At 69.6% G+C, this 55,608-nt stretch carries 56 protein-coding genes, 4 tRNA genes and 1 pseudogene (1 of these 61 only partly in view); 23 read left to right on the plus strand and 38 right to left on the minus strand.

What is annotated here, in order from left to right; genetic code table 11:
* A pseudogene (locus CF165_RS19905) lies at positions 1-1,030 on the minus strand (DNA-directed RNA polymerase subunit beta); the annotation flags it as partial.
* Between the two features lie 624 nt (positions 1,031-1,654).
* Between CF165_RS19905 and CF165_RS19910 the strand changes: the two are divergent.
* Genes CF165_RS19910 through CF165_RS19925 form a run of 4 tightly spaced genes read left to right on the plus strand, consistent with a single transcriptional unit; the run spans position 1,655 to position 5,668 of the window.
* A complete protein-coding gene (locus tag CF165_RS19910) occupies positions 1,655-2,017 on the plus strand; it encodes an SseB family protein (RefSeq protein ID WP_205660917.1) in 363 nt (120 codons plus the stop codon).
* The gene (locus tag CF165_RS19915) at positions 2,017-2,610 is read left to right on the plus strand and encodes a hypothetical protein (protein WP_093949043.1); all 594 of its coding nucleotides are present in this window, start codon (positions 2,017-2,019) and stop codon (positions 2,608-2,610) included. Before CF165_RS19910 ends, CF165_RS19915 begins: the two co-directional genes overlap by 1 nt.
* Positions 2,610-4,667: a putative T7SS-secreted protein gene (locus tag CF165_RS19920; RefSeq protein WP_093949044.1), complete on the plus strand. Its 2,058-nt coding sequence runs from the start codon at positions 2,610-2,612 to the stop codon at positions 4,665-4,667. The genes CF165_RS19915 and CF165_RS19920 overlap by 1 nt, the downstream gene beginning before the upstream one ends.
* 50 nt (positions 4,668-4,717) lie before the next feature.
* The gene (locus tag CF165_RS19925; RefSeq protein ID WP_093949045.1) at positions 4,718-5,668 is read left to right on the plus strand and encodes an ankyrin repeat domain-containing protein; all 951 of its coding nucleotides are present in this window, start codon (positions 4,718-4,720) and stop codon (positions 5,666-5,668) included.
* On the opposite strand, the gene CF165_RS19930 is transcribed toward CF165_RS19925, so the two are convergent.
* The 20 genes from CF165_RS19930 to rplJ all read right to left on the minus strand — a co-directional run bounded on the left by CF165_RS19930 (position 5,648) and on the right by rplJ (position 23,005).
* Positions 5,648-6,496: an ADP-ribosylglycohydrolase family protein gene (locus tag CF165_RS19930; protein WP_093949046.1), complete on the minus strand. Its 849-nt coding sequence runs from the start codon at positions 6,494-6,496 to the stop codon at positions 5,648-5,650. The two genes, CF165_RS19925 and CF165_RS19930, sit on opposite strands and share 21 nt — an antisense overlap.
* A gap of 3 nt (positions 6,497-6,499) precedes the next feature.
* Complete coding sequence (locus CF165_RS19935) at positions 6,500-6,889, minus strand: PPOX class F420-dependent oxidoreductase (protein ID WP_093949047.1); 390 nt, start codon at positions 6,887-6,889, stop codon at positions 6,500-6,502.
* 33 nt (positions 6,890-6,922) lie between these two features.
* Positions 6,923-7,639, minus strand: a complete 717-nt coding sequence (locus CF165_RS19940; RefSeq protein WP_093949048.1) for an ESX secretion-associated protein EspG — start codon at positions 7,637-7,639, stop codon at positions 6,923-6,925.
* Positions 7,639-8,874, minus strand: coding sequence for a hypothetical protein (locus CF165_RS53430; protein ID WP_093949049.1), 1,236 nt, complete (start codon positions 8,872-8,874; stop codon positions 7,639-7,641). Before CF165_RS53430 ends, CF165_RS19940 begins: the two co-directional genes overlap by 1 nt.
* Positions 8,874-9,461, minus strand: a complete 588-nt coding sequence (locus CF165_RS19950; protein ID WP_093949050.1) for a DUF3558 domain-containing protein — start codon at positions 9,459-9,461, stop codon at positions 8,874-8,876. The genes CF165_RS53430 and CF165_RS19950 overlap by 1 nt, the downstream gene beginning before the upstream one ends.
* The gene (locus tag CF165_RS19955) at positions 9,461-9,913 is read right to left on the minus strand and encodes a hypothetical protein (RefSeq protein ID WP_143268617.1); all 453 of its coding nucleotides are present in this window, start codon (positions 9,911-9,913) and stop codon (positions 9,461-9,463) included. The genes CF165_RS19950 and CF165_RS19955 overlap by 1 nt, the downstream gene beginning before the upstream one ends.
* Positions 9,914-10,131: 218 nt before the next feature.
* Complete coding sequence (locus CF165_RS19960) at positions 10,132-11,007, minus strand: hypothetical protein (RefSeq protein ID WP_093949052.1); 876 nt, start codon at positions 11,005-11,007, stop codon at positions 10,132-10,134.
* Between the two features lie 72 nt (positions 11,008-11,079).
* Positions 11,080-11,673 carry an Rv1363c family protein gene (locus CF165_RS19965; protein WP_093949053.1) on the minus strand — a complete coding sequence of 198 codons (594 nt, stop codon included), beginning with the start codon at positions 11,671-11,673 and terminating at the stop codon, positions 11,080-11,082.
* Positions 11,674-11,709: 36 nt separating this feature from the next.
* Complete coding sequence (locus tag CF165_RS19970) at positions 11,710-12,975, minus strand: MCE family protein (RefSeq protein WP_093949054.1); 1,266 nt, start codon at positions 12,973-12,975, stop codon at positions 11,710-11,712.
* Entirely contained in the window at positions 12,975-14,150 is a 1,176-nt protein-coding gene (locus CF165_RS19975) for an MCE family protein (RefSeq protein WP_093949055.1), read from the minus strand. Before CF165_RS19975 ends, CF165_RS19970 begins: the two co-directional genes overlap by 1 nt.
* A complete protein-coding gene (locus tag CF165_RS19980) occupies positions 14,147-15,331 on the minus strand; it encodes an MCE family protein (protein WP_093949056.1) in 1,185 nt (394 codons plus the stop codon). The genes CF165_RS19975 and CF165_RS19980 overlap by 4 nt, the downstream gene beginning before the upstream one ends.
* Positions 15,328-16,314: an MCE family protein gene (locus CF165_RS19985; protein ID WP_093949057.1), complete on the minus strand. Its 987-nt coding sequence runs from the start codon at positions 16,312-16,314 to the stop codon at positions 15,328-15,330. The genes CF165_RS19980 and CF165_RS19985 overlap by 4 nt, the downstream gene beginning before the upstream one ends.
* Complete coding sequence (locus CF165_RS19990) at positions 16,311-17,339, minus strand: MCE family protein (protein WP_093949058.1); 1,029 nt, start codon at positions 17,337-17,339, stop codon at positions 16,311-16,313. Before CF165_RS19990 ends, CF165_RS19985 begins: the two co-directional genes overlap by 4 nt.
* A complete protein-coding gene (locus CF165_RS19995; protein ID WP_093949059.1) occupies positions 17,336-18,661 on the minus strand; it encodes an MCE family protein in 1,326 nt (441 codons plus the stop codon). The genes CF165_RS19990 and CF165_RS19995 overlap by 4 nt, the downstream gene beginning before the upstream one ends.
* On the minus strand, positions 18,658-19,494 hold the full coding sequence (locus tag CF165_RS20000) for an MlaE family ABC transporter permease (protein ID WP_003060266.1): 837 nt from the start codon (positions 19,492-19,494) through the stop codon (positions 18,658-18,660). Before CF165_RS20000 ends, CF165_RS19995 begins: the two co-directional genes overlap by 4 nt.
* Before the next feature lie 4 nt (positions 19,495-19,498).
* The gene (locus tag CF165_RS20005; protein ID WP_013222532.1) at positions 19,499-20,251 is read right to left on the minus strand and encodes an MlaE family ABC transporter permease; all 753 of its coding nucleotides are present in this window, start codon (positions 20,249-20,251) and stop codon (positions 19,499-19,501) included.
* Positions 20,252-20,289: 38 nt separating this feature from the next.
* Positions 20,290-21,471, minus strand: a complete 1,182-nt coding sequence (locus CF165_RS20010) for an ABC transporter ATP-binding protein (protein ID WP_093949060.1) — start codon at positions 21,469-21,471, stop codon at positions 20,290-20,292.
* A 287-nt stretch (positions 21,472-21,758) separates the two neighbouring features.
* Positions 21,759-21,896 (minus strand): hypothetical protein, encoded by a 138-nt coding sequence (locus tag CF165_RS51250; RefSeq protein WP_158226800.1) that lies wholly within the window; start codon positions 21,894-21,896, stop codon positions 21,759-21,761.
* 118 nt (positions 21,897-22,014) lie between these two features.
* Positions 22,015-22,401: a 50S ribosomal protein L7/L12 gene (gene rplL, locus CF165_RS20015; RefSeq protein ID WP_093949061.1), complete on the minus strand. Its 387-nt coding sequence runs from the start codon at positions 22,399-22,401 to the stop codon at positions 22,015-22,017.
* Between the two features lie 49 nt (positions 22,402-22,450).
* Positions 22,451-23,005 carry a 50S ribosomal protein L10 gene (gene rplJ / locus CF165_RS20020; protein WP_093949062.1) on the minus strand — a complete coding sequence of 185 codons (555 nt, stop codon included), beginning with the start codon at positions 23,003-23,005 and terminating at the stop codon, positions 22,451-22,453.
* A 313-nt stretch (positions 23,006-23,318) separates the two neighbouring features.
* Between rplJ and CF165_RS20025 the strand changes: the two genes are divergently transcribed.
* A complete protein-coding gene (locus CF165_RS20025) occupies positions 23,319-24,311 on the plus strand; it encodes a hypothetical protein (protein WP_093949063.1) in 993 nt (330 codons plus the stop codon).
* Here CF165_RS20025 and CF165_RS20030 read toward each other — a convergent pair.
* The 6 genes from CF165_RS20030 to CF165_RS20055 form a co-directional block, all read right to left on the minus strand.
* On the minus strand, positions 24,308-25,081 hold the full coding sequence (locus CF165_RS20030) for an alpha/beta fold hydrolase (RefSeq protein WP_093949064.1): 774 nt from the start codon (positions 25,079-25,081) through the stop codon (positions 24,308-24,310). The genes CF165_RS20025 and CF165_RS20030 overlap by 4 nt on opposite strands.
* A gap of 70 nt (positions 25,082-25,151) precedes the next feature.
* Positions 25,152-25,871 (minus strand): 50S ribosomal protein L1, encoded by a 720-nt coding sequence (gene rplA / locus CF165_RS20035; protein WP_093949065.1) that lies wholly within the window; start codon positions 25,869-25,871, stop codon positions 25,152-25,154.
* An 80-nt stretch (positions 25,872-25,951) separates the two neighbouring features.
* Entirely contained in the window at positions 25,952-26,389 is a 438-nt protein-coding gene (gene rplK, locus CF165_RS20040) for a 50S ribosomal protein L11 (protein WP_043781763.1), read from the minus strand.
* Between the two features lie 74 nt (positions 26,390-26,463).
* Positions 26,464-27,291 (minus strand): transcription termination/antitermination protein NusG, encoded by an 828-nt coding sequence (nusG, locus tag CF165_RS20045; RefSeq protein WP_093949066.1) that lies wholly within the window; start codon positions 27,289-27,291, stop codon positions 26,464-26,466.
* Positions 27,292-27,367: 76 nt separating this feature from the next.
* The gene (gene secE, locus CF165_RS20050; RefSeq protein WP_093949067.1) at positions 27,368-27,808 is read right to left on the minus strand and encodes a preprotein translocase subunit SecE; all 441 of its coding nucleotides are present in this window, start codon (positions 27,806-27,808) and stop codon (positions 27,368-27,370) included.
* 26 nt (positions 27,809-27,834) lie between these two features.
* Positions 27,835-27,907: transfer RNA gene (locus CF165_RS20055), tRNA-Trp, on the minus strand.
* 206 nt (positions 27,908-28,113) lie between these two features.
* Here CF165_RS20055 and CF165_RS20060 point away from each other — a divergent pair.
* Positions 28,114-29,040 (plus strand): TIGR03619 family F420-dependent LLM class oxidoreductase, encoded by a 927-nt coding sequence (locus CF165_RS20060; protein ID WP_093949068.1) that lies wholly within the window; start codon positions 28,114-28,116, stop codon positions 29,038-29,040.
* A gap of 81 nt (positions 29,041-29,121) precedes the next feature.
* Positions 29,122-30,024 carry an SGNH/GDSL hydrolase family protein gene (locus tag CF165_RS20065; protein ID WP_093949069.1) on the plus strand — a complete coding sequence of 301 codons (903 nt, stop codon included), beginning with the start codon at positions 29,122-29,124 and terminating at the stop codon, positions 30,022-30,024.
* Positions 30,025-30,075: 51 nt separating this feature from the next.
* Here the strand turns inward: CF165_RS20065 and CF165_RS20070 are convergent, their stop codons facing one another.
* The 6 genes from CF165_RS20070 to CF165_RS20095 all read right to left on the minus strand — a co-directional run bounded on the left by CF165_RS20070 (position 30,076) and on the right by CF165_RS20095 (position 34,138).
* A complete protein-coding gene (locus CF165_RS20070; RefSeq protein ID WP_167441520.1) occupies positions 30,076-30,474 on the minus strand; it encodes a MaoC family dehydratase in 399 nt (132 codons plus the stop codon).
* Positions 30,471-30,920, minus strand: coding sequence for a MaoC family dehydratase N-terminal domain-containing protein (locus CF165_RS20075; RefSeq protein WP_093949071.1), 450 nt, complete (start codon positions 30,918-30,920; stop codon positions 30,471-30,473). Before CF165_RS20075 ends, CF165_RS20070 begins: the two co-directional genes overlap by 4 nt.
* 81 nt (positions 30,921-31,001) lie before the next feature.
* A complete protein-coding gene (rpmG, locus tag CF165_RS20080; protein ID WP_005152047.1) occupies positions 31,002-31,166 on the minus strand; it encodes a 50S ribosomal protein L33 in 165 nt (54 codons plus the stop codon).
* A 50-nt stretch (positions 31,167-31,216) separates the two neighbouring features.
* Positions 31,217-31,289: transfer RNA gene (locus tag CF165_RS20085), tRNA-Met, on the minus strand.
* A 50-nt stretch (positions 31,290-31,339) separates the two neighbouring features.
* Positions 31,340-31,412 (minus strand) — tRNA-Thr (locus tag CF165_RS20090).
* A gap of 80 nt (positions 31,413-31,492) precedes the next feature.
* Positions 31,493-34,138, minus strand: a complete 2,646-nt coding sequence (locus CF165_RS20095) for a putative bifunctional diguanylate cyclase/phosphodiesterase (RefSeq protein WP_093949072.1) — start codon at positions 34,136-34,138, stop codon at positions 31,493-31,495.
* Between the two features lie 237 nt (positions 34,139-34,375).
* On the opposite strand from CF165_RS20095, the gene CF165_RS20100 reads away from it, so the two are divergent.
* The 4 genes from CF165_RS20100 to lon all read left to right on the plus strand — a co-directional run bounded on the left by CF165_RS20100 (position 34,376) and on the right by lon (position 39,645).
* A complete protein-coding gene (locus tag CF165_RS20100) occupies positions 34,376-35,314 on the plus strand; it encodes a GNAT family N-acetyltransferase (RefSeq protein ID WP_093949073.1) in 939 nt (312 codons plus the stop codon).
* Positions 35,315-35,388: 74 nt separating this feature from the next.
* Positions 35,389-36,243 carry an SAM-dependent methyltransferase gene (locus CF165_RS20105; RefSeq protein ID WP_093949074.1) on the plus strand — a complete coding sequence of 285 codons (855 nt, stop codon included), beginning with the start codon at positions 35,389-35,391 and terminating at the stop codon, positions 36,241-36,243.
* A 44-nt stretch (positions 36,244-36,287) separates the two neighbouring features.
* Complete coding sequence (locus tag CF165_RS20110) at positions 36,288-37,142, plus strand: SAM-dependent methyltransferase (RefSeq protein WP_240521674.1); 855 nt, start codon at positions 36,288-36,290, stop codon at positions 37,140-37,142.
* A 100-nt stretch (positions 37,143-37,242) separates the two neighbouring features.
* Positions 37,243-39,645: an endopeptidase La gene (gene lon, locus CF165_RS20115; protein WP_093949076.1), complete on the plus strand. Its 2,403-nt coding sequence runs from the start codon at positions 37,243-37,245 to the stop codon at positions 39,643-39,645.
* Between the two features lie 67 nt (positions 39,646-39,712).
* Here the strand turns inward: lon and CF165_RS20120 are convergent, their stop codons facing one another.
* Complete coding sequence (locus tag CF165_RS20120; protein ID WP_093949077.1) at positions 39,713-40,537, minus strand: class I SAM-dependent methyltransferase; 825 nt, start codon at positions 40,535-40,537, stop codon at positions 39,713-39,715.
* A 468-nt stretch (positions 40,538-41,005) separates the two neighbouring features.
* A tRNA-Tyr gene (locus tag CF165_RS20125) sits at positions 41,006-41,088 on the minus strand.
* Between the two features lie 129 nt (positions 41,089-41,217).
* Between CF165_RS20125 and CF165_RS20130 the strand changes: the two genes are divergently transcribed.
* Positions 41,218-41,709: a YajQ family cyclic di-GMP-binding protein gene (locus tag CF165_RS20130; RefSeq protein WP_093949078.1), complete on the plus strand. Its 492-nt coding sequence runs from the start codon at positions 41,218-41,220 to the stop codon at positions 41,707-41,709.
* Positions 41,710-41,743: 34 nt separating this feature from the next.
* Here the strand turns inward: CF165_RS20130 and CF165_RS20135 are convergent, their stop codons facing one another.
* The gene (locus CF165_RS20135) at positions 41,744-42,412 is read right to left on the minus strand and encodes a hypothetical protein (RefSeq protein WP_093949079.1); all 669 of its coding nucleotides are present in this window, start codon (positions 42,410-42,412) and stop codon (positions 41,744-41,746) included.
* A 171-nt stretch (positions 42,413-42,583) separates the two neighbouring features.
* Between CF165_RS20135 and CF165_RS20140 the strand changes: the two genes are divergently transcribed.
* On the plus strand, positions 42,584-43,720 hold the full coding sequence (locus CF165_RS20140) for a sialidase family protein (protein WP_093949080.1): 1,137 nt from the start codon (positions 42,584-42,586) through the stop codon (positions 43,718-43,720).
* Positions 43,721-43,796: 76 nt separating this feature from the next.
* Positions 43,797-44,678, plus strand: a complete 882-nt coding sequence (gene rfbA, locus CF165_RS20145) for a glucose-1-phosphate thymidylyltransferase RfbA (protein WP_093949081.1) — start codon at positions 43,797-43,799, stop codon at positions 44,676-44,678.
* On the opposite strand, the gene htpX is transcribed toward rfbA, so the two are convergent.
* A complete protein-coding gene (gene htpX / locus CF165_RS20150) occupies positions 44,675-45,526 on the minus strand; it encodes a zinc metalloprotease HtpX (RefSeq protein WP_093949082.1) in 852 nt (283 codons plus the stop codon). The two genes, rfbA and htpX, sit on opposite strands and share 4 nt — an antisense overlap.
* 200 nt (positions 45,527-45,726) lie before the next feature.
* Here htpX and CF165_RS20155 point away from each other — a divergent pair, with 200 nt between their 5' ends.
* Positions 45,727-46,695 carry a YncE family protein gene (locus tag CF165_RS20155; protein ID WP_093949083.1) on the plus strand — a complete coding sequence of 323 codons (969 nt, stop codon included), beginning with the start codon at positions 45,727-45,729 and terminating at the stop codon, positions 46,693-46,695.
* Positions 46,696-46,744: 49 nt separating this feature from the next.
* On the opposite strand, the gene CF165_RS20160 is transcribed toward CF165_RS20155, so the two are convergent.
* Entirely contained in the window at positions 46,745-47,113 is a 369-nt protein-coding gene (locus CF165_RS20160; protein WP_167441521.1) for a YrdB family protein, read from the minus strand.
* A 197-nt stretch (positions 47,114-47,310) separates the two neighbouring features.
* Between CF165_RS20160 and CF165_RS20165 the strand changes: the two genes are divergently transcribed.
* The 8 genes in view from CF165_RS20165 to CF165_RS20200 are tightly spaced (at most 7 nt apart) and all read left to right on the plus strand, a layout consistent with a single transcriptional unit that may run on beyond the window.
* Complete coding sequence (locus CF165_RS20165) at positions 47,311-48,543, plus strand: class I SAM-dependent methyltransferase (RefSeq protein ID WP_093949085.1); 1,233 nt, start codon at positions 47,311-47,313, stop codon at positions 48,541-48,543.
* A 1-nt stretch (position 48,544) separates the two neighbouring features.
* Positions 48,545-49,339 carry a glycosyltransferase family protein gene (locus tag CF165_RS20170; protein ID WP_093949086.1) on the plus strand — a complete coding sequence of 265 codons (795 nt, stop codon included), beginning with the start codon at positions 48,545-48,547 and terminating at the stop codon, positions 49,337-49,339.
* Entirely contained in the window at positions 49,336-49,983 is a 648-nt protein-coding gene (locus tag CF165_RS20175) for a PIG-L deacetylase family protein (RefSeq protein ID WP_093949087.1), read from the plus strand. Before CF165_RS20170 ends, CF165_RS20175 begins: the two co-directional genes overlap by 4 nt.
* A gap of 5 nt (positions 49,984-49,988) precedes the next feature.
* Entirely contained in the window at positions 49,989-51,008 is a 1,020-nt protein-coding gene (locus tag CF165_RS20180) for an NAD-dependent epimerase/dehydratase family protein (protein ID WP_093949088.1), read from the plus strand.
* Complete coding sequence (locus CF165_RS20185; protein ID WP_093949089.1) at positions 51,008-52,288, plus strand: DUF4910 domain-containing protein; 1,281 nt, start codon at positions 51,008-51,010, stop codon at positions 52,286-52,288. The genes CF165_RS20180 and CF165_RS20185 overlap by 1 nt, the downstream gene beginning before the upstream one ends.
* Before the next feature lie 5 nt (positions 52,289-52,293).
* Positions 52,294-53,625, plus strand: a complete 1,332-nt coding sequence (locus tag CF165_RS20190; RefSeq protein ID WP_093949090.1) for an MATE family efflux transporter — start codon at positions 52,294-52,296, stop codon at positions 53,623-53,625.
* Positions 53,626-53,632: 7 nt separating this feature from the next.
* Entirely contained in the window at positions 53,633-54,577 is a 945-nt protein-coding gene (locus CF165_RS20195; RefSeq protein ID WP_093949091.1) for a glycosyltransferase family 2 protein, read from the plus strand.
* Positions 54,574-55,608 carry the 5' portion of a polysaccharide pyruvyl transferase family protein gene (locus CF165_RS20200; protein WP_093949092.1) on the plus strand. 150 nt of this gene lie beyond the right edge of the window, so the window shows 1,035 of its 1,185 coding nt (coding positions 1-1,035); its start codon is at positions 54,574-54,576; its stop codon lies off the right edge, out of view. The genes CF165_RS20195 and CF165_RS20200 overlap by 4 nt, the downstream gene beginning before the upstream one ends.

Genomic DNA, 55,608 nt, shown 5'->3' on the forward strand with positions numbered 1-55,608 from the left:
CCTCGCCGGCGTGCAGCCGGACCAGGTACTCGATGGTCGTGACGATGTCCTCTTCGGTCAGCGTCCCGGTGTCGTACGGCGTCTCGAGGCCCAGCTTCTTGTTGACCTTGTACCGGCCGACCTTGGCCAGGTCGTAGCGCTTCGCCTTGAAGAACAGGTTCTCCAGCAGGGTCTGCGCGCTCTCCTTCGTGGGCGGTTCGCCCGGGCGCAGCTTGCGGTAGATGTCGAGCAGCGCCTCGTCGGTGCCCGCGGTGTGGTCCTTCTCGAGGGTGGCCAGCAGCGTCTCCGAGAAGGAGAAGCGCTCGCGGATCGCCTCGGTGGTCCAGCCGAGCGCCTTCAGCAGCACGGTGACCGGCTGGCGGCGCTTGCGGTCGATGCGGACGCCGACGGTGTCGCGCTTGTCGACGTCGAACTCGAGCCACGCGCCGCGGCTCGGGATGACGCGGACGCTGAAGACGTCCTTGTCGGTCGTCTTGTCGACGTCCTTGGAGTAGTAGACGCCCGGCGAGCGGACCAGCTGGGACACGACGACACGCTCGGTGCCGTTGATGATGAACGTGCCCTTGTCGGTCATGACCGGGAAGTCGCCGAGGAAGACCGTCTGGCTCTTGATCTCACCGGTGTTGTTGTTGACGAACTCGGCCGTGACGAACAGCGGCGCGGCGTACGTCATGTCCTTGTCCTTGCACTCCTCGATCGAGGCCTTGACCTCGTCGAAGCGCGGAGCGGAGAAGGACAGGGACATCGAACCGGAGAAGTCCTCGATCGGGGAGATCTCGTTCAGGACCTCTTCGAGGCCGCCGACCGGGTTTTCTTCACCTTCTTCGACACGGCGTTCGAACCACGCTTCGTCCCCGGTGAACCACTGGAACGACTGGATCTGGACGTCGAGCAGGTTGGGGGTGTTCAGGGGTTCGCGAATCTTTGCGAAGGAAACCCGCTTGGGCGCGCCGGGGATTCCCGTGGACTCCGAGCGAGATTCAGCCGAGGTGGTCGCAGCAGTGGCCTGGTTCGCGGGAGAGACTGCCAAGATGCGTCCTTCCGGGGACAATGAGCGGTGACGGCCGCCATAGCAACAGCTATGAGCGACTGTCAAGGGTGCCGTGTGCCCACTATCCTAACTACCGGCTCCGGGCAGCCTGAAAGAGGGCAGCGCAAAGAGGCAGTCTAGCCCGAACGGCGCGGTCTGTCCAGGGGGCGCTCCCGATGGGGCCCAGCCTGCCTCGCGACGTCTTCAGGTATGCCTCCAGGCTGACCGGTTGGTCCCTCCCGCAAGGGCCGCCGGTTTCGCCGTCGGGAGTAAGCGTGAACCCACCGGGCGCCGGAGTCAAGATGCCACACGGGGGTCCCGCCGGTTGGCGCATCGTCGAAGAGGTTCAGCGGAGCGTGAGCGGCCGAATATCATTCCGGTTACCGGCCAGTAGCGCCAGCAACGCGGCTGGACCTGCGGATTTGTCACTTCCGGGGGTGCGACGCCACGATCGCGGCCGCCCGTCGCGCGGGTGGTTCACGTTCCCGCGGCGCGCCGGACCGGAACCTCCGTCACCGTCCCGGGTGCCACACAAGTCACACCCGTTTTGCCCGGCTCCCGCGAACGACGGCGACTGGCTATCGTGCACGGAGGGAGATCATTCGTGATCGAGGGGTAGTCGAATTGTCCGATCTGACCGACCTGATCGAGCGCGTCCGCGCCGGCCGAGGCGACGGCGAAGCGATGGTCGAGGCCTTCCGCGCGACCGTGGTCCTCGTGCCGCTCGCACCGGACGGCGGGCTGAGCGCCGCCGACGCGGGTGGCATCCGCTGGGTCTTCGCCTTCACCTCGCCCGCCGAGCTGGCCGCGTGGACGCTGGCCCGCGGCGGCGACGGCGACGCCGAGCAGCCCTACCTGACCACCCTGGGCCGCCGGCTGCTGACCGTCGCGCCGGTGGGCGTCGCCCTCGACGTCGCGGGCGGGCAGCCGATGCTGCTGCCGCCGATGCGCGGGATCGTGCCCGACGAGCTGGCGCTGGACGCCTGATGGCCGGCGAAGGGTACGGCCTCGAACCGGCCGCGCTGCAGGAGACCGCCGACGGGATCAACGAGGCGATCGCCGAGCTCAAGGCGCTCGGGTTCGCCGAAGGCGCCGTGGCCGGGCGCGGGTTCTCCGAGCTGGAGCTGTCCGGCCTCGAGACGGGGCACGCCGGCCTGCGGGACGCGTTCGAGCAGTTCTGCGAACGCTGGGAGTGGGGCGTGCGGACGCTGGTGCAGGACGGGAACCAGATCGCCGCGCGCCTCGGCCTCGCCGCGGGCCGCTACCACGACATGGAGCAGTACGCGCTCGGCCTGCTCAAAGACGTCGCCGTCGACGTCGGCGGCAACCCGCACCTGAGCGACGAGCAGGCCGGGCAGCAGTCCTGGCAGCAGCTGGCCGACGGGGAGCGCCCGGACTACAGCGCGGACTCGTGGGACAAGGCGGGGCAGCAGATGGCCGCGCAGTGGAAGGCGGAGGGCCGCGACCTCGCCGAGGGACCGCTCGGCCTGGGCAAGACGGCCGCCGGGCTGGCCGGCGCGGGCGACGAGTTCGCCCGGGCCGAGGACGACGTCTTCGGCCCGGCCCCCGAGGAGCGGTGATGGGGGTCTGGGAGTTCCTCGACGAGATCGAAGAAGGCGCCGAGGACGGCCTGGAGGCCGTCGGCCGCGGCGTGGGCGAGGTCGCGGACAAGGCCGCGCACGTCGCCGGCGACGGCCTGGACGCGCTCGGCCTGCACTCCGCGGCCGAGGCCGTCGACGGCTTCGGCGACAGCGTCGCGGACACGCTGGGTGCCGAGGTCGGCGAGGCTCAGCTCGGGCAGACCGACGACCCGGCGAAGCTCGTCCACGGCGACGCCGGCGCGCTCAAGGCGGCCGCCGGCCACCTGGCGAAGTTCGGCGCGGCGTTCGGCAAGACCGCCGACGGGCTCCGGCGGATCGACACCGCCCACTGGACCGGTGAAGCCGCGGACAAGTTCCGCGCGCAGTACCGGCAGCACCCCACCCAGTGGTCCGACGCCGCCGAAGCGTGTACGCGTGCTTCGGCCGCGTTGACCGCCTTCGGCGACGTCGTGCAGTGGGCACAGCAGCAGGCTGGAGAGGCCGTACGGCTCTTCGCCGCGGCGAAGCAGCAGTCCGAGCAGGCGCGGGCCGCTTACAACCAGCAGGTGATCACGGGCGGGCAGCCCGGCGCGTTCACCGACCCGGGCGCGGAGGGACTCGGCCGGGCCCAGCAGCTGTTGAACGACGCCCGCACCCGCCGGAACACGGCGGGCGACCGCGCCAAGGCGGCCCTGGAACAGGCGACTGCCGCGGCCCCCGCCGAGCCCCGCTTCACCGACCGCCTGCTCGCCGAAGGCGCCGACCTCCTCCAGGAGGGCGGCGACGGGCTCGTCCACTTCTACGGCGGCATCGCCAAGGGCGTCGGCGGCATCCTGAAGTTCGGCCGGTCGCTCAACCCCCTGGACCCGTACAACGTGACACACCCGGCGGAGTACCTCGCAGGCCTTTCGGGTACGGCGGCCGGGCTGCTGCACACGGTGAACCACCCGCTGGACATGCTGAAGGGAATGCTCGGCGACGGCTGGGGCAGCGACCCCTTCGAGGCGATGGGCAAGCTGGTCCCGAACGTCGCGCTGGCGCTGGCCACGGACGGCGCGGGAGCGGCGGGAGAGCGTGCCGCCGCGGTGGGCGAGGAAGCCGCGGAGTCGGCGGCGGTGACGGCCGGCCGTGACGCGGCGGAGGTGGCCGCCGAGCGGCCGGCGGGGTTCGTGGAGCATCCGCCTCCGGCCGAGGACTTCGGCCCGGCGGGCCACGACTTCGGCCCGGCCGGACATGGGGTGCCAGACGAGCCACCGCCGTCCTTTCACGAGAAGCCGGACATCGCCGATCGGCTGGACCACTTCGACGAAGACGGCTTCGACTATTCGGATCCCCTCGGCCACCACGGCGACGGCCCCGTCGGCGAGCACGGCGGCCCCTTCGACGACGTGGCGCATCCGGACGACGCGCCGACGAGCAGTCACAGCCCCGCTCCGGCTTCCGAGCCCGTACCGCCTCCCGACTACGGCGGCGACCCCCACTTCCGGACAACCGACGCGGACCACGCGGCGCTCCGCGACGCGTACCCGGACTATCACCTCCGCGCACAGGAGGTCCAGAAAATCGTGGCCGAGCACCCGGAACTCGCGGGCATTCCGGAAGCCGACCTGGTCGGCGTCCGCGGTTACACGAGCAACAGTTTCTACGAAGAAATGAACAAGGGCCTGCGCGAAGGCGATCCGGCGCTCATCGACCGCTACGACGCCCATGCGAGGTCGGTGACCTCCGGCCTGAACCAGATGCCCACTTACGAAGGCGAAGTGTCCCGGGGCATCCAGGTCACCGGTCAGAAACTTGCCGACCTCATCGACCGGTACGAACCGGGGGCCGTGGTCGAAGAGCCGGCCTTCTTCAGCACGGACAGGATCAAGTCCTTCCCCGGCAACGTCCAGTTCGAGGTCGAATCGGTGACCGGCCGCGACATCCGCAATCTCTCCACCCACAGCGGCGGCGAGGCCGAAGTACTCTTCCCTCCGGGAACAAAATTCCAAGTCAAAGAACGACAGTTCGATGAGGCCCTGCAACAGTGGCTGGTCAAACTACGTGACGTCAGCTAGGAGCCGCAGCAATGCCAGATGAAGAAGCGAGGCGTCACCAACACCTCGAGATGAGCGAGGAAGAGGAGCAGGCGCTCCGCGAGCTGAATCGGGAGCTGGCTCGAAAATTCGCGGAGAAGGACAAGAACTACGTTCCCTCCGAAGAGGACCGACGGACTATCGAAAAACTGGACAAGGCGCGACAAGAACGGCTCAAACGCCCCGTGGAGCCGCCGCGGCAGCCCGCCAAGTACGACTTCGCGCCCGGCGTCGCGCCCGATGGCAGCTTGTACCCCGTGCACGAACGCAAGCCGCAGCCGCAGCCGAACGCCGCCGAGGATCACGAGTGGGATGGCGTGACGTTGCGGACCAGCTACGCCCCGGATGAGGTCGCCCGCCGTGACCAGATCGCCGACGCGGCGCGCAACGGCCACTGGTCGCAGATGCTCGCGTTGCTGGCCACCAGCCGCGTCAACCGCACCCGGCCCGGCGGTACGGAGGGCTTCGCGCCGCTGCACCAGGTGGCCTGGCACGGCGCGCCCGTCGAGGTGGCGCAGCGGTTGGTCGAACTCGGCGCCTGGCGGCTCCTGCGCACCACCTCGGGGCACACGCCGCTGGCGATCGCGCGGCAACGCGGGCACCAGCACCTGTCCGGCATCCTCGAACCGGTCGTCCGGCATCCGCTGGCCGAAGACGTCCTCCGTGGGCTCGAAGAGCACCTGGCCATGCTCATCCGCGGCGGCCGCTACGCCGATTTCGTGCTGCGGCAGCAGCTGCGACTCCCCCAGCTGGCGCCGATCACCGAGCTGGCCGAACCCAAGTTGTGGTTCCCGGTGCCGGGTCAGTACGGCGGCATCGAGATCGAACTCCAGGGCACCGAGCTGATGGTGACGAACTCGAGCCGGGCCGGCGGCTGGTCACTGCGCTACCGGGTGACACCTTCCAGCGTCGAGTTCGTCGAGGAGCGGATCGACGCTCCCGGCGCTCCGCCGATCGTCCGGTCACCCGAGCCAGGACGGTAGGGGTTCGCAGGCCGCGAGCCAGTCCGCGGGCACCGGCGTCCCGCCCGCGGCGAGCACGCCGCCGACGATCGCGCCCACGGTGTCGACGTCCTCGGCGAGCTGGGCGACCGTCCAGAGCGCGTCGACGTAGTTCGCGTGCCGGGCCGCGATCCACAGGGCCAGCGGCACAGTGTCGTGCGCGGCGATCTCGCGGCCCGTGCCCAGCGTGTCCGCGGCTTCGCGCGCGTCGGCGATCTTCACCGCCATCGTGAGGCCGTCGCGGACCCGGCCGGGCGGCACCAGCGGGATGACCTGGTTCAGCAGGTCCGGCCCGGCGAGCCCCGGGGACGCGGCGCGCAGCGCGGCCGCCGCGGCGACGGCCACCGCGCCCGCCACCCCCTCGAAGTGCGCGTGCGTGATGACCGCCGACAGCTCGGCCTGGCGCAGTGCCTGCGGCAGGTTGCCGTGGAACCACGCGCCGAGCGGCGCCACGCGCATGGCGGCGCCGTTGCCCCAGGAGCCGCGGCCGTTCGTGACGTTGACCGCCTGCCACGGCTGTCCGGCGCGGATCTGGTTGAGCCGCCACTCGGCACCCGGGCCGTAACCGCGGTCCGGGTCGAAGTGGGTGGCGAACGACCGGGCCAGCGCGTCCTGGTCGATGACGCCGTGGCGCTTCAGGACGGTGAAGACCGAGCACGCCATCTCCGTGTCGTCGGTCCAGTTCCACGGCGCGGACGGCAGCCGCCGCGCCTGCACGTCGGGGTGGTCACCGGGCAGGAGGATCTGCGCGCCGAACGCGTCCCCGACCGCCAAGCCGACCAGGGCCGCGGAGGCCTGCTCGACTCCCACCGGCTACTGCTTGCTGACCGACGTCGGCTTCACGACGTAGACGACGCGGTGCTGGACGTCTCCCGGCGGGCCATCCAGCTTCAGGCCGTAGCGGTCGGCCAGCTCGGCGAAGAACTCACCGTCGGAGTCCTCGTCGATGCGCTCGACCGTGCCGCGGACCTCGAGGTACCGGTACGGCTGCTCGGGGTCGTTGATCGACAGCGCGACCTCGGGGTGGGCGGTCACGTTCTTGTACTTCTGCCGGACCGTGGTGTTCGTGAAGCGGACGTACTCGCCGTCCCAAGCGAACCACATCGGGTTGACCTGCGGTTTCCCGTCCGGGCGGACGGTGGCGAGGTGGGCGTACAGCGGCCGCTCCAGCAGGTCGCGGTGGCTGTCGGGGATGACGCTCATCGATGCACCTTTCGCGGTTCTTTGAGTCCGACCTTATCGGCGTGACAGCTCGTGCCTCAGCTCGTCGAGCTTGGCGACCATGGCGGCATCGGAGCCGCTGACGGTGATCACGAACCGGCCGTCCGCGGAGAGGTGGCTGAGCCAGCGTCCCTGGCCGGTGTCGACGAAGGTGACCGGCTCGCTGCGGCGATGGCCTCGATGGTCCCGGACGGCGGCGAAGATCTGCCCACCGGCGTACCGCGGCTGCCTGAAGATCGCTGCGACGCGGGCGGCGTCCCCACGGGGTTCGTCGGCGGTCAGCTCGGTGACCGGCACCGAGTAGGAGACGGACCGCGCGGGCGGGTGATCGGGAAGTTCGCGGACGACCACCCTGGCCAGCGCCTCGAGACGGGCGGGCCGAAGCAGGATCCGGCTGTCGCGGGGCAGGTAGCAAGCGAACGCCCCGGACCGCCGCTCGGCGGCAGCGTGCAGCCGGTAGGTCAGCTCCTCGCTCTGCACGTAGGCCGACACCTCGGCCGGCGCGCGGCAGAGAAGCCGCAGGCTGTCTTCGAGATCCTCACCGGGCTCGTCCCGGTCGAGGAGCCCCTCCGCGGCCAGCTCTTCCCGCGCGGCTTCGGTGCGTTGCGCCTCCGCATCGGGGCTCCGCCACACCGGCTCGGGCGCGAGGACGGGCGGGAGCGTGAGCCCCAGCCGTTCGGCCGCCCAGTGCACGCTCCCCGCGTTCAGGACAGTTTCCTGCCGAACGACCATCAGGCGCCGATGGTCGGCGGAACAGGTTTCATGCCGTCGGGGAACCCGCCGAACAGCTCGTCGGGGTCGGGTTCCTGGAGGATGTCGAGCCGCTTGTGCTCTTTGTCCTCTTCTTTGTCGCCGCCGCGGCCGAGGGGTCCGCCCATGGCGCCGGCGCCGGGTTTCCCTGCGGCGCCGGCGGCGCCTGGCCGCGCCACGCCGGGTTCGCCGAACCGTCCGACGCCGCTGCGGCCGCCGGGTTCGCTTCCGAGGCCGCGTCCGCTGCCTGCGCCGCCGCGCCCGGGCTCACTGCCGCCGGTGCGTCCGGGCTCACTGCCGCGGGCGCCACCGGGCTCGCCGCCGGTGCCGGGTGTACCGAACCGGCCCGTCCCACCCGGGCCGTCGATCACCGGCACGCCGAGGCCGAGGCGGGTGTTGACGTCGCCCGAGCCGCCGTCCCGGCCGAAGCCGGGGTTGATCGGGCTGGGCCGGATGGTGCCGTCGCCGGGGCCGGTGTGCGCGACGGGAGTGAGGCCGGTGGTCCGGGTCGTGTCGTCCTGGCCGGTGCCGGGGCGTTGTTGAACGGGCACGGTGGTGTTCGCGCTCGGGGTGTCGGTGCTCGGACGCTGCTGCTGCGCGGACACGTCGGTGCCGCGGTGCTCGACCTGCGTGGTGGTGCCCGTCCGGTGGTCGTCGCGCCCGGTTGAGGGGGTGACGGCAGCCGGCTTCTCGGCGTGTTCGATGTCGGCACCGCCGGCGGGGAGCGTCAGTTCGCCGTAGTCCTGAGGCAGACCGGCGGCATTCTCCCCGCTCTGGCCGGCGTAGGTGCCGTAGTGCTGGACGACTTCCTGAGCCTTGGCGTTCCACCCGGCGATCTGCTCGTCCTTGTCGGTGAACATCGGGAAGGTCCGGCTGAGGAAGTCCTCCTGCGGCTGGGGCCCGGGTCCGTCGCCGACCTTGTTCCGCAGGTCGGCGTAGTCGGCCCCTTGGGTCATGAGGGAGTTCTGAGCAGCGGCGAGGTGGACGGCACTGACCTCGGAGGCGGCGAGCAGAGGTCCGGCACCCGCCTGCGCCTGGGCGGCGGCATCGCCGGACCAGGCCTCGCTCATGGCGGCCTGGAGGCGAGTCATCATGTCCCGCGCCTCGACATGCTTGGCGGCCATTTGCTGGGCCAGCTCGCTGGAGGCGAAAAGACTGTCGGGTCCATCGCCGGACTTCAGGAAGTCGACGATCTGCTGGGCGGTGTACTCAGCCATCAGGACCCTTTCATGGTGGAGACAGCCAGCTCCGCAGCCTTCTTCGCCACCGGACACGGATCTGCGTAGTCTTTCGCATCAGACGAGATCGTTACCTGAACGCTGTAGAGCAAGTCGTCTCGCACGCCCACTTCGGCAGAACATTTTCCCTGCGGTTTCGCGTTGTCCAAATCGACCAGAATCCCCGGATACCCGGAAATTACCACCGGTTGGAATAGTGGCAATTCACCTTGCTCGTGCTGCTTGTACAAATTGGCAAGACTGCTTCCAATGGTGAGCAACCGGGCACCCACGGTCAGACCGATTTCATCGTAGGCATTCCAGTCGCAACTGGGCCCGAGTTTGTCTTCCGGCATCGGCTTGGGCTCGGTGGTGATGCCCAGCTGGGACAACTGACCGACAGTGAGTGCCGAACAGGGATCCTTCTCGAACTTCGACGTGTCCAGTGGTCGCTCGACCCTCGGCACACCATCCGGCACCGACGAAGTACTCGCGCTCACCGCCGGAGACGGGGTCCCCGCGACTTCAGGGGAACAGCCCGCCAAAAGCGTGGTGATCCCGATCGCCAACAAGACACGCGCGTGCATCAAAGATCCGTCCCCATCACGTCGAACGTTGCTTTCGCCGACGCATCGCTGCCTTCATATCGTTGGATCATCTTCTCTAAAGACTTCACGTATCCGTCCGCATACGACCACTGATCCGCGACATTTCGGCGATAGAGTTCAGCATGAGTCAGAGCAGCGTTGTTGTGCATCGCGCTGGACTCGTCCGCTGCCGGCGCACGAACGTAGCGAAGGTCCGCACCCTGCCGGCGGAGCCAGTCCAGGGTGTCGCGGAGGTCCTTCCACTGGGGCAGGAGCGTCTGCATCTGCTCCACGTCCAGCTTGAACCCACCCAAGCCACCACCGGCGGCGGACTGGTTCAAGCGCTCCTGCAGTGCGTGCATCTCCGTCGCGTGGACGCCCTTGAACGAGGGGTCGTCGGCCGGTACTCGGTAGCCTGCCGAACCCGTCACACTTCGCGCGAAATCAGGCATCGGAACTTCCTCCCCGAAGCTCTCGTGAGCGCCCGAACACACTCTGTCAGCAAATCACGCTATCAGACGACGGGGAGTGAGTCAGTCGTTCCACCCGGTTCAGCGCATCACCCGGACGGACGTCAGGATTCGGCCTCGGGCCTCCGGCGGCACCGCGCCGACCAGGAACACCAGCGCGTCGCCGCTGGCACCCAAGCCGAAGAAACGCTGTGGCCGGCCTACTTCGACGGCGCCGGGGCCGACGACGACGGCGCCGGGACCTTCGGGGCGTTGTAGGTGTCCATGTCGGTGATCTTCCACTTGTCGCCCTGGAGCTGGGCGTTCAGGTGGAGCTGGGCCGTGCCCGCCGTCGTCTTCTTCGTGTCCGTGCGGGTCGATGTCTGGTCGACGAAGACCATCACCTTCGCCAGGTCGCCGTTGAGCATGATCACCGCCGCGCGCGTCACCTTGCACGTCACGATCATCTTCTGCGCCGGCGCGAGCCGCTTCACCTCGCCCATCAGCGAGTTGTACTTGTTCCGGACGTCGTCGTTGGCCAGCAGGTCGTTCGCCGCGTCCTCGGTCTTCTTGATGTTGTTGAAGTCGTAGGAGAACAGCGCCTCGGCCGCCTTCGACACGGCGTCCTTGACCTGCGCCGTCTTCGCGACGTCCAGCAGCGCGGTGTTGCTGGTCGCCGACGAGATCTTGACCTCCTCGGTCCGGAACCAGAACGCCAGCCCGCCCAGGATCAGCGCCACGAGCACCAGCGCACCCGCCACGACGTACGGCTTCTGCGGACCCGCGGCGGGCCGCGACGGCTCGTCGGAAACCGGGACTTCGGAGACGTCGGTCGGCTTCGCGGTCCCCTCGTCGCGCTTCTTCCGCCGCGGCGCCGGGCGCTCCTCGGCCGCCTCGCCCGTGAGCGCGTCGACCTGCGGCTCCTCCTCCGTGCCGATGGCCGCGAACACCGCCGTGTCTTCGGCGGAGGAAACCGGCTCGGCCGGACGCGGAGCCGGGCGCGGGCGCGGCTTTCGCTCGACGGGCGGCACCGCGGGCAGCTGCCCGGTCCGCTCGGCGGCGGACTCGTCCACCGAGGGCTTGCGCAGACCGGCCACCCGGGGGCGGCGCGACGGCGAAGAGCTGGGCTGGCGGCGGGAGGGGGGCACTACAAGCTCCTTCTGGGGACGCTACTGGCCGGCCGCGACGAGCGGGACACTGTCGATGCCGGACAGCTTCCACTCGCCGCCCACGCGGGTCATCGACACCTCGAGGCGCAGCGGCTTCGCGCTGCTCTTGTCGCCCTGGGTGACGGTCGTGGCGATGGCGGCGAGGAAGCTGGCCTTGCCTTCGTGGTCGTCCAGCTCCTCGACGGCGATGTCCTGGACGTCCGTGGTGACCTTCGTCTTGGCGTCGGAGAGCGCCTTGCGGAACGTCGGCGCCGACTGGTCGATCTGCTGGCCCATCTTGTCGTCCGACACGGCCTTCTGCCGGGCGAAGAAGCCGTCGAGGTCGGTGTAGTCGACCTCGGTGTACGCCTTGAGCGCGTTGGTGCCCGCCTTGACGACGGCCTCGCGCGAAGCCGCCAGGTCGGCGTTGTCGTCGGACGCGGCCGCCCACCACATGATCCCGAAGATCGCCGCCGCGATCAGCGCGGCCAGCGCCAGCGCCGCGGCACCGAGCACGAGAATCCGCGAGGACGACGCCCTCGACGGCGTCTCGGAGACCTCGGCCGGCTCCTCGGCCTCCTGCACCGCCGTGGCGGCCGGCTCGTCCGAACTCATAGCACTCCAGGGTAGGTAACGGTCATCAAATCCACGTCAGGTCAGGCCGAGCAGCGAACCCAGGCTGTTCAGGCTGACGCCGGGGCTGCCGACGATGCCCGGCACACCCCGGGTGTTCCGCTCCTCGGCCAGCTCCTCCGCCGGACGGTTCGCGTTGGCCGAGACGTCCGCGTCGGACGGCGCGACCGGCACCCCGCCGTACGGCGCGTTCTGCGCACCGCGGACGTTGATCGGGCTGCCCTTCGGTTCGGCACAGTACGCCTTGTCGTCCGCGGGCCGCGGAGTGAGGTTGTTGCCCGTGCGGTACTGCGAGTACGGCATGTAGCCCTTGGTGCAGGACGGCGGGTTGAACAGGTTGAGCACCAGCCCGAGGTGCGCGGTGCCGTCGCCGGGGGCGACGCTGCTCGCGGCGCCGGCCAGCGCCGGATACGTGACCAGCCCCTGCTCGATGCCGTCGAGCCGGGTCACGGTCAGGTTGGCCGTGGTGAGCAGGTTCGCCGTCAGCGCGCCCAGCCCCGGTCCCGACTCCCGCAGGACCTGGCTGATCTGCGACGCCACCTGCGGCGTGATACCGATCAGCTTGCGCAGGTCGCCGTCGGAGTTCTTCAGCGTGCCGGTGAGCTCGTTGAGGCTCTTGCTGAACGACGCGAAGTTCGCCGCCTCGGCGTTCTGCGTGTCGAGCACCTGGCCGCCGGCGTCGAGGAGCTGGATCGTCTGCGGCAGGTACTGCTGCGCGGTCGTGGTGAAGCTGCGCGCGGTGTCGAGCAGCTTCTGCAGGTCGCCGCCGGTGCCGCGGAACGCGTCGTAGGACTCGTCGACGACCGTGCGCAGCGAGTCGACCGGGACCGACGCCGCGAGCGAGTCGAGGTCGCCGATCAGCCGGTCGGTGCTGACCGGGGTGGTCGTCTTCGACGCCGGGATGACCGAGCCGGCCTGCAGGTACGGGCCCTTGTCGGCCTTGGGCTTGAGGTCGACGTACTGCTCGCCGACCGCCGACCGGTTGGCGACGACGGCGTCGAGGTCCGCGGGCACCTGCGGCGCCGACGGGTCGATGTTCAGGTCGGCTTCGAGCCCGCTCTGGGTCAGCCGCATTTCGCCGACCCGGCCGATGTTGTAGCCGCGGTAGGTGACTTCGGCGTTGGTGAAGATCCCGCCCGACTCGTTGAGCTGGAGCTTCACCGTGTAGCCGTCGTTGCCGAACACGCTGCCGAGCCCGGCGAACCGGATCAGCGCGTACACGATCGCGACGACCGAAATGACCGCGAAGGCGACCAGCTGGAGTTTCGTCCTGCGCAGCAACATCAGCTGCCACCTCCCAGGAGCCCGAAGAGGTTGCCGAGGCCCGGCTGCGACGACCCGGACTGCTGACCGGCGCCCGGGATCGGCAGCGGCGGCGGCTGGTTGGCCGGCGTGCCTGCGACCCCGCCGGTCAGGCCCGCCAGCGGCAGCTGCCCGTTGAGGGCGTTCTGCCTGCTGTTGCCCAGGTTCTCGACGATCGTCTTCAGGTTCAGGTCCACCTTCGCGAACAGGTTGAAGTAGTCGCCCTTGACGTCGTTGACGGCCTGGTCGCTGAACGGGAACGTCAGCAGGATCTGCAGGGCCTTCGGCAGGTCGTTGCCCGCCTCGCCGAGCTTCTGCAACGTCGGGGTCAGCGCCTTCAGGTCGGCGACGAGGTCCTTCTGCGACTTGTTGACCGTGTCGGTGGCGACGCCGGAGAGGTTGTCGAGCGCCTGCAGCATGGTGACGAGCTGGCCGCGCTGCTGCTCCAGCACGCCGAGCCCGGGACCGAGGTTGTCGACCGCGCCGACCAGCTTGTCCTTCTGGTCGTTCAGGGTCGAGGACAGCCGGTTCAGCCCGTCGATGGCCCGGGTGATGTTCTTCGACTGCCTGTCCAGGTTCGTGACGAGCTGGTTCGCGTTGTCCAGCAAGGCCTTGATGTCCGGCTCGCGGCCGGACGTGGCCTTGTTGAGTTCCTTGGTGATGGTGTTGAGCTGGTCGATCCCGCCGCCGTTGAGCAGCAGCGACAGCGCGCCGAGCAGCTCTTCGATCTCGACGCTGCGGTTCGTGCGGGCCAGCGGGATGGTCGCGTTGTCGGCGAGCTTGCCCTGGGCCTGGTCGTCGCCGGGCGAAGCCAGCTCGACGTACTTCTCCCCCAGCAGGCTGGACTGCTTGACGTTGGCGATCGCGTTGGCCGGCAGCTTGACTCCGCCGTTGACCTTCAGCGTCACCAGCGCGTGCCAGCCGTCCTTGGTGAGCCCGACGTTCTCGACCCGGCCGACCGGCACCTCGTCGACCTTCACCCCGGCCTGCGGGGTCAGGTCGAGCACGTCCCGGAACTCGACGTTCACCGTGTACGGGTGGTCGCCGAGGTCGGCACCCCCGGGCAGCGGCAGGTCGTAGATGCCGTTGAACGCGCACCCGGAGAGCGTCAACGCCGACACGGTGGCCAGCGCTCCGACGGACAGGAGCTTCTTCACTGGCCACCTCCGTAGAGCTGCCCGGCGACGGGCAGCGGGAGCGGCGGCAGCTGACCGGACTGCAGGGCCTGCACGGTCTGCGCCACGGACGGCAGCGGGATCACCTTGTCGACCACGCCGGCGATGCTCTCGCAGGCGTTGCCGAGCACGTCCGGGATGCTGTTGGTGCCGACCTGCTTGAGCAGCCGGCAGATCATCACCAGCGGCGGCTGGGTCAGCTCGTTCAGGTTCGGCCGGGCGTCGAGCGTGCCCGCCGAGCCGTTGTAGGTGTTGACCAGGTTGCTCAGGCCGACCGGGGCGACGTCGAGGATCTCGGCGAGCGAGCTGCGCTGGTCGACGAGGACCTTCGTGACACCGGCCAGTTTGTCCACATTGGACTTGAGCCGATCGTGGTTCTGGTCGATGAACGCCTGCACCGCGGTCAGCGTCGTGCCCAGCTGCTGCACGGTCGCGGCCAGGTTGTCCTTTTCGGACGCCAGGTAGCCGCTGACGTCGGCGAGCCTGCTTTCGAAGGTGCGGACCTGGTTGTCGGAGTCGGCCAGCGTCTGCGAGAACTTGCCGAGGTTCTCCACGGTGGAGAACAGGTCGTCCTTGTTGCCCGCCAGCGTCCCGGCCGCCTGGCCGAGCTTGGTGATCGTGTCGTGCAGGGCCTGGCCGTTGCCGTCGACGTTGGCCGCCGCGGTGTTCAGCAGGTTCGACAGCGACCCGGTCTTGTTGACGCCGTTCGGGCCGAGGGTCTCGCTGACCCGCGCCAGGCTGGCGGCCAGCTGGTCGACCTCAAGGGGCACCTCGGTGCGGTCGAGGCCGATGACCGCGCCGTCGGAGATCCGCGGGCCGCCGGTGTAGGCCGGGGCGAGCTGGACGTAGCGGTCCGACACCAGCGACGGCGCCACGATGAGCGCCTTCGCGTCGGCCGGGACGGCGACCTTGCGGTCGTACTCGAAGTCGACCTTCACCTGGTTGCCCATCGGCGTGATCTTGGTGACCGTGCCCATGTCGACGCCGAGCATCCGCACGCTGTTGCCCTCGTACAGGCCGACAGCGCCGGCGAAGTACGCGGTCAGGTGGTTGCGGCCGGCGTCCTTGAGCGTCCACCAGATCCCGCCGGCGACGACGAGCGCGAGGACGATCGCGATGGTGAACCCCCGGGTGAGGGCTTGCCCGAAGCGGGTGTCACTCATTTCGTGTAGCACCCCTCTTCGTTGATCGGGCCGAACGACGGCAGCAGCAGGCCGCAGATGTAGTTGTCGAACCACCGGCCGTTGCCGATGGTGTTGGTGAAGACCCGGATGAACGGGGCGAACTTCTTGATGCCCTCGGCCAGGGAGTCCTGGTTGCGCTGCAGCATCGACGTCAGCTGGTCGAGCTGGGTCAGCACCGGGTCGAGCTGCTTCGAGTTGTCGTCGATCAGGCCCTGCAGCTGCGTAGCCAGCTCGCGAGAGCCGTTCAGCAACGCCGTGATGGCGTCCTCGCGCTTGGCCAGCTCCGCGAGCAGGTCGTTGCCGTCGTTCAGCAGCTTCTGCACCTCGGCGTCGCGGTCGACCAGGGTCTGCGACACCTCGCGGGTGTTGGCCAGCAGGTTCGACAGCTGCTGGTCGCGCGAGGCGATCGTGTCCGACAGCTTCGACAGCCCCGACAGCGCGCCCTTCACGTCCTGCGGCGTGTTGGCGAAGGTCTGCGAGATGGTGTCGAAGCTCTGGGCCAGCTGCTTGGTGTCGATGTTGTCGACCGTCTGCGAGAGCCCGCGGAACGCGTCGAGCACGTCGTAAGGGGCCATCGTGCGATCACGCGGGATCGCGGTGCCCGGGTTCAGCGCGCCCTGGCCCTGCGGGTCCAGCGACAGGTACTTCTGCCCGAGCAGCGTCTTGATCTTGATCGCGGCGTTGGTCCGGTCGCCCAGCCAGGCGTCCTTGACCTTGAACGACACCTTGACCGACGTGCCGTCGAGCTCGATGTCGCTGACCTTGCCGACCTTGACGCCGGCGATCCGGACGTCGTTGTCCTTCTGCAGCCCGGAAGCCTCGCTGAACTCGGCGCTGTAGGTGGTGCCGCCGCCGATCACCGGCAGGTCTTCGGAGTTGAGCGCGGCGATGAAACCGAGCGCCAGTACGACGATCCCGACCAGCGCGATCGGCACCGGGTTGCGGCTCTGGAACGACTTCATCCCTTGCACCTCTCCCGGTTCGCCGGCAGCAGGGGCAGGGCGACGTCGTTGATCAGTGGCGGCAAGCTCACGCTCCCGGAGAACTCACAGGCGTAGAAGTTGAACCAGGAGCCGTAGTCGGCGGTGCGGGTCAGCGTGCTCACCTTGGTCGGCAGGAACTGGATGAAGTGCTCCAGCTCCGGCTCGTTCTTGTTGAGTTGCTGGGTCAGGCCGCCGAGCGCGCTGATGTCGTTCTTCAGCGGCTCGCGGACCTCGCCCAGCAGGCCGGACGTCGTCTGGGCGAGGTTGCCGAGGCTCTCGATCGCGTCGCCGATCGGCTTGCGGTCGGCGGCCAGCCCGGACGTCAGCTGCTGCAGCTTGACGATCAGGTCGTTGAGCTGCGGCGTGTGCGCATTGACCGTGTCGAGCACCGAGTTGAGGTTGTCGATCACCTCGCCGATGACCTGGTCCTTGTTCGCGATCGTGGTGGCCAGCGACGCGGTGTGCGACAGCAGGCTCTCCACGGTGCCGCCCTCGCCCTGCAGGACCTGGATGACCTCGTAGGACAGCTTGTTGACGTCGTCCGGGTTGAGCGCGGTGAACAACGGCTTGAAGCCGTTGAACAGCTCGGTCAGGTCCAGCGCCGGCGTGGTCCGCTCCAGCGGGATGGTCCCGCCCGGCTGCAGCGTCTTGCCGGAGGTGTCGTCGCCTTCGCCGAGCGAGACGTACCGCTGGCCGACCAGGTTGCGGAACTTGATCTGCGCGGTCACGCCGGCCGGCAGCGTGCGCCCGGCGTCGACCTCGAACTCGACCTCGGCCTGGCGCTTGTCGACGATCTTGACGTCCTTGACCTGCCCGACCCGGACGCCGGCGATGCGGACGTCGTCGTTGGGCAGCAGCAGCGTCGCGTCGGTGAAGCGCGCGTTGTAGGCGTTGGTGCTGGTGGTGTTGATGTTGGCGATGCTGATCCCGAGGATCGTCGTCAGCACCACGGTGACGACCACGAAGACGCCGAGCTTGATCAGCGGCGCGAGCAGGCCCCTCACTTGACCGTCACCTCCGCACCCCGGTACAGCGGGCCGACGAGCAGCGCGCTCCAGCCCGGGACGTCGGCGGCGTTCATGCCCAGCTGCGGGCCCAGCAGATCGGCGAGGAAGCCCTGCTCCGCCGTCGAGTACGCCAGGTCGCCGCCGCCGTCGTTACCGCCGGCCGCGTCCGCCTTGAACTTCGCCGGGTTCAGCCCCTCGCCGACGCTCTTCGGCGCGGCCTGGTGCTTCGTACCGTCCTTGAACGCGCCGTCCGGCGGCTCCGACGGGAACGGCTTCGGGATGTCCTTGATGTCGTAGCAGCGCGGGCCGCGCTTGTCGTCGAACCGCGGCTCTTCCTTGCCCGCCTCGTACGGCGCGCGCGGCACGATGATCTCGATCGTCGCGTGCAGGCCGGGCTGGTCGGTGCCCTTGCCCAGTGCCTGGTCGATCAGCGGCACGTTCTTGGCCATCTGGGAGATCACGCAGGGGTACTCCGGCGCGTACTTCGCCAGCAGCTCGGCCGTCGGCCGCGCGGTGTCGACGAGGGAGATGATGTTGTCCTTGTTGTTCTGCAGGAACGTCTGCAGGTCCACCGAGGCCTGGGTCAGGCTGCCGTAGAGGTTGGACAGGTTCTGCCGCTCGTCGACCACGGTCCGGGTCGTCGTGCTCAGGTTGTCCAGGCTCTGCACCAGGTCCGGCGCCGCGTCCTTGAGGTGGTCGGAGAACTCCGCGAGCGCCTTGAGGTTGTGCTGCAGCTCCGGCTCGTGCGGGTTCAGCTCGCCGATGTAGGTGCCCAGCTGCGACAGCGTGTCGCCGAGCTGGTCGCCGCGGCCCGACAGCGCCGTCGAGATCGCCGTGAGCGTGGCCGACAGCTTCTGCGGCTGGACCGCCTGCAGCACCGGCATCAGGTGGGAGAACGCCTGCTCCAGCTCGACCGCGCTCGACGTGCGGTCCTGCGGGATGACGTCGCCGCTGGCCAGCGTCTTCGCCGACGGGTCCTTCGGGATCTCCAGCGAGACGAACCGCTCGCCGAAGAGCGTCTTCGGCAGGAACCGCGCCGAGACGTTCTCCGGGATGAGCTTCGCGGAATCCGGCTTCAGCGCGAGCGTCAGCTCCGCGCCGTGGTCGGTGGCGATGATGTCCTGCACCGAGCCGACGATCAGCCCGCGCACCTTGACGTCGGACTGCTTGATCAGCTGGTTGCCGATCTTGTCGGCCTCCAGCTTGACCGTGACGACCGGCGTGAACGCCTTGTCGTAGAGCGCGATGGACAGCGCCACCCCGCCGACCATCACGGCGATGAGAAGCAGGCCGAGCAGCCTGCGCCGGAGCGTCCTCATCCCGCGATCCTTACCGTGACGTCGGTTCCCCAGATGGCGAACCCGATGAAGAAGTTCATGATCGACACCGTGACGATGGACAGCCGCACGGCCTTGCCGACCGCGACGCCGACACCGGCCGGGCCACCGGTCGCCCGGTACCCGAAGTAGCAGTGCGACAGGATGATCAGGACGCTGAACAGCAGCACCTTGATGAACGAATAGAGCACGTCCTGCGGTGGCAGGAACAGGTCGAAGTAATGGTCGTAGGTGCCCGCCGACTGGTTGTAGATGTAGATGACGACCAGTCTCGACGCGAGGTACGAGCTGAGCAGGCCGATGATGTAGAGCGGGATGACCGCGACGAACCCGGCGATGATCCGCGTCGTCACCAGGTACGGCAGGCTCGGCACGCCCATGACCTCGAGGGCGTCGATCTCCTCGGAGATCCGCATCGCGCCGAGCTGGGCGGTGAACCCGGCGCCGACCGTGGCGCTCAAGGCGAGCCCGGCGACCAGCGGCGCGATCTCGCGGGTGTTGAAGAACGCCGTCAGGAAGCCGGTGAAGGCCGACGTCCCGATCGAGTTCAGCGCCGAGTAGCCCTGGAGGCCGACGAGGACACCGGTGAACAGCGTCAGGCCGACCATCACGCCGACCGTGCCGCCGATGACGGCCAGCGAGCCGGAGCCGAAGCTCACCTCGGCCAGCAGCCGGAGGACTTCCTTCGTGTACCGGCGCAGCGTCCGCGGTGTCCACAGCAGAGCGCGGCCGTAGAAGGACATCTGGTCACCGAGGGTGTCCAGCGTCTGCAAAGGACGGTTGGCGACGCGTTTCGCGCCCTGGAGGAACGTCATGGCGCTAGTCCAGCTTTCCGGGCACGATCTGCAGGTAGATCAGGGTGATCACGAAGTTCACGACGAACAGCAGCAGGAACGTGATGACCACCGACTGGTTCACCGCGTCCCCGACGCCCTTCGGGCCGCCGGAGGGGTTGAGCCCCCGGTAGGACGCGACGACGGCGGCGATGAACCCGAAGATCAGCGCCTTGAGCTCACCGACCCACAGGTCGGGCAGCTGCGCGAGGGCCGAGAAGCTCGCCAGGTACGCACCCGGCGTCCCGCCCTGCAGCACGACGTTGAAGAAGTAACCACCCAGCACGCCGATGACGCTGACCATGCCGTTGAGCAGGAGCGCGACCAGCATCATGGCCAGGGTGCGCGGCACGATCAGCCGCTGGACCGCGGAGACGCCGAGGACCTCCATCGCGGCGATCTCTTCACGGATGGTCCGGGCGCCGATGTCGGCGCAGACGGCGGAGCCGCCCGCGCCCGCCACCAGCAGCGCGGTGACCAGCGGACTGGCCTGCTGCACGGTGGCGAGCACGGAGCCCGCGCCGGTGTAGGACTGCGCGCCCAGCTGGCGGGCGAGCGAACCGAACTGCAGCGAGATGACCGCGCCGAACGGGATGGCCACCAGGGCCGTCGGCAGGATGGTCACGCTCGCGATGAACCACGACTGCTGGATGAACTCCCGCAGCTGGAACGGGCGCTGGAACAGGCCGCGGACGATGTCCAGGCCGAGAGCGAACAGGTTCCCGGTCTCGCGGAGCATGCCGATCCCGGGGATCTTCGCCTGTGTTGCGGGAGAGCTCACCGGCCACCTGGCCCGTTGTCACGTGGTGGTGGCATCCGGTGCGTGCCGGGTCTCGGCGGCTGGCCGCCGCCCGGGATGCGCGCCACCTGGTCGGCGGGCAGCTGCCCGTGGTGCTGGTTCGGGACGCCGTCACCCTGCGGGCGCGCGCCGACCTGCTGCGGCTGCCCGCGGTGCGGCCGCACACCGTAGTGGCGCTGCTCCTCCGGGCTCAGCGACTCGATGATGCTCTCCTGCGCGGCCGGCGGCAGCCGGTGCATGATCTCCATGACCCGGTCCTTCCGGCGCACGGCACCCATCCGGGTCTGCACGCCCGGCGTCGTCTGCATCTGCGGCGGCACCCCGGTGATGTCCTCGACCCCGCCCGCGTGGTGGCCGGCGTCGAACATCGCCTGCTCGGCGGCCATCTGGGCGGAGTCCTTCTCCTCGGACATGCCGATCGGGCCCTGCATCTTGCCGTTGAGGAACTGCTTGACGACCGGCTCTTCGCTGGTCAGCAGCACCTCGCGGGGGCCGAACATGACCAGTTCCTTGCGGAAGAGCATGCCCAGGTTGTCCGGCACCGTGCGGGCCAGGTTGATGTTGTGGGTGACGATCAGGAACGTCGCGTCGATCTGCGCGTTGACGTCGAGGAACAGCTGCGAGATGTAGGTGGTGCGGACCGGGTCGAGGCCCGAGTCCGGCTCGTCGACCAGGATGATCTCGGGGTCGAGCACGAGGGCGCGGGCCAGGCCGGCGCGCTTGCGCATACCGCCGGAGATCTCGCCGGGGAGCTTCTTGTCGGCGCCGTTCAGACCGGTCATGTCGAGCTTTTCGAGGACGATCCGGCGGATTTCCGTCTCGGACTTCTTCGTGTGCTCGCGCAGCGGGAAGGCGACGTTGTCGTAGAGGTTCATCGAGCCGAACAGCGCGCCGTCCTGGAAGAGGACGCCGAAGAGCTTCCGGATCTCGTAGAGCTTGTGCTCGGAGCAGGTGACGATGTCGACACCGTTGATCACGCAGCGGCCGCGGTCGGGCTTGAGCAGCCCGATCATCGACTTGAGGAAGACCGACTTGCCGGTCCCTGACGGGCCGAGCATGGCCGACACTTCGCCCGGGGGGAGCGTCAACGTGACGTCCCGCCAGATGGTCTGCTTACCGAAGGACTTCGTCAGACCTTCGATGACCACCTCGGCACCCATCGCACCTCCAGGAGCTGTTCCGCGTCATTGCGCCCGCTGCCACACCCTGCCACCCACGCCGGCGGCGGATGTGGGCCGGTGGCGCCCACGAACCCGCGTCAACCAGGTGCAACGAGCTGAGTGCGAACAGGTTACTCACCAGTTTTCTTTTCTGGCCAGCCCCGGGCTCATCGTCACCCCGCCGTGATCGCCAATGGGCAGCACGGTAGCCCAAACGGGGCAACCGCGCAGAGTTCGCGAGCCCCGGACCCTCGTTTTAGGGACCCGGGGCTATTCGGACACCGGCCCTAGGGGATCACGGTGAAAGCGGCGACGACCAGGAGGAACAGGACGGGCGCGATCACGGCCGCAGCGGAGAGCGTCAGGAGGGGCTGGCGGCAGGTGAGCTGCTGCGCGAGGAGCTCGAGGTGATCGGGGTCGGTCATGGTCATCGAGTCGCGTCCGGGCCCGCGGGTGCAACACCCGGGCAAACGAAAGGGGCGGGCACCCTGGTGGATGCCCGCCCCTTCACGAGGTGGTGCGTAGGCGCTTGCGCGCCCGGGATCACTTGATGGTGATCTTGGCGCCCGCGGCCTCGAGCTTCTCCTTGGCGGCCTCGGCGGCCTCCTTGTCGACCTTCTCCAGGAGGGCCTTGGGAGCGGCCTCGACCAGCTCCTTGGCCTCCTTCAGGCCCAGGCCCGAGACGACCTCGCGGACGACCTTGATGACCTGGATCTTCTTGTCGCCGGCGCCCTCGAGGACGACGTCGAACTCGTCCTGCTCCTCGGGGGCCTCGGCAGCGGCACCGGCCGGACCGGCGGCGGCAACGGCGACCGGCGCGGCGGCGGTCACGTCGAAGACCTCTTCGAATTCCTTCACGAACTCGGACAGCTCGAGGAGGGTCAGCTCCTTGAAGGCGTCGATCAGCTCGGCGGTGCTCAGCTTCGCCATGATGGCTTCCTCTCAGAAAAACGAACTAGACGTTCGGGGTGGGGGGTGTTCAGCTCTCGGCGGGTGCTTCGGCTGCTTCGGTACCGGTGGCGTTGCGCTGCTTCTCCTCCAGCGCGGCAGCCAGGCGGGCGACCTGGGACGCCGGCGCCTGGAACAGCGCGGCAGCCTGGGACAGCTTCGCCTTGAACGCGCCCGCTGCCTTGGCGAGCAGGACCTCACGGCTGTCGAGATCGGCGATCCGGTTGATCTCGTCCACGGACAGCGCTTTGCCGTCCATGTAGCCGCCCTTGATCACAAGCGCGTTGTTGTCCTTCGCGAAATCGCGAAGCGCCTTGGCGGCGTCGACAGCTTCACCCTCGACGAAGGCGATGGCGGTCGCACCGACGAACAGGTCCTCGAGCCCCTGGACGCCGGCGTCCTCAGCGGCACGCTTGACGAGGGTGTTCTTCGCGACCCGGTACTTGGCACTGGTGCCGAGAGCGCGGCGCAGCTGGGACAGCTGGGACACGGAGAGGCCGGTGTACTGGGTAACGACGGTGGCCGAGCTGGTGCGGAAGCTCTCCGCGATCTCGGCGACGGCCGCCACCTTGTCGGGCTTCGCCATGGTCGCCTCCTCTCTTGGCTAGTGTTTCCACTGGCGTGCGAAGGAGACCCCCGAAACGACGAAACGCCCTCGCGCAAGCAGGCGCGGGGCGTCTTTCCGGCAAACATGCCGGAGCCTCGTTCCTCCTGCGCGGGCCGCCCGGCGTGATGCGGGACCTTCGCTCCCCGTGGGGACGGGGAAAACCAGCGGTCTTCGGTAGAACCGTCGTCAAGTGTACGTGACGGGTTTCGCGGGCCGTCGCCACCCCCCGCCCTGACCTGCGTTTAGGGCGGCTGGGGGTTCCCCGCGGCGGCGCGGAGGGCATCATGGTGACGTGGCGGAGCAGCGTGATGACGGAAAGCCGGGCTCGGACATCGAACCGGCGGGCTCGAACAAGCCCGCGGTGGGGAACGGACGGTCCAGCAATATCCCGACGCCTGGCCAGGGCTCTCCGGCACTTCCGCAGCCGGGCAACGCTTCCGTTCCGGCACTCCCGCAGCCGTCCGGCGGGTCCGCTCAGCCACCGGTGGACCCCGCGGAGCTGGAGCAGTTCCGCCAGTTCCAGCAGTTCCAGGACTACCTGCGCTTCACACAGGCGCAGCAAGGCAATCAGCCTGCGCCCCCCGCGAACGCGGGCGTGGTCCAGGCCCCGCCTTCGCAGCCGGTCCCCCAGCAGGACGGCCAGCCGCCGATGATCCCGCCGGGCTACCAGCTGGTCCCCACCGAACGCCGTCGCGCGCCGAAGTGGGTGACCTGGCTCGGCAAGAAGGTGCTCGCCTGGGTGCTGGCGATCGTCATCCTGGGCATCGCAGCCACGTGGCTCTACAACCACTTCTTCCCGAACGACTCGGGCAAGTCCTCGGCCCAACTGGCCCAAGAGGGCGGCGGGAAGTACCACACGAACCACGTGTTCTCGAAGAATCCCTACGAGGCAGTTCGCTTCGTTTACCAGGACATCGCCCAGGGCAGCGTCGACGACGCGTGCGGCCGGTTCGCCTACGACGCGGGCAAGGGCGTCGACATCCAGAGCAAGTTCGCCCAGGACCTCGGGCAGAACGACTGCCGCCAGGCTGTCCAGTCGGTCCACTCACAGGTACAGCCGAAGGACCGCAACGACTACGCCGAATCGGTGCCGTCGTACGTCTCCGAACCGCTGCCCGGCAACGTGGTGACGATCGATTCCTGCTCGTTCTCCATCATCGGCGGCCCCGCACTGGGGGTCTTCACGGTGTCCAAGGTCGAACTGGGCCAGTGGCTCATCACCGGCCATGCGCCCGGCCCGGCGAAGTGCAGCGGGACGCCCACCACGACCCCGACGAGCCGCTAGCGGGGGTGTGGGGCCGAGAGGAACGCGACCAGGGCCTCCGAGAACGCCGGTGACATCACCGCCGTCATGTGGTCGCCCGGGATGCGGACCAGGCGGGCTCCCGCGATGGCCGCGGCCAGGCGTTCCGGCTCCGCCGCCAGCTGGTCCTGGTCGCCCGCCAGGACCAGGGTCGGGACGCCGATCGCCGACAGGTTCAGGTGGCCCTCCCGGGACGCCAGCGCCACCGCTGCCAGCGCCCGGCGATCGCCGCCCACCGCGTCGGCCAGCAACCGGAACGGCACTCCCGACGGCGGCACCAACGTGGGATCCTCGGCCAACAGCGCCGAAGCGATGTCGACCGGTTTCAGCACGCGCAGGTCCACGCCGCCGAAGTCGACGATGCCCGAGCCCACGCCGCCCGTGGCCAGGGAGCGGATGCGCTTGTCCGTCGCCGCCGCCGTCAGCGCGATGATCGCGCCCATCGAGTAGCCGACCAGGGAGACCTCGTCCAGGCCCAGCTCGTCCAGCAGGGCTGAGACGTCCCGCGCCATGCTGTCGTCGGCGTAGCGGGACTCGTCGTGCGGCTTTTCGGAACGGCCGTGGCCGCGCGCGTCCAGCGAAATCACCGTGAAGCCCGCCTTGCGCAACGCCGCGACGACGCCCGTGGAGATCCAGTTCGCGTTCGTGTCGGCGGCGAAGCCGTGCTGCAGCAGGACCGGGCGGTGGGCGCCGTCGCCCTCCCACACCGTGTAACTCAACCGGAGCCCGTCGAACGACGCGAAAGTCGGCATGACCTCCATAAGACACGAAGAAAGGGCGCCCCCGCAGCAAACGGGGACGCCCTTTCTGGTGACGTCTAACTCAGACAGCCGCTTCGTCCGAGAGGAGGTTGCGGGTCCGCAGCGGGTCGACCGGGATGCCCGGGCCCATCGTGGTGGTGAAGGTGACCTTCTTCAGGTAACGGCCCTTCGCCGACGACGGCTTGGCGCGGAGGATCTCGTCCAGCGCGGCCGCGTAGTTCTCGACCAGCTTCTCCGTGTCGAAGGAAGCCTTGCCGATCACCAGGTGCAGGTTGGCCTGCTTGTCGACGCGGAAGTTGATCTTACCGCCCTTGATGTCCTTCACGGCCTTCTCGACCGCGGGGGTCACCGTGCCGGTCTTCGGGTTCGGCATCAGGCCACGCGGGCCGAGGATGCGGGCGATGCGGCCCACCTTGGCCATCTGGTCCGGCGTCGCGATCGCGGCGTCGAAGTCGAGCCAGCCACCCTGGATGCGCTCGATCAGTTCGTCGGTGCCGACCGCGTCCGCGCCGGCGGCTTCGGCCTCGGCGGCCTTGTCGCCGACGGCGAAGACGATGACGCGGGCGGTCTTACCGGTGCCGTGCGGCAGGTTCACGGTGCCGCGGACCATCTGGTCGGCCTTGCGGGGGTCCACACCGAGACGCATCGCGACCTCGACGGTCGCGTCCATCTTGGTCTTGGAGGTCTCCTTCGCCAGCTTCGCGGCCTCGAGCGGCGCGTACAGGCGCGCCTTGTCGATCAGCTCCGCAGCCTGGCGGTAAGCCTTGCTGTGCTTGGTCATGCTTCTGTCCTTAACTTCGAAAACGGATCAGTGTGGTAGGAGCCAGCACTTGGCTCTCCCACGGGTAAAGCTGCAGAACGTCAGGCGTCGACGACCGTGATGCCCATCGACCGAGCAGTGCCGGCGATGATCTTCGCGGCCTGGTCGATGTCGTGCGCGTTGAGGTCGGTCTCCTTGGTCTTGGCGATCTCGCGGACCTGGTCCCAGGTGACCTTGGCGACCTTGGTCTTGTGCGGCTCGCCGGAGCCCTTCTCCACGCCCGCGGCCTTCAGCAGCAGCTTCGCGGCCGGCGGCGTCTTCAGCTTGAAGTCGAACGACCGGTCCTCGTACACGGAGATCTCGACCGGGACGACGTCCCCGCGCTGCGACTCGGTCGCGGCGTTGTAGGCCTTGCAGAACTCCATGATGTTGACGCCGTGCTGACCCAGCGCGGGGCCGACCGGCGGCGCGGGGTTGGCCGCACCCGCCTTGATCTGCAGCTTGATGATCGCCGCAAGCTTCTTCTTCTTGGGTGGCATTTCTTTTCCTGTCCTGTACTACGTTCCCCGCGTACCTGCCGTGGACACGGGGACTGCGGCCGAACGGGCGGCCGTCAGATCTTGGAGACCTGGTTGAACGACAGCTCGACCGGGGTCTCCCGGCCGAAGATCGACACCAGGACCTTCAGCTTCTGCCCGTCGACGTTGACCTCGGAGATCGTCGCCGGCAGCGTCGCGAACGGGCCGTCCATGACCGTGACCGACTCGCCGATCTCGAAGTCGACCTCGACGGCCGGGCCGCCGAGCGGGGCCGCGGTCGCGGTGGACTCGCCCTTGCCGCCCTTCGCGGGGGCTTCGCTCTGGACCTTCGGGGCGAGGAACTTCAGCACCTCGTCCACGGTCAGCGGCGACGGCCGCGAGGTGGCGCCGACGAACCCGGTGACACCCGGCGTGTTGCGCACCGCGCTCCACGAGGCGTCGTTCAGGTCCATCCGGACCAGGATGTAGCCGGGCAGCACCTTGCGCTGCACCTGCTTGCGCTGGCCGTTCTTGATCTCGGTGACCTCTTCGGTCGGGACCTCGATCTGGAAGATGTAGTCCTCGACGTCCAGGGTCTGGGTCCGGGTCTCGAGGTTGGTCTTCACCTTGTTCTCGTACCCGGCGTAGGAGTGCACGACGTACCACTCGCCGGGCGCGGCGAGCAGCTCCGCGCGCAGCTTGGCGATCGGGTCCTCGTCGTCCGCGGCGGGCTCGGCTGCGTCGTCGCCGTCCTCGTCGGCGGAAGCAGCGGCGTCGACGGACGCGTCGTCGTCGACCTCGGAGTCCGACACCTCGACGGGCTCGAGGTGCGCGGATTCCTCGTCACCGAGTGCCACGTGCACCTGCTCGTCGGAAAGCTCGGTCAGGTCGTGACCGGCTGATGTGCCGTTTTCGGAGGTCACGTTCCGTCCTCTCAGTTGATCATTGCCGGGGCCAGGCCGGGACCTGAGCCCCATCGGCGCCGCACCGCGAGGCGCGTCAGCCGAAGATCTTGCCGATGCCCCACTTGAATGCCAGGTCGAGCACGCTCACCAAGCCCACCATGAACACCACGAAGGCGAGCACGACCAGGGTGTAGGTGAACATCTGCTTGCGGTTCGGCCAGATGACCTTGCGCAGTTCGGCCCAGACCTCGCGGATGAAGCGCACCAGCCGCGCGAACACGGAAGCCTTCTTCGGCTTCCGGTCCCGCTTCGGAGTCGGAGCGCCCTTCGCGTCCGGGGCGGTCTTCTCCCCCGACTTCCCGGCCGGACGGGTCTTGTCGTCCGCACGTGCCGCGGACTTCCCCGCCGGACGAGCGGTCGCACGGCGCTCACGCCGGGCAGCGGCTGTGACGGGACGGGACGGGCTCTCGGGCTTCTGCCCGGCGCCATCCTGCTCCTGCTCGCCGCCGCTGGCGTCGCTGTCGCTCACGACCACTCCTCCGCTCCACCAGTTCCGTTACGCAGGGGTGACAGGACTTGAACCTGCAACCTGCGGTTTTGGAGACCGCTGCTCTGCCAATTGAGCTACACCCCTGTGGAGCCCCGATCGCTCGGAGCCCCGGAGGACGCATTCCATCATCCCCACCATCCAGGCGGGGATGACCGTAGTGCGTTCCAAGTCCCGAAGTCTACGGCAAGCCTCGCGAGAGCTCGCAACCGCGCCCCCCGATCGACCGCCGTACCCCGGTCGGCCTGCGGGAAACTCCCCGCCGGCCACCTGATCATGCCAGGATGTCCGCCATGACGACCACCCCGGGACCGGTGAGCGGGCTGCGGCTCGGGCTGGCGCTGCCCCAGTACGGCGCCCTCGCCGATCCCGCCGCCGTCGCGCGCTTCGCGACCGCCGCGGAGGACCTCGGCTTCGCCTCGCTCTGGGTGGGCGACCGGATCCTCGCGCCGCGGGAGCCCTCGGACCTCTACCCGGGCGGCGGGACCCCGGAACGCCCGTACCCGAAGGAGTTCGAGACCTTCGCCGACCCGTTCACGACGCTGGCGGCCGCGGCCGCCGTGACCCGCACGGCCCGCCTGGGCATGAGCGCCCTGACCGGGCCGGTCTATTCCCCCGTGCTGCTCGCCAGGGCGCTGACCTCGCTCGATCTCGCCAGCTCGGGACGGCTCGACGTCGGGTTCGGCCTCGGCTGGCTGCGCGAGGAGTACTTCGCCACCGGGGTCCCGTGGGAGGGCCGGGGCAAGCGGCTCGAGGAGCTGCTCGACGCGCTCGACGCGCTGTGGACCGGCGACCCGGCGGAGCACCAGGGCCCGCAGTGGCGGATCGCGCCGTCGACGGTGGGCCTGCGCCCGGCGCAGGAGCCGCGGCCGCCGGTGCTGCTCGGCGGGTTCTCGCCGGCGGCGCTGGCCAGGGTGGGACGCCGCGCGGACGGCTGGCTGGCGGGCTGGATGCCGAAGCAGTACCTCGCCGGGCTCTGGTCGGTCGCGGTGGACGCGGCCGAGAAGGCCGGGCGCGACCCGGGTGCGTTGCGCCGGGTCCTGCGGATCAACCCGAGGGAGGGCACCGGCGTCGAGACGGTCGCCGACGTCCCGCCGTGCCTGGACGTCGCCCGCGAAGAGGGCATCACCGAAGTGCTCGTCGACCTCCACTACGTCGCCAAGGACGTCGATCACGCCCTCGAACTCGCCGGGGAGCTCCTCGCGTCGGCCCGGATGTGACGCAACTCTCGTTCGACGCCGATCGCGGATCACCCGGATTGGCTAGGTCGGCGGCGCGGCAGGTTCGGTAGAAACGAAGAAGTGGCGAAGAAGAGCGGTGGCGGCTGCCTGGTGGTCGTGCTCGTGGTCGGGGTACTGGCCTTCGGGTACTACAAGTGGCAGCACGGCTCGTCGTCGGCGCCACCGGAGGGCGCGGACACCGGCGGCGGCACCGGCCGCTACGTCGCGCTCGGCGACTCGTACACGTCGGCGCCGCGGACCGGGCGGCAGGCGGGCACCCCCGCGGGCTGCGAACGCTCGGACGACAACTACCCGCACCTCGTCTCGGCGAAGCTGAAGCCGGCCCAGTTCGCCGACGTCAGCTGCGGCGGCGCGACCACCGCGCACCTGACCGCCGCGCAGAAGACCGGGAACGGCACCAACCCACCGCAGCTGGACGCCGTCACCGCCGAGACGACGCTGGTGACACTCGGCATCGGCGGCAACGACGCCGGCTTCTTCTCGTACGCGTCGTCCTGCGCGACGTCGCACCCGGAGACGTCGCCGTGCAAGGACCGCCTGACCGCGGGCGGGCACGACCAGCTGGCCGAGCGGATCGACGCGACCGCGCCGAAGATCGGCGCCGTCCTCGACCGGATCCACAAGAAGGCCCCGAAAGCGAAGGTGGTCGTCGTCGGCTATCCCACGGTGCTGCCCGACGGCGACGGCTGCTGGCCCTCCCTGCCGTTCGGCGCCGGCGACATCGCGTACTTCCGCGAGGCGCTCGGCAAGCTGAACAAGATGCTGGAGGACCAGGCGGACGCCCACCGCGCGGGCTACGCCGACACGGCGACGCCCGGCAAGGGCCACGACGTCTGCTCCGCCTCCGACAAGCGGTGGGTGGAGGGCGTGCTGCCGGCTTCGCCCGCCGCGCCGCTGCACCCGAACGCGCGCGGCGAGCAAGGCATGGCCGACGCCGTGCTGGCGGTCCTGAAGCTGCCTTAGCGGGCGATCACCGGGCGGGCGGGGCGCCGCCACAGCGCCCCGCCGGGGCTGTCAGCGGCGGACCAGGGTCTGAGGCTTTCCGAGCACCGTCTTGCCGTCGAACTTCACCACGAGGTCGATGCGGGCGATGCCGTCGTCCTTGACGTCGGCGACCTTGCCGGTGATCTCCACCAGCGCACCTTCGGGCGTGTTCGGCACCACCACCGGGCGCGTGAAGCGGGCGCTGAAGTCGACCAGCCGTGCCGGGTCGCCGAGCCAGTCGGTGACGATGCGGCCGGCCACCGCCATGGTGAGCATGCCGTGCGCGATGACGTCGGGCAGGCCGACGTCCTTCGCGAACGCCTCGTTCCAGTGGATGGGGTTGAAGTCCAGCGCCGCGCCGGCGTAGCGCACGAGCTGCTCGCGCGTGATCCGGACCTCGAGGGCGGGCAGTTCGTCGCCGGTGTTCACGCGCTCTCCCCTCGGACCACCAGCTGCGCACGGGTGGTGCAGACCTTCTGGCCGGCGGCGTCGGTGATGTCCGCGCGCAGGTTGATGAAGTCGTTGCCGGCGCGGGCCATGATGTTGTCGATGTGGGTGGTCACCTCGAGCACGTCGCCGGCGAACACCGGGCGCGTGTAGGTGAAGCCCTGGTCGCCGTGCACCATCCGCGAGTAGTTGAGGCCGAGCTCGGGGTCGGTGACGATCGCGTTGATCGAGGCGAGGTTGATGATCGTGAGGAAGGTCGGCGGGGCGATCACGTCCGGGTGGCCGGCTTCGCGGGCCGCCTCCGGGTCGCGGTAGAGCGGGTTGGTGTCGCCGATCGCGTCGGCGAACTCCCGGATCTTCTCCCGGCTCACTTCGTAGCTGGTCTGCGGCGGATAGCTCCGCCCGGTGAACGACTGGTCCAAGGGCACGGCGACGAGGCTACCAACAGCGAAAAGCCGCCCTGGTGATCCAGGGCGGCTCTTCGAAGCTGGTGTGAACGCGCTACGTCGTCAGCGAGTTTCCTTGTGCGTCCGGTGCGTACCGCAGTTCGGGCAGAACTTCTTCATCTCCAGGCGATCCGGGTTGTTGCGCCGGTTCTTCTTGGTGATGTAGTTGCGGTGCTTGCACTCTTCGCACGCCAGCGTGATCTTGGGTCGCACGTCGGTGGCAGCCACAGCGTTTCCTTCTCTCTCAGGTCCCGGGGGCCAGCCCCGTCGTTACCGCGTAGCGGTGGCCGGACTTGAACCGGCGACACAGCGATTATGAGCCGCTTGCTCTGCCAACTGAGCTACACCGCCCTTACATGACCCAAGCCGCGACACGCAGGCGTGACGCGGCTGAGGTCGTGAGCCCCTTTACGGAATCGAACCGTAGACCTTCTCCTTACCATGGAGACGCTCTGCCGACTGAGCTAAAGGGGCCTGGCCTCTCGCGAGGACTTGGAAAGATTACCAACCCCCGTCACCCAGCCGTGCAACTGGGGTCCCGAAACCGCAAAACCTCAGGTCAGCAGGGTCAGGACGGTCTCCGAGTGGCGTCCCGGCGAGCGTGCCGTGCGGGCCTGCAGCCACGCCTCCAGGCGGTCCTCCGGCAGCGGCCGCGAGATCAGGTAGCCCTGGGCGACGTCACAGCCCATCGCCTCGAGCTGGTCGCGGGCCACGTCCTCCTCGACGCCTTCGGCGACCACCGTCAGGCCGAGCGAGTGGCCCAGCTCGACGATCGAGCGGACCACGGCGAGGTCGCCGAGGTCGGTGCCCATGCCGAGGACGAAGCTCTTGTCGATCTTGACCTGGTCGACCGGCAGCTGCCGCAGGTACGCCAGCGACGAATAGCCCGTCCCGAAGTCGTCCACGGCGAGGGTGATGCCCAGCGAGTGCAGCTCGCGCAGGATCGGCAGCGCCTTCTGCGGGTCGGACATCACGCCGGACTCGGTCAGCTCGAACGTCAGCAGCTCCGGCGGGATGCCGACGCGCTCCAGCTCGCGGGCCACCTTGTTCGGGAAGTCCTCGTCGGCGAGGTTGCGCACCGACAGGTTGACCGCCACCGAGATCCGCAGGCCCTCGTCGAGCCACTTGCGGCAGCGCTTCAGCGCCTCGCCGAGCACGAACGACGTCAGGACGCCGATCAGGCCCGCCGCTTCGATGGCCGGGACGAACTCGTCCGGGCCGAGCCTGCCGAACTCCGGGTGCACCCAGCGGACGAGCGCCTCGACGCCCTGCACCTGCCGGTTCGGCAGGGTGATCTTCGGCTGGTAGTGCACGCTGACCTGGCCGTCTTCGAGGGACTGCCGGAACTGCGTCACCATCTGGAAGCGGCGCAGGAAGATCTGGCCCATGCTCGGCACGTAGCCGCGGACCTCTTCGCCGCCCTTCGTCGCGCGGACGGCGACGTCGGCGCGCTGCAGCAGGCCTTCGACGTCGACGACATCGCCGGGTTCGTCCGTGGACGTCGTCGCGTAGCCGATCATCGCGTTCGCCTCGACCGAGAGCCGGTCGACCGGGTACGGCGCGGAGAGCTCCTGGCGCAGCCGTTCGGCCGCGTGGTGGGCGTCCTCCGGCGGGCAGCCGACGAGCAGCGCCGCGAAGGACGCGCCTTCGAGGCGGGCGAGCGGGACGTCGGGGCCGAGCGCGTCGCGGATGCGGCGGCCGGCGGCGACGACCATCCGGTCGGCCCAGGCGTAGCCGAGCGCGTCGCTGACCGTGGAGAAGACGTCGAGGTCGATCCGCAGCACCACGGCGTTGGCGAAGTCCCGCAGCGGCTCCTTCGCCACCTGGCGGAAGCCCTGCCGGTTGAGATGCCCGGTGAGCGGGTCGTGGTAGGCGTCGTGGCGCAGCGTCGCCACCAGGCGCCGGTTGTCCAGCGACGTCGCGAGGTGGCTGGCCATCGTGCCGAGCAGCTGGACGTCGTACTTGCCGAAGCCGCGCCAGCGGGACAGCCGGTCGTGCGCCTCGACCACGCCGAGCAGCCGGTTCGCGCTGCGCAGCGGGACGACGAGCGCCTCCTGGGCGCCGCGGTCGAGCAGCGCCGCGCGGACGTCGGGGTTGGCCTCGGTGATCCGGAAGTGCCGGACGTGCGCGCCGGGCAGCCGCAGCAGCGGGTCGTCGGCGCCGGGATCGGCGGGCGGCAGGTCGTCGCCCGCGACGACGACCCGCATGGTGTCCTTCTGCTCCAGCCGCAGCCGCAGCACGACGCGGCCCGCGGCGAGCTGGTCCTTGATGCGCTCGGCGATCGTCGCCCACTCGCGGACGTCGACCCCGCCGACGAGCTCGTCGGCGCCGCTGGCCGGGCGCGCCGCGGCCTGCTGGCCGGAGCGGGCCACCATCAGGCTGACGTCCGAGAGCGCCTCCATGTCCCGCTGCTCGCGCAGCAGGTCGGAGTACGCCCAGTACAGCGCGGTGAGGCCGAGGAAGACGGCGAGCACCAGCGGCCACGCCTTGGGCGTGGTCGAGATGACGAGGTACCCGGAGAGGCCGACGGACGCGTTGACGAAGCCGACGACGAGGATCCGCCCGGTGAGCCGGACGGCGGTGCTCACGCGCATCCGGCGCCGCAGGACGCGAACCGCGGCCAGCGCGAGCAGCGTGCTCACCAGCGGCGCGGTCAAGGTGCCCGCGAGCGCCGCGAGCCACGGGATCCGGTCACCGGGGCCGGCGAGGTACTTCACCAGCCCCGCGACCGCGAACGCGCCGGTGATTTCGAGCAGGAAGGCGCCCGCGTTGTAGAGGACGCGGCCGGCGACCTTCCGCGCCAGCAGCGTGCCGATGCCGGCGATCAGGTGCGCGGCCAGCACGACCTCGAACGGCGCGATGAAGAACCCGATGACGAGCGGGATCTCGGTGAAGGAGATCGTCCAGGAGATGCCGCTGCGGACGTCGACGTTGATGCCGAGCTGCTCGGCGAGCAGGAAGGCGACGGCGAGCACCGGCCCGATCCACAGCAGCTTGCTGTCCCAGTGGAACGGCAGCCACGAGCCGACGGCGAACGCGGCGACGAGCCCGATGCTCAGGACGGTGAAGGTGTACGCGCGGAACCGGCGTTCGTCGGTGCGGGCTTCGGCGGAGGCGGGCTGCGGTGGTGTCCCGGAAGCGGCTCCCGGCCCGGGCTGCGCCTGCGCGACGGCGTCGCCGTGGGCGTTGGTGTCCGGCATCCGACCTTCCCTCCCGGCTTGTCCACCGGTGCTGATCCGTGACTTCGGGTGTGGACAAGGGCCATACCGTACCCCGGAGGGCGTACCCGTGTCCCTTTCGAGACAGTAGGAGATCACCCCAGGGTTAACAATGCCTCGAACGCGCTGACCTGCGTGGACCACGGGGTGAAACATCGGGCAGGAGAAGCTCCAGCGGTTCCCTGCACACGGACGACCGGGTAGCGCTTCAATGGCCCCATGCACAGCGATGTGATTGCCACCGAACACGCGGCGCGGCTCGCGGCGGTGGACTCCCTCCTCCCCGGTTCTTCCCCCTTCGAGGCGGCCGAAAACGCCGTGGTGCTGGAGGTGGCGGCCGGCGACTCGGCCGCGTCCGGCCTCGCCTCGCGCATCCAGGTCGACCAGGATGCCCCGAACGCGCCGTGGCGGGCGCTGACCGAGCACCGGCTCGACCTCCAGCTGGCCGGCCCGCACCCGGCGGCCGCCCTCGACGCACTCCTCACTCGATGGGATGAACATCTGCGCGCGGTCGCCGAGCGCGGCGACACGGAGACCGCGGCGATCGTCCCGCGCGCCAGCCGGGACGCGGCCGGCACGCGGGAAATGCTGCACCACGGCTTCGCGCCGCTGCGCGTGATCGCGGTCCGCCCCGCCGAGCGGATGGTCCCGGCGGGTCCGCGCGGCACGCCCGGTGTCAAGATTCGCCGCGCCGAGCCCGGCGACCTCGAAACCGTCGTCTCCCTCGGGCTCGAGCTGCACTCGTTCGACGCCCAGTACGGCACGGTCAACCTGCGGCAGGGCGTCGAGGACATCATGGCCAAGGACCTGGCCGAACAGCTGAACCGCCCGGAACCGCCGCTGTGGATCGCCGAGCTGTACGGCCGTCCGCTCGGCATGGTGAACGTCCAGCACCCGGGCGAGACGGGGTGGATCAGCGACCGCGTGTCGGCGGACCGCGTCGGCTACCTGTCGTCACTGGCCGTCGCGAAGGAGGCACGGTCCTCCGGCGTCGGTACTGCGCTGGCCACGCACGCCCACCACGTCCTGGACGAGGAAGGCGCCGACGTCGTCCTGCTGCACCACGCGGCGGCGAACCCGCTGTCGACGCCGTTCTGGTACGCGCAGGGCTACCGCCCGCTGTGGACGTACTGGCAGCGTCGACCAGCCGTTCGGTGAACCTCTGGAGGATTACCCTCGGTGCCCGGTCCTTATAGGCTGACTCCCGAACCGCGAGGGATGGGGAGCCTGAAGTGACCGAGCAGCGGGACGCCGCGCCGAGAGCGCCCGAAGGCGTCGACACCGAGAAGCCGTCCGCGGCCCGGATCTACGACTGGTACCTGGGCGGTACGCAGAACTGGGCCGTGGACCGCGAGTTCGGCAGGCGCATGGAGCAGCAGTGGCCGCTGGTGCGGCCCGGCTCGAGGCAGAACCGCGAGTTCATGAACCGCGCGGTGCGCGCGGCGCTGCGGGCCGGCATCCGGCAGTTCATCGACCTCGGCTCGGGGGTCCCGACGGCCGGGAACGTGCACGAGGTCGTCGAGGCCGAGCTGCCGGACGAGCACGACGCGAAGGTCGTCTACGTCGACTACGAGCCGGTCGCCGTCGCCCACGCGACGCTGATCCTCGAAGAAGGCATGGCGACCGACTGGGCCGGCATCGTCCAGGCCGACATGCGGGACGCGAAGGCCGTGCTGCGCGCCGAAGAGACGAAGCGGCTCATCGACTTCTCGCAGCCGGTCTGCCTGATCATGGCGGCGGTGCTGCACTTCGTCGGGCCGGACGACGACCCCGAAGGCCTGCTGGCGGCGTACCGGAACGCGCTCGCGCCGGGCAGCTGGCTGGCGATCTCGCAGATGAGCGAGGGCGACGGCGACGGCCCGTACCTGGAGGGGCTGCGCTGGTTCGTCGAGCAGTACCGGAAGACGAGCAACCCGGTGTGGCTGCGCGACCGCGAGGAGATCGAGCCGCTGTTCGGCGACTGGACCGTGCTGGAGCCGGGCGTCGTGCACCTGCCGGACTGGCGGCCCGACCGGAAGATCAACGCCCTGGAGGCGGAGGCCCGCCCGTTCGCGTGGTGCGCCGTCGCGGAGAAACCGGGCGCATGAGTCCGAGGAAGACAGCGCGCGAAGCGCCTCCGTTGAGGGCGGCGGTGGGGGCATGGGAGGAGGCCCCGATCGCGCCCGCCGGGGTCGACACGGAGAAGCCGTCCGCGGCGCGCGTCTACGACTGGTACCTGGGCGGAACGCACCACTGGGCGGTCGACCGCGAGTTCGGCCGCCGAGTCGAGAAGCTGTGGCCGCTGATCCGGCCGATCTCGCGGCAGAACCGGGCGTTCATGAACCGGGTCGTCTCGGCGGCGATGGACGCCGGCATCCGGCAGTTCGTCGACCTCGGCTCCGGCGTCCCGACGGCGGGGAACGTGCACGAGATCGTCCGCGAGCGGCTGCCCGCCGGTGAACGGGCTTCGGTGGTCTACGTCGACTACGAGCCGGTGGCGGCGGCGCACTCGCGGCTGATCCTGGAGCGCGAAGGCGCGTCGAGCTGGGCCGGGCTCGTCGAGCGGGACATCCGGCGCCCGGAGGAGATCTTCACCGACGACCTCACGCGGGAGCTGATCGACTGGTCGAGGCCGGTGTGCCTGCTGATGATCACGGTCATGCACTTCATCGGGCCGTCCGACGAGCCGGACGAGCTGATGGCGACGTACCGCTCCCGCCTGGCGCCGGGCAGCTGGCTCGCGCTGACGCACGGCACGTGCCGCGACGACGCCCCGCCGGACCGCGCGGCGGAGGTCCGCCGGTTCATCGAGGCCTACCAGGACACGTCGAACCCGGCGTGGCTGCGCTCGGCCGAGGAGCTGCTGCCCTGGTTCGGCGGCTGGCCGCTGCTCCCACCGGGGATGACGTCGTTGCCGGACTGGCGTCCCGAAACCCCGCCGACGCCGATCGACACCGAGACGCGTCCCTTCGCCTGGTGCGCCGTCGCGCGTCGGCCAGGGCTCTGACCTGCGCTTTCCTTGATCGCTGTGGGCGAACGCACTCCGGGAAACAAACATGCCCATCGGAGAGTTGAGCTAGGCAGACTCAACTACACGAGGAGTGCACATGTCCGACACCCGCCTCCTGCCCGTGCTCCCGCTCGATGACGACGTCGTGCTGCCGGGCATGGTCGTCCCGCTCGACCTGACCGACGCCGAGACGCGGGCCGCGGTGGAGTCCGCCCAGGCCAAGACGCCCAGTCAGGCGTCCTTCCCCGGCATCCGCTCTTCCGCGGCCACCAAGGCCGAAGTCCTGATCGTCCCGCGCGTCCACGGCGAATACGCCGGGTTCGGCACCGTCGCCACGGTCGAGCGCATCGGCCGCGTCCCCGGCGGCAAGGCCGCCGTCCTGCTGCGCGGCACGGGCCGCGCGCTCGTCGGGCGGATCGCCGACGGCCCCGGCGCCGCCCGCTGGGTGCACGCCGAGGACGCCCCCGAGACCACGAACGACCAGACCGCCAAGCTCGCGGCCGAGTACAAGGCCGTCGTCATCTCGATCCTCCAGCAGCGCGGCGGCTGGCAGCTGATCGACGCCGTCCAGCAGGTCGAAGAGCCGTCGGCGATCGCCGACATGTCCGGCAACGCGCCGTACCTCGACACCGAGCAGAAGCTGGCGCTGCTGTCCACTTTGGACGTCAGCGTGCGCCTGGAGAAGGCGCTCGAGTGGAGCAAGGAATACCTCGCCGAGGTCGAGGTGACCGACACGATCCGCAAGGACGTCGCCGAGGGCATGGAGAAGCAGCAGAAGGAGTTCCTGCTGCGCCGCCAGCTCGAGGCCATCCGCAAGGAGCTCGGCGAGCTCGACGGCACCGCGCAGGACGACGACTACCGCGCCCGCGTCGAAGCCGCCGAACTGCCCGAGCACGTCAAGAAGGCCGCACTGTCCGAAGTGGACAAGCTGGACCGCACGTCCGAGCAGTCCCCCGAAGGCGGCTGGATCCGCACGTGGCTGGACACCGTCCTGGAGCTGCCCTGGAACGAGCGCACCGAGGACGTCTACGACATCGCCGCGGCGCGGGCCGTGCTGGACGCCGACCACGCCGGCCTCGACGACGTCAAGGAACGCATCATCGAGTACCTGGCCGTGCGCAAGCGTCGCGCGGAATCGGGCCTCGGCCCGGTCGGCGGCCGCCGTTCCGGCGCGGTGCTCGCCCTCGCGGGTCCTCCCGGGGTCGGCAAGACGTCGCTCGGTGAGTCCGTCGCGAAGGCCATGGGCCGCAAGTTCGTCCGGGTCGCCCTCGGCGGCATCCGCGACGAGGCGGAGATCCGCGGCCACCGCCGCACGTACGTCGGCGCGCTGCCCGGCCGGATCGTCCGTGCCATCAAGGAAGCCGGCTCGATGAACCCGGTCGTGCTGCTCGACGAGATCGACAAGGTGGGCGCCGATTACCGCGGCGACCCGACCGCGGCGCTGCTCGAAGTGCTGGACCCGGAACAGAACCACACGTTCCGCGACCACTACCTCGAGGTCGAGCTGGACCTGTCCGACGTCGTGTTCCTGGCCACGGCCAACGCCCTGGAGACCATCCCCGGCCCGCTGCTGGACCGCATGGAGCTCGTCACGCTGGACGGCTACACCGAGCACGAGAAGGTCACCATCGCCCGCGACCACCTGCTCCCGCGTGAGCTGGAGCGGGCCGGGCTGGCCGCTTCGGACGTCGTGTTGACGGACGCCGCGTTCAGCCGGATCGCCGCCGAGTACACCCGCGAGGCGGGCGTGCGCGACGCGAACCGGACGATCGCGAAGGTGCTGCGGAAGATCGCGACGAAGGTCGCGCTCGACGAAGTTTCGCTGCCGCTGACCGTCGACGCTCTTGATCTGGACGCCTACCTGGGCCGCCCGCGGCACATCCCGGAGTCGTCGCTGCCGGCGTCGACGCAGCGCACGGCGACCCCGGGCGTGGCGACCGGCCTGGCGGTGACGGGTGCCGGCGGTGACGTCCTCTACATCGAGGCGTCGCTGGCGGACCAGGAGTCCGGCGCGTCCGGGCTGCAGCTGACCGGTCAGCTCGGCGACGTGATGAAGGAGTCGGTGCAGATCGCGCTGTCCTACCTGCGTTCGCACGGCGCCGAGCTGGAGCTGCCGGTGGGCGACCTGAAGAACCGGGGCATCCACGTCCACGTCCCGGCGGGCGCGGTCCCGAAGGACGGGCCGTCGGCGGGTGTCACGATGACGACGGCGCTGGCGTCGCTGCTCTCCGGCCGCGTGGTCCGCGCGGACGTCGCGATGACCGGCGAGGTGTCCCTGACCGGCCGCGTGCTGCCGATCGGCGGCGTCAAGCAGAAGCTGCTGGCCGCGCACCGCGCGGGGATGAAGACGGTGATCATCCCGCAGCGCAACGAGCCGGACCTGGACGACGTGCCCGCCGAGGTGCGCGCCCAGCTGGACGTCCACGCGGTGGCGAACGTCCGCGAGGTCCTGGACCTCGCCCTGACCCCGGCTTCGACGCCGGTTTCCCAGGCGGCGTAACCCCGAGCGCCGCCACCTGGAGAACGGCCGGTTTCCTTCCCCGGAGGAGACCGGCCGTTCTTCGCGTTCAAAGCCGCCGGGCGGCGATCAGGTACCCGGTGCCGAGCCAGCGCTTCGCCCCGCGGGCGATGGTCGTCTCCGGGTGCGCGCGCCACGAGCGGTCCCAGCGGCGGACCAGGCGGTCGAACGGCGGCACCGTCGCGGTGACGTCGTAGGCGATGATCTCTTCCGGCTGCAGGCCCGCGCGCCACAGGAGCTCCCGCAGGCGCCGCGGGGTCAGCGCGACGATCCCGGTGCGGCGGGCACCGTGCCGTCTCGACGGCGGGACACCGACGGCGCGTTCCAGTGCGCCGAGGGTCCGGCGGGCGGGCCAGAAGACGCCCCATTCGAAGAGCCGGTACGGGCTCTTGGGGTTCAGCATCGTCGCCACGACGAGCCCGCCGGGCCGGGTGACGCGGGCGACTTCGTGCAGGGCCAGTGCGGCGTCGGTGTACTCGAGGACCCCCATGGCGAGGACGACGTCGAACTGCCGGTCGGTGAACGGCATCTCCTGGATGTCGCCGACGGAAAGCCGCACCTCGGTGCCGGTGCGCGCCGCGACGGCGTCGATCATGGCCGGGGACTGGTCGCAGGCGGTGATGCGGAAGTCGCCGGGCCGGGTGTCGAGCAGGTGGCGCACCATCATCCCGGGTCCGCAGCCGACGTCGAGCAGGTCGCCGCCGGGGCAGCCGTCGAGGATCTGGTCGATGGCGTGGCGCCGCGAATGGTGGTAGCGCGCGGTGGGTCCCCATCCGGCGTGGTCTTCGGCGTAGCCGGCGACGAGCGCGGGCTCGGCGTACTGCACGCGGACGAGTTCCTCACGAACGGGTCGCATGGTCGCGGTAGTGGACATGTGCTCCTCCAACGGCTCGGTGAATTCCCCGGAAGCCCGGCACCCCGAACTGGGGTCGAGTCGCTCAAGAAGCCTGTTACGCCAAATCAGGTACGTTTCACAAATAAGGTCGAAAGGCCGAACGAACATACCCCCAAACAGCCGACGAACATCCACCCCACCCCCACGACCAGCCCAAACAGCACCCAACCGAACCAATGAATCGACCACAAAACGCGGAACCATCACCAACAGAAGAAAATCGCAAAATTATCCGCACCCGACCGCGAAATACCTACGCCAATCGAGGGACACCAAAATCCCAACACCCACACGGAAACAGGTACCAACCCGACAAAGGCGACCACGGCCGGGGGTCCAGGGGGCGGAGCGCCCCTGGCGGGGGTTTGGGGGTTCGACCCCCAAAGGACACGACGGAGAGAGCCCCGTCTGCGTATTCAGCAGACAGGGCTCTCCCACGAACGAAGGTGGCGGGTGAGGGATTCGAACCCCCGTAGGCGTAAGCCAACTGGTTTACAGCCAGTCCCCTTTGGCCACTCGGGTAACCCGCCCAGGCCGGTCTGACCGGCCGACGTGAAGCTTACCCAAGGCCCCTGAGCGGGGGTCAACCGGGATACCCATCCCCCGGTGGGGGCTAGGCTGGGTGGCCCCTGACTAGCGAGTACGAGGTGTGAGGACACGTGGCGGATCCCTCTTTCGACGTCGTGAGCAAGGTCGACCGCCAGGAGGTGGACAACGCGCTGAACCAGGCGAGCAAGGAGCTCGGGACGCGGTTCGACTTCCGCGGCACGGGCACGACGATCAGCTGGGCCGGTGAGGAGGCGATCACGATCGAGTCCGAAACCGAGGAGCGTGCGCTGGCCGCGGTCGAGGTGTTCAAGGAGAAGCTGATCAAGCGCAGCATCTCGTTGAAGGCTTTCGAAGCCGGCGAGCCCGCGTTGTCGGGCAAGATCTACAAGATCTCGGGCAAGATCCTTCAGGGCATCGCTTCGGACAAGGCGAAGCAGATCGCCAAGTTCATCCGCGACGAGGGCCCCAAGGGCGTCCAGGCCCAGATCCAGGGTGACCAGCTGCGCGTTTCGGGCAAGAAGAAGGACCAGCTGCAGGAGGTCATCGCCCTGCTGAAGGGCAAGGACTTCGAGATCGCGTTGCAGTTCACCAACTACCGGTGACGCCGCCGCGGGCACCCGGGCTCCGGGTGCCCGCTCAGGACGGCGTCAGCGTCCAGCTCGCCTCGTAGCCGTCCACCCTCAGCAGGGCGGGGCCGCGGACGTCGCGTTCCTCCTGCAGGTCGCCGATCTGGTTGACCAGGAGGTCGCGCTTGTCCGGGGAGATCACCCACAGCGCGATGTTGCCGGGCGTCTGCGCCGCGAACTGGACGCGCGTCACCCCGGCCGGGAGCTTCAGGACCGCGTCGCCCTTGCCCTTCGCCGGCTTGCCGCTCTCCGCCGTCGTCAAGCTCCGGTGGTCCGCGATCGTCGCCGTCCACGCGGCCGTCGCGCGGATCGTCACCTTCCTCGTCGGCCGGTCCGGGTACGTGTTCAGCCATGTCGTGCCCTTGTACGGGCCGATCGCGTTGACCAGGCCGTCCTCGCCGCCGTCCGTGTCGATCAGCACGTTGCCCGAGCACTTCGGGCAGTCGAACGTGAAGAAGCCCAGCTGATCGGCGGGCCAGCTCGTGGTGAACTCGCCGCTGCCCTTGCCCGTGTGCGTTTCGGTCGGCACGTCGCGCGGGACCGGCCTGGGCGGTGTGGTGAGCGGAACCGTCGCGGCCGGATGGCCGGATGGCGTTTCGAGGATCTCGCCGTAGCCGACGGCGGGCGCGCACGCCGAGGTCAGCACCACGAGCAGCAACCAGGACAGCCTGAATTTCATCGTTCCCCCTCGGGGCCCGCCACCGGCCCCTCTCGTGATCTTCGGCGGCCGTTGCCGGAGCGTTACCGCCTGATCCGTCACCCGAACGCGCGAATGCGCCGCGTGACTCCCGCCCAACGCCGTGAGCTGCGTGTTGTAATCGCGCCGTCACCGCGTGGAGAGGGGTCGAGGATGCGCCGCTTGCTCGTCTTCGTGCTGACGCTGACCTCCGTCGCGGCGATGCTGACGCCGGCGAGCGCCGCCGAGCGAAAGCAGCTCGTGCCCGGCTTCGGCGCCTACGCGCGGCTGATCCGGCTCGAGCACTCCGTCGTCGGCCGCGGGCACATCATCGCCACGCTGACCAGCGAAGACGCCGGTGGCAAGTTCACCCCGGTCCTGGAGAGCACCGACGAGGGCGAGTCGTTCCACGAGATCGGCGAGATCCACGACGGCGAGGGCCGGTCCGGCATGTGCTGCGGCACCGTCTACGAGCTGCCGCAGCGCGTCGGCAAGCTCCGCGCCGGCACGCTGCTGTGGGCCGCGTCCTACCGGCAGGACGCCGGGCCGCAGCGCCGCGTCGGGCTCCGGGTCTGGGCCAGCCGGGACGGCGGCCGTTCGTGGACCTTCCTGTCCGAGGCCGCGCGGTCGCACAACATCGACGGCATCTGGGAACCGGAGTTCACCGTCGACGCCGGCGGCACGCTGTGGCTCCACTTCGCCGACGAGACGCAGGCGCCGAAGTACGCGCAGGTGCTCAACCGGGTCGCGTCGACCGACGGCGTGACGTGGGGCACCAAGCAGCTCACCATGGCGATCCCGCCGGACCGCGTCCGGCCCGGCATGCCGATCATCCGGCGGCTGCCCGACGGCCGGTACTACTTCGCCTACGAGATCTGCAACTTCCGGGACCGCTACTGCGACCCGTACTTCAAGATCTCGCCCGACGGCGCCAACTGGGGCGATCCCGCCGACCCCGGCACCCGGGTCGAGACCGCCGACGGCGGCTACTTCCAGCACGCGCAGACGATCACGCTGTTCCCCGGCGGCCCGAACGGCGTGCGGATCGTCATGGTCGGGCAGATCTACACCGACGCCAAGGGCGCGCCGCGGCCGCAGAACGGCCAGGTGCTGCTGGCGAACGACGACTTCGGCAGCGGCCACTGGTACGAGCTGCCCGCTCCCGTGCACATCACCGGCATCTGGAACAACTTCTGCCCCAACTACTCCTCGACGCTGCTGCCGGTCGACGACGGCGAGAACGTGCTGGAGATCGCCACCGAGGACGACGGCGGCTGCCGGGCCTACTTCGGCAAAGGACCGGCCTTCTAGCCTTCCTTCACCGGGCCACGAACCCCGGCCCGTAGGGTGGGGCGGGCCGGAGCCGCCTAGGAGAGGGAGACCGTCCATGAAGGGCATCGTGCTGGCCGGAGGCAGCGGGACCCGCCTGCACCCGATCACCCAGGCGGTGTCGAAGCAGCTGCTCCCGGTCTACGACAAGCCGATGGTGTACTACCCGATCTCGGTGCTGATGCTGGCCGGGATCCGCGAGATCCTCGTCATCTCCACCCCCACCGACCTGCCGATGTTCCGCAGGCTGCTGGGCAACGGCGACCAGTTCGGCCTCTCCTTCTCCTACGCCGAGCAGCCCAGCCCGAACGGCCTGGCCGAGGCCTTCGTGATCGGCGCGGACTTCATCGGCGACGACGACGTGGCGCTCGTGCTCGGCGACAACATCTTCTACGGCCAGGGCTTCTCCAGCCGCCTGCAGCAGGCCGTGCGCGAGCTCGACGGCTGCGTCCTGTTCGGCTACCCGGTCAAGGACCCCGAGCGCTACGGCGTCGGCGAGGTCGGTCCGGACGGCAAGCTCCGCACCATCGAGGAAAAGCCGGCGAAGCCGCGGTCGAACAAGGCGATCACCGGGCTGTACTTCTACGACAACGAGGTCGTCGACATCGCCCGTTCGCTGACCCCGTCGGCGCGCGGTGAGCTCGAAATCACCGACGTCAACCTCACCTACCTGCGCCAGGACCGCGCCACGCTGGTCGAGCTCAGCCGCGGGTTCGCCTGGCTCGACACCGGCACGCACGACTCGCTGCTCGAGGCGGGCCAGTTCGTGCAGGTACTGGAGCACCGCACCGGCGTGCGCATCGCGTGCCTCGAAGAGATCGCGCTGCGCATGGGGTTCATCGACGCCGACGAGTGCTACGCGCTGGGCGAGAAGCTGGCGAAGTCCGGCTACGGCGACTACGTGAAGGCCGTCGCCGTCGCGGCGGGAGCCTCCGCCTAGAACGGCCGGCGGGCCATCTCCTCGAGCCGCCGGATCCGGTCCTGGATCGGCGGGTGGGTCGAGAACAGCTTGCTGAGGCCCTCGCCGGGGCGGAACGGGTTCGCGATCATCAGGTGGGACTGCGAGACCAGCTGCGGCTCCGCCACCAGCGGGCGCGCCCGTGTCCCGGCCTCCAGCTTCCGCAGCGCCGAGGCCAGGCCCAGGGGGTCACCGGTCAGCTCCGCGCCGGACGCGTCGGCCTGGTACTCCCGTGACCGGCTGACGCCCATCCGGATGACGGCGGCCGCGATCGGCCCGACGAAGATCAGTAGCAGGCTGAGCAGGGGATTCCCGTCGCGGTTGTTGCCGCCGAAGAACAGGGCGATGTTCGCGAGCACGCTAATTACGCTGGCCAGCGCGCCGGCGACGCACGAGATGAGGATGTCGCGGTTGTAGACGTGCGACAGCTCGTGGCCGAGCACGGCACGCAGCTCGCGCTCGTCCAGCAGCTCGAGGATGCCGGTCGTGCAGCACACCGCGGCGTGGCGCGGGCTGCGGCCGGTCGCGAACGCGTTGGGCGCGACCGTCGGGCTGATGTAGAGCTGCGGCATCGGCTGGCGCGCGACCTGCGCGAGTTCGCGCACGATCCGGTACATCGCGGGCTGCTCGACCTCGGACACCGGACGCGCCCGCATCGCGCGCAACGCCAGCTTGTCCGAGCTGAAGTAGGCGAACGCGTTCATGCCCAGGGCGATGACCAGACCGATGACCAGGGCACCCCGGCCGAAGAGCCCGCTGATCGCGACGATGATCGCCGACAGCAGGCCGAGCAGCAATGCCGTCTTGAGTCCGTTCTGGTGCCCGTGCACGCGCGCTCGCCTCCGTCCGCTCTTCAAGGGGGTTACCCAGTGGAAACAACGCGATCGGGGGACGCGAAGTTCCTTCACGTGAGGATGGCGCGGGTTACCCTCGGCAGGCCAGTTGATCACGAGCGGAGGCGGCGGTTTCACCACGAGGAGGCGGCGGTTTCACCATAAGGAGGCGGCGGTTTCACCATAAGGAGGCGGCGATGCCCGGTGGCCTGCTACGCCGGAGAACCCTGTTCACGCTGGTCACGGCGGGTGCCGGGGTCCTCGCGCTGCCCGGGTCCGCGTGGGCGGAGGACGTCCGGTCGATCGACCTCGGCGGGGCGCCGGACCGGGTCGCGGTGAACCCGGTCACCGGCCTCGGCTACGTCACCGATCCCCAGGCCGGGACGGTTTCGGTCGTCGATCCCCGTAGCGCGTCGGTCAGCGAGATGCTCCACGTCGGCGGAGAACCCCGCGACGTCGCGGTCGACGCGAAGGCCGGCCGGATCTACGTCGCGAACCCGCCGGCGGGCACCGTGGTGGTCCTGGACGGCCGGACCCACGACCTGGTGAGCGTCGTCGGCGCGGGCGCCGGCGCGTCGGCGCTCGCGGTCGACGAGCGGGCCGACCGCGTCTACGCGGCCAGCGGCAGCACCGGCACGCTCGCCGTGCTCGACGGCGTGAGCTGCACGCTGGCGGCGCTCGTACCGGGCCCGAAGCCGAGCCTCGCCGGGATCGGCGTCGACCCCGGCCGCAAGCTCGCCTACTGCGCCAGCACCACCACGGATTCGGTCGAGGTCTTCTCGATCGACACCGGGAAGTTCGTCGCTTCGGTGAAGGTCGGGCGCAACCCGACCGGTGTCGCGGTGCACCACGACAGCGGCACGGTGTACGTCGCGAACTCCGGCATCCACCACATGTCCATTGTGGACGCCGGGACGCGCACCGAGCGCAAAACCGTGCTGCTGCGCAGCGAATCGTCCGCGCTGGCCGTGCACCAGGGCACGAACACGGTGTACACCAACGGCGGGCAGAACGGGCTCGGCCGGGTCGACGGCACGGCCGGGACGCTGAGCGGCGAGCTGTCGCTGGGCATCAACCCCGGCGCCGTCGCCGTCGACCAGCGCACGCGCACGGTGTGGGTCACGGACCCGTTGCACGGCAGGGTCTTCTTCGTCCGCGACTTCTGAACAGACCGCCCCTCGCCGGAGCCCGTTCCGCCGGACGGCTCCGGTCCGTTCAGCCGTCCTTGGCTACGACGCGGGTCAGCGCCGCGATGCCGATCCCGGCGACCGCCACCACGATGCCGGTGACCGGCCGGCCCAGCAGCACCAGCACCACGCCGGTGACCGCGAAGAGCGCGAACTCCAGCAGGAAACGGGCCGGTTCCGGGAGGCGGCGGCGGGCCCGCGGGGCGACGAACAGGCCCCAGAGCGCGGCGGCCGCCACCGGCAGCAGGACCGCGTCGACGATCGCCAGCGCCGGCCCGCCGCCGAGCTGGGTGCCCGCCAGGGCCAGGCCGCCCAGGAGCATCAGCTCGGTCAGGAAGCGGACCGTCAGCACCACGCCCCTGAACCCGCTGAGGCGGGGGCCCGTCTCCGATGTCATCCGGCCAGCCTATGCGTGGTCCACTGTGGACGTTACGGGTCCGGTCGGGTACCCTCGGTGATCTCCGCCACAGTTCGCCGCCCCAGGTTGCGGTTCCGAATCGGTCCACCACGCCGTCGCGCCCCGGTGTAACGGCGATCCGCCCCTGCTCGACGTGTCTAACGCATATCGCGACCGCGAGCCAAGGAGCCTGGTAGATGACCACATGTCGACTCTGCGGTTCGACAAACACGGCCAGTGTCGTCGACCTCGGCGCGACTCCCCCGTGTGAGCGATTTTTGACGGCGGAGCAGCTCGACGAGCCCGAAGCCACCTTCCCGCTCCACCTGAAGGTCTGCACCGACTGCTGGCTCGCCCAGATCCCGCCGCTGATCGACCCCGACGACACCTTCACCGAGTACGCGTACTTCTCGTCCTTCTCGACGTCGTGGGTCGAGCACGCGAAGCGGTTCGTCGACGGCGCGGTCGAGCGGCTCGGGCTCGGCGAGAAGTCGTTCGTCGTCGAGGTCGCCAGCAACGACGGATACCTGCTCAAGCACGTCGTCGGTCACGGCATCCGGTGTCTGGGCGTGGAACCTTCGGTGAACGTCGGGCAGGCGGCGCGTGACGCCGGGGTGCCCACGCTGACCGCGTTCCTCTCCGAGGAAACCGGCCTGAAGGTGCGCGAAGAGCACGGCCCGGCCGACCTCGTGGCCGCGAACAACGTCTACGCGCACATCCCCGACGTCCTCGGTTTCACCAAGGGCCTCCGCGCCCTGGTCGCGGACGACGGCTGGGTCTCCATCGAGGTCCAGCACCTGCTCACGCTGATCGAAAAGAACCAGTACGACACGATCTACCACGAGCACTTCCAGTACTACACGGTCGAATCCGCACGCCGGGCCTTGGCGACCGGCGGGCTGACCGTGGTCGACGTCGAACTGCTGCCGACGCACGGCGGGTCGATCCGATTGTGGGCGCGTCCCGCCGAGGTGGCGGGCGAGCCCAGCGAGCGGATGACCGACGTGCTGGAGCGCGAAAAAGCCGCCGGGCTGCACGAGCTGTCCGGGTACACCGAGTTCGCCGAGCGCGTCACGCGCGTCCGGCTGGACCTGCTGAAGTTCCTCATCGAGGCGCGCAACGACGGGAAGACCGTCGTCGGCTACGGCGCCCCGGGCAAGGGCAACACCCTGCTCAACCACTGCGGCATCCGGACGGACCTGCTGCAGTACACGGTCGACCGCAACCCGTACAAGCACGGCCGGTTCACCCCGGGCACGCGCATCCCGGTGCTGCCCCCGGAGCGGATCGAAGCGGACCGGCCCGACTACGTGCTCGTCCTCCCGTGGAACCTCCGGGAGGAACTGACCGAACAGCTCTCCTACATCGGGGCCTGGGGCGGCAAGCTCGTTTTCCCGATTCCCCACTTGGAAATCGTCGAGGTGCAGTGACGTGAAGGTCGTTCTCTTCTGCGGTGGCTACGGGATGCGGATGCGCAACGGCGCGGCCGACGACGTCCCGAAGCCGATGGCGATGGTCGGTCCGAGACCGCTCATCTGGCACGTGATGCGTTACTACGCGCATTTCGGCCACACCGAATTCATCCTGTGCCTCGGCTACGGCGCGGCACACATCAAGAACTTCTTCCTGAACTACCAGGAAACCATTTCCAACGACTTCATCCTCCGCAACGGGCAGGCGGAGCTGCTGTCCACCGACATCGCGGACTGGACGATCACGTTCGTGCAGACCGGCATCGAGTCGCCGATCGGCGAGCGGCTGCGCCGGGTGCGCCCGTACCTCGACGGCGACGAAATGTTCCTCGCGAACTACGCCGACGTCCTTTCCGACGTCCCGCTGCCCGACATGATCGAGCGGTTCTCGAACTCCGACTCGGGCGCCTCGATGATGGTCGTGCCGCCGCAGTCGTCGTTCCACTGCGTGGAAATGGACGAGGGCGGCAAGGTCGGCTCGATCACCGCGGTGAGTGAAATGCCGCTGTGGGAGAACGGCGGCTACTTCGTGCTGCGGCAGGAAGTGTTCGACCACATCCCGGAGAACGGCGACCTGGTCGCCGACGGCTGCGGCGAACTGGCCAAGCGCGGCCGCCTGCTGGCCTACCCGTACCGCGGTTTCTGGAAACCGACCGACACGGTCAAGGAGCGCGCGGCGCTGGACTACGCCTACAGCCACGGCGACCGGCCGTGGGCGCTGTGGGAGCAGCAGCCCGCGGCGAGCATCGCGTGATCGGGCTGCGGCCGGGACGGCTCGGCGGCGTGGTCGCCCTCGGCGCGCATTGCGACGACGTCGCGATCGGCGCCGGCGGCACGCTGCTGACGCTGTGCCGTTCGCGTCCGGGGCTGAAGGTCGACGCGCTGGTCCTGTCCGGCGGCGGCACGCCGCGCGAGGACGAGGAACGCGCGGCGCTGGCGGCGTTCTGCCCAGGCGCGGACCTCGACGTCACGGTGCTGAAGCTGCCGGACGGGCGCTTCCCGGCGCACTGGGAAGAGGCCAAGAACTCGCTGGAAGAGCTGCGCCGGCGGACCGACCCCGACGTCATCCTGGCGCCGCGCACCGACGACGCGCACCAGGACCACCGCGGCCTCGCCAAGCTCGTCCCGACAGCGTTCCGCGACCACCTGGCGCTGGGCTACGAGATCGTCAAATGGGACGGCGACCTCGGCAGCCCGTCGGTCTACCAGCCGCTCGACGACGACGTCGCCGAAGAGAAGGTCCGGCTGCTGCAGACGCACTACGCGTCCCAGCGGCACCGGCCCTGGTACGACCGCGAGGCCTTCCTCGGGCTGGCCCGCATCCGCGGGATCGAAGCGGCGGCGACGTACGCCGAAGCGTTTTTCGTCAAGAAACTCACTCTCGACCTGAAGGGTTGATTTCGATGCGGGTGTTGCTGACGGGGCACAAGGGCTACCTGGGGACGGTGATGGCCCCGGTGCTCGCCGCCGCCGGCCACGAGGTCGTCGGCCTCGACTCCGGGCTGTTCGAGGACTGCCTGCTCGGGCCCGCCCCCGCCGACCCGGCCGGGCACGCCGTCGACCTGCGGGACGTGACCGCGTCCCACGTCGAGGGCTTCGACGCCGTGATCCACCTGGCCGCGCTGTCGAACGATCCGCTGGGCTCGCTCGCGCCGGAGCTGACCTACGACATCAACCACCACGCGTCGGTGAAGCTCGCGAAGCTGGCGAAGGACGCCGGCGTCAAGCGGTACCTCTACGCGTCGACCTGCTCGGTGTACGGCGCGGGCGGCGACAACCTGGTCGACGAGGACGCGCCGCTGCGGCCGGTGACCCCGTACGCGGAATCGAAGGTGCGTGTCGAGGCCGACGTCCACGAGCTCGCCGACGACGACTTCACGCCGGTGTACATGCGCAACGCGACCGCGTTCGGCTACTCGCCCCGGCTGCGCGGCGACATCGTGCTGAACAACCTGACCGCGCACGCGCACCTGTCCGGCGAGGTGCTGGTGCTCTCCGACGGCACGCCGTGGCGGCCGCTGGTGCACGCCCAGGACATCGCGCGCGCGTTCACCGCCGCCCTGACGGCGCCCAAAGAGGCCGTGCACAACAAGGCCTTCAACATCGGCACCGAGGAGAACAACGTCACCGTCGCCGAGATCGCGCAGGAAGTCGTCGAGGCCGTGCCGGGCTCGACGCTGAACATCACCGGCGAGGCGGGCGCCGACCCGCGCTCCTACCGGGTCGACTTCTCGCGCTTCCGCGCGGCGATCCCCGGCTTCACCTGCGACTGGTCGGTCAAGGACGGCGCCGTCGAACTCATCGAGGCCTACCGCAAGTTCGGGCTGACGCGCGAGTCGTTCGAGCAGCTGTTCACGCGACTCGCCTGGCTCAAGAGCGAGGGCGAAGCCGGCCGCGTCGACGACACCCTGCGGCGGCGATAGTGGCGGGCCCGCAGCTGCGGACCGGGGCGGAGCTGCACGCCCTGGTCGAGCGGCTGTACCCCCTCTGCCGCAGCATCACCGGCGACGGCGTGCGGCAGACGTTGGACATCATCGGCGAGCACATCGCGCTCGAGCGGCACGAAGTTCCGACCGGTACCGCCGTGCTCGACTGGACCATTCCGCAGGAGTGGAACATCCGGGACGCGTACGTCGCTTCGCCATCGGGTGAGCGCGTCATCGACTTCCAGGAGCTGAACCTGCACGTCGTCGGGTACAGCGTCCCGGTGTCGCGGCGGATGCCGCTGAGCGAGCTGCGGGAACACCTGCACACGCTGCCGGACCAGCCGTCGTGGGTGCCCTACCGGACCAGCTACTACGCCCCGGCCTGGGGGTTCTGCCTCGCGCAGGAGAAGCTCGACGCGCTGCCCGACGGCGACTACGACGTCGTCATCGACTCGACCCTGGAAGACGGCTCGCTGACCTACGCCGAGCACGTCGTGCCCGGCCGCGTCACCGACGAAGTCATCGTGTCGTGCCACGTGTGCCACCCGTCGCTGGCGAACGACAACCTCGCCGGCATCGCGGTGGCCATCTCGCTGGCCCAGCAGCTGGCCGAGTCGCAGCCGCACTACACGTACCGGTTCCTGTTCATGCCCGGCACGATCGGTTCGATCACGTGGCTGGCACGGAATTCGGACCGCATCGAGAAGGTCAAGCACGGCCTGGTCCTGGCCTGCGCGGGCGACCCGGGCTCGTTGACGTACAAGAAGTCCCGCCGCGACGACGCCGAGATCGACCGGGTGATGCAGCATGTGCTGCGCTCGCGTGAACACCGAGTTGTCGACTTCTCGCCGTATGGCTACGACGAGCGCCAGTTCTGCTCGCCGGGCTTCAACCTCGGCGTCGGTTCGCTGACGCGGACGCCGTACGCGGGCTACCCCGAGTACCACACGTCGGCCGACAACCCGGGCTTCGTCTCGCCCGCGGCCATGGAGGACACGCTGGGCACGCTCCTCGACGCGTTCGGCGTGCTGGACCGCAACCGCCGGTACGTCAACCTCAGCCCGTACGGCGAGCCGCAGCTCGGCAAGCGCGGGCTGTACGGCTCGCTCGGCGGCCGCAGCGACGCCAAGCAGGCCCAGATGGCGATGCTGTGGGTGCTCAACCTCTCCGACGGCGAGCACTCGCTCTTGGACATCGCCGAGCGCGCCGGGCTGCCCTTCGACATCGTCGACGTCGCGGCCCGTGCCCTGCACGACGCCGGTTTGGTCAAGGAGTGAGCGACGTGGCCAACCACCGCCGTGCGCCGCGCTCGATCTTCCGATCGGGCGCGGTGCGCGCGATGGCGGGACGGCTGAGCTGGGGCCTCGGCGACCAGGCGGTCTCCAGCCTGACCAACTTCGCCGTCGGCCTGTACGTGGCCCGCTCGCTCGGCACGTTCGCGTTCGGCATCTTCAGCCTCGCCTGGGTGACCTACGGTGTGGTGCTCAACATCTCGCGCGGCCTGGCGACCGACCCGCTGATGGTGCGGTTCAGCGCGGTGGCGGAACAACGCTGGCGCCTGGGGGTCGCCAGTGCGTCCGGCACGGCCATCGGGGTCGGCTGCGCCACCGGGCTGGTCAGCCTGGTCGCCGGGCTGGCCGCGGGCGGACCGCTCGGCGACGCGTTCGTCGCGCTCGCCGTGGTGTTGCCGGGCCTGCTCCTCCAGGACGCCTGGCGGTTCGCGTTCTTCGCGAAGGGCGAGGGCAAGAGGGCGTTCGTCAACGACTGCGTCTGGGGTGTGGTCCTGCTCCCGGCGTTGTACGTCGCCGCGCAGATCCACACGGTGGTCGCCTTCGTGCTCGCATGGGGGCTGTCCGGTGCGGCCGCGGCCCTGTACGGCTGGTTCCAGACCGGAATCCTCCCCCATCCGCGGGAGATGCTCGGCTGGCTCCGGACCCAGCGCGACCTCAGCGTGCGCTACCTGGTCGAGAACGTCAGCAACAGCGGCGCGTCGCAGCTGCGGGCCTACGGCCTGGGCGCCATCGCCGGGATCACCGCCGTCGGCGCGGTCCGCGGCGCCGAACAGCTCCTCGGCCCGTTCCTGGCGCTGCTCATGGGGCTGTCCCTGGTCACCGTCGCCGAGGGTGCGCGGGTGCTTCAGCGGGCGCCGCACCGGCTGAAGCACTTCTGCGTGATCCTCGGTGGCGGCCAAGCCGCCGCCGCGCTGTGCTGGGGCCTCGGCCTGCTCCTCCTGGTGCCCGACGTCGCCGGCCGGTGGGTGATGGGCTCGGTGTGGGACTCGTCGTCCCCGCTGATCCTGCCGGTGACCCTCGCCGTGGTCGGCGCGAGCTTCGCCACCGGCGCGGCGGCCGGGTTGCGCGCACTGGGCGCGGCTAAGCGGAGTCTGCGCTCGCAGCTGGTCGCGTCGCTGTTCTACGTCACCTTCGGCATCACCGGCGCGTTCCTCGGCGGCGCGGCCGGGTCCGCGTGGGGCGTCGCGACGGCCACGCTCAGCGGGTCCGTCGTCTGGTGGTTCCAGCTGAGGCTCGGGCTCCGCGAGTACGTGCCATCGGTCCCGGGCGCCGACGAGCCCACCGTGGTGTTCGAGCCGATCAAACTGCCGATCAAGGAATGAGGACTCCATGACCACCGTCCCGCGGCTGAGCCTCGGCCTCCCGGTGTACAACGGCGAGGAGTACCTCGCCGAGTCGCTGGACGCCCTGCTCGGCCAGACCTTCGAAGACTTCGAGCTGATCATCTCGGACAACGCCTCCACCGACGGCACCGACGAGATCTGCCGCCGCTACGCCGACAAGGACTCGCGGATCCGCTACGTCCGCCAGCCGGAGAACATCGGCGCGACGCCGAACCACAACTTCGTGTTCGACGTGTCCCGCACCGAGCTGTTCAAGTGGGTCTCCCACGACGACCTCTACGCCCGCGACCTGCTCAAGCGGTGCGTCGAGGCCCTCGACGAGCGCCCGGACGTCATCCTCGCCCACTGCGACCAGGCGATCATCGACGGCGACGGCCGCATCGTCCAGCCGCTCGAGTACACACTGGACACCGGCTCCCGGCACGCCCCGGACCGGTTCCGCAGCATCCTGTTCGAGCCCGGCGGCGACGACTTCTACGGCGTCATCCGCGCCGACGTCCTCCGCCGCGTCAAGCCGCTCAACAGCTACCACCACGCCGACCGCACGTACTCGGCCGAGATGGCCCTGCACGGGCCGTTCTACCAGGTGCCCGAGCTGCTCTACTTCCGCCGCGACCACCCGGGCCGCGCGGAACGGGCCAACCCGACCATCCGGAGCCGGTGCGCGAATCTGGACCCGCGGCGCGCGAACCGGCTCCGGAACCCCACCGTCCGCCTGCTCGGCGAGTACGTCTACGGGTTCGCGGACCTGATCCGGCGCGCGCCGATCTCGGCCGCCGACAAGCGCGAATGCTTCGGCCACCTCGGTACCTGGCTGACCAACCGCGCGCGCTCCGGCCACGGCGAGCGCGTCGAGGACCGCGCGCCCACCGCCTCGGACGTCGCCACGGTCAACGAGATCGTGGCCGGCCGGGAAGGCAGGCTCGCGTGAAGCGTGCGCCACGCGTCGGCGTCTTCGGCCTGCTCGGCTCGGGGAACCTCGGCAACGACGGTTCCCTCGAAGCCGTGCTCGGCTACCTGCGCGCCGAGTACCCGGACGCGGTGCTGAGCGCCCTCGTCGGCGGCCCGGAGATCGTCCGCGAGCGGTACGGCCTCGACACCACGCCCTTGCACTGGAACCAGTCGGAGTACGAGACGGCGTCCGGCCTGCGCTCGGTCGCCCTCAAGGGCTTCGGCAAGCTGGTCGACATCGCCCGCACCGCGGCCTGGGTCCGCAAGCAGGACGTCGTGATCGTGCCCGGCATGGGCGTCCTCGAAGCGACGCTTCCGCTGCGTCCCTGGGGTTTCCCGTATTCGCTCTTCCTCCTCTCCGCCACCGGCCGCCTGTTCGGCACCAAGGTGGCGCTCGTCTGCGTGGGCGCGAACCACATCAGCGCCCGGGCGACGCGGACGCTGGTCCGCTGGTCCGGCCGGCTCGCCGCCTACCGCTCCTACCGCGACGACATCTCGCGCGACGCCATGCGCGCCATGGGCGTCGACACGAGTGCCGACCAGGTCTATCCCGACCTCGCGTTCTCCCTTCCGACTCCGGCCGGCGACGGCGAGCCGGGCACCGTCGGCGTCGGCGTGATGGCCTACTACGGCGGCAACGACGACCGCGCCGAGGCCGACCGCATCTACCGCCACTACGTGGACACGATGAACCGTTTCGTCGCGTGGCTCGTTGACCAGGGCAGAGGAGTCCGGCTGTTCATCGGTGACCGGATCGACCGCCAGGTCGTCGACGAGATCCTCGAGAAGACCGCTTCCCCGCTGGTGACGGCGGCTTCGGCGGAGACACTGGACGACCTGATGCACGAGATGGCGGCGGTGGACAGCGTGGTGGCCACGCGCTACCACAACGTGCTCTGCGCCCTGAAGGTCGCGAAACCGACCGTGGCGATCGGGTACGCACCGAAGAACGACGTGCTGATGGCGGAGATGGGTCTCGAGGGCTTCACCCAGCGGGCGAAGTCCGTCGCC

Source organism: Amycolatopsis vastitatis (assembly GCF_002234595.1).
Lineage (GTDB): Bacteria > Actinomycetota > Actinomycetes > Mycobacteriales > Pseudonocardiaceae > Amycolatopsis > Amycolatopsis vastitatis.

What these genes read in the sequence shown, in the direction of transcription:
- rplJ (WP_093949062.1), bottom strand. Translation starts at nt 23,005, where the DNA reads ATGGCGAAGCCCGACAAGGTGGCGGCCGTCGCCGAGATCGCGGAGAGC.
- CF165_RS20100 (WP_093949073.1), top strand. Translation starts at nt 34,376, where the DNA reads ATGCACAGCGATGTGATTGCCACCGAACACGCGGCGCGGCTCGCGGCG.
- CF165_RS19980 (WP_093949056.1), bottom strand. Translation starts at nt 15,331, where the DNA reads ATGAGTGACACCCGCTTCGGGCAAGCCCTCACCCGGGGGTTCACCATC.
- CF165_RS19915 (WP_093949043.1), top strand. Translation starts at nt 2,017, where the DNA reads ATGGCCGGCGAAGGGTACGGCCTCGAACCGGCCGCGCTGCAGGAGACC.
- CF165_RS19920 (WP_093949044.1), top strand. Translation starts at nt 2,610, where the DNA reads ATGGGGGTCTGGGAGTTCCTCGACGAGATCGAAGAAGGCGCCGAGGAC.
- CF165_RS20030 (WP_093949064.1), bottom strand. Translation starts at nt 25,081, where the DNA reads ATGCCGACTTTCGCGTCGTTCGACGGGCTCCGGTTGAGTTACACGGTG.
- CF165_RS20010 (WP_093949060.1), bottom strand. Translation starts at nt 21,471, where the DNA reads ATGGGTGCCGAGGTGGTCATCGAAGGTCTGACGAAGTCCTTCGGTAAG.
- CF165_RS20195 (WP_093949091.1), top strand. Translation starts at nt 53,633, where the DNA reads ATGACCACCGTCCCGCGGCTGAGCCTCGGCCTCCCGGTGTACAACGGC.
- CF165_RS20135 (WP_093949079.1), bottom strand. Translation starts at nt 42,412, where the DNA reads ATGAAATTCAGGCTGTCCTGGTTGCTGCTCGTGGTGCTGACCTCGGCG.
- CF165_RS20165 (WP_093949085.1), top strand. Translation starts at nt 47,311, where the DNA reads ATGACCACATGTCGACTCTGCGGTTCGACAAACACGGCCAGTGTCGTC.
- CF165_RS20160 (WP_167441521.1), bottom strand. Translation starts at nt 47,113, where the DNA reads ATGACATCGGAGACGGGCCCCCGCCTCAGCGGGTTCAGGGGCGTGGTG.
- CF165_RS19955 (WP_143268617.1), bottom strand. Translation starts at nt 9,913, where the DNA reads ATGCCTGATTTCGCGCGAAGTGTGACGGGTTCGGCAGGCTACCGAGTA.
- CF165_RS20120 (WP_093949077.1), bottom strand. Translation starts at nt 40,537, where the DNA reads ATGTCCACTACCGCGACCATGCGACCCGTTCGTGAGGAACTCGTCCGC.
- lon (WP_093949076.1), top strand. Translation starts at nt 37,243, where the DNA reads ATGTCCGACACCCGCCTCCTGCCCGTGCTCCCGCTCGATGACGACGTC.
- CF165_RS20155 (WP_093949083.1), top strand. Translation starts at nt 45,727, where the DNA reads ATGCCCGGTGGCCTGCTACGCCGGAGAACCCTGTTCACGCTGGTCACG.
- CF165_RS19970 (WP_093949054.1), bottom strand. Translation starts at nt 12,975, where the DNA reads ATGTTGCTGCGCAGGACGAAACTCCAGCTGGTCGCCTTCGCGGTCATT.
- CF165_RS53430 (WP_093949049.1), bottom strand. Translation starts at nt 8,874, where the DNA reads ATGGCTGAGTACACCGCCCAGCAGATCGTCGACTTCCTGAAGTCCGGC.
- CF165_RS20060 (WP_093949068.1), top strand. Translation starts at nt 28,114, where the DNA reads ATGACGACCACCCCGGGACCGGTGAGCGGGCTGCGGCTCGGGCTGGCG.
- CF165_RS20095 (WP_093949072.1), bottom strand. Translation starts at nt 34,138, where the DNA reads ATGCCGGACACCAACGCCCACGGCGACGCCGTCGCGCAGGCGCAGCCC.
- CF165_RS19985 (WP_093949057.1), bottom strand. Translation starts at nt 16,314, where the DNA reads ATGAAGTCGTTCCAGAGCCGCAACCCGGTGCCGATCGCGCTGGTCGGG.
- CF165_RS20180 (WP_093949088.1), top strand. Translation starts at nt 49,989, where the DNA reads ATGCGGGTGTTGCTGACGGGGCACAAGGGCTACCTGGGGACGGTGATG.
- rplK (WP_043781763.1), bottom strand. Translation starts at nt 26,389, where the DNA reads ATGCCACCCAAGAAGAAGAAGCTTGCGGCGATCATCAAGCTGCAGATC.
- CF165_RS19925 (WP_093949045.1), top strand. Translation starts at nt 4,718, where the DNA reads ATGAGCGAGGAAGAGGAGCAGGCGCTCCGCGAGCTGAATCGGGAGCTG.
- rplA (WP_093949065.1), bottom strand. Translation starts at nt 25,871, where the DNA reads ATGACCAAGCACAGCAAGGCTTACCGCCAGGCTGCGGAGCTGATCGAC.
- rplL (WP_093949061.1), bottom strand. Translation starts at nt 22,401, where the DNA reads ATGGCGAAGCTGAGCACCGCCGAGCTGATCGACGCCTTCAAGGAGCTG.
- CF165_RS19965 (WP_093949053.1), bottom strand. Translation starts at nt 11,673, where the DNA reads ATGAGTTCGGACGAGCCGGCCGCCACGGCGGTGCAGGAGGCCGAGGAG.
- CF165_RS19935 (WP_093949047.1), bottom strand. Translation starts at nt 6,889, where the DNA reads ATGAGCGTCATCCCCGACAGCCACCGCGACCTGCTGGAGCGGCCGCTG.
- CF165_RS19995 (WP_093949059.1), bottom strand. Translation starts at nt 18,661, where the DNA reads ATGAGGACGCTCCGGCGCAGGCTGCTCGGCCTGCTTCTCATCGCCGTG.
- rfbA (WP_093949081.1), top strand. Translation starts at nt 43,797, where the DNA reads ATGAAGGGCATCGTGCTGGCCGGAGGCAGCGGGACCCGCCTGCACCCG.
- CF165_RS20140 (WP_093949080.1), top strand. Translation starts at nt 42,584, where the DNA reads ATGCGCCGCTTGCTCGTCTTCGTGCTGACGCTGACCTCCGTCGCGGCG.
- CF165_RS19940 (WP_093949048.1), bottom strand. Translation starts at nt 7,639, where the DNA reads ATGGTCGTTCGGCAGGAAACTGTCCTGAACGCGGGGAGCGTGCACTGG.
- CF165_RS19950 (WP_093949050.1), bottom strand. Translation starts at nt 9,461, where the DNA reads ATGCACGCGCGTGTCTTGTTGGCGATCGGGATCACCACGCTTTTGGCG.
- CF165_RS51250 (WP_158226800.1), bottom strand. Translation starts at nt 21,896, where the DNA reads ATGACCGACCCCGATCACCTCGAGCTCCTCGCGCAGCAGCTCACCTGC.
- CF165_RS20005 (WP_013222532.1), bottom strand. Translation starts at nt 20,251, where the DNA reads ATGCTCCGCGAGACCGGGAACCTGTTCGCTCTCGGCCTGGACATCGTC.
- CF165_RS20000 (WP_003060266.1), bottom strand. Translation starts at nt 19,494, where the DNA reads ATGACGTTCCTCCAGGGCGCGAAACGCGTCGCCAACCGTCCTTTGCAG.